We start from the raw sequence: 56325 nt of genomic DNA on the forward strand, positions 1-56325 counted from the left end.
AACAGTTTACAATCGAGTTAGCTAATAAAGGCATCACAGTCTTGGGAATTGGTCAGGAGCCTTACGAACAACTAGATGAGCCTTTGCGCAATAGCCTAACTGAGTATTTCCGTGTGGACAATCTTGAGAATATAGACGAAGTCAAGCGTGCTGTTGCCTTTCTTTTCTACAAGCATGGTCCTATCGATCGAATCGAGTCACACAATGAATACTGGCTTGAGCTAGACGCAGCACTTAGAGAACAATTCAATGTCTTTGGTGCCAAACCCGAGGATCTCAAAAAGACGAAATATAAGTCTGAAATGAAGAAACGTTTCAAAAAAGCAGGTGTCCCTGTGGTACCTGGAGCTGTTATCCAGACGGAAGCAGATGTGGATAAAGCAGTGAAAGAAATCGGTCTACCAATGATTGCCAAACCTGATAACGGAGTGGGAGCGGCAGCAACCTTTAAGCTTGAGACAGAAGAAGATGTAAATCACTTCAAGGCTGAATGGGACCATTCTACCGTTTATTTCTTTGAAAAATTTGTCACTTCTAGCGAAATCTGTACCTTTGACGGACTTGTGGACAAGAATGGCAACATCGTCTTTTCAACGACTTTCGATTATGCCCATACACCACTTGATCTGATCATTTATAAGATGGACAATTCCTACTATGTGCTTAAGGATATGGATCCCAAACTACGCAAGTATGGTGAGGCCATAGTCAAAGAATTTGGCATGAAGGAGCGTTTTTTCCATATCGAATTCTTCCGTGAGGGAGCTGACTATATCGCCATTGAGTACAACAATCGTCCTGCAGGTGGTTTTACCATTGATGTTTATAACTTCGCTCACTCCTTGGATCTCTACCGAGGTTATGCAGCTATTGTCGCAGGTGAGGAGTTTCCAACATCAGAGTTTGAACCTCAATACTGTCTAGCTACATCACGTCGTGCTAATGCTAACTATGTTTATTCAGAAGAGGACCTTCTTGCCAAATACAGCCAGCAATTCAAGGTCAAAAAAATCATGCCAGCAGCCTTTGCAGAGCTACAAGGGGATTACCTTTATATGTTGATAACTCCAAGCCGTCAAGAGATGGAGCAGATGATTGCAGATTTTGGTCAACGTCAAGAGTAACGAAAGGGATGAAAGAAGTTTGACTTCTTTTGTCCTTTTCTTAAAGATAAGTTAAATAAAGCGTTTTCCAGATATTCTTTTAGAAAATCGGTTGCTAAAAGGCCTAAAAATTGATAGAATAAGGATTGTCTAAAAAAATTTAAGGAGAATCTATCAAATGGATTTTACATGGGCTATTAAATATGCCACTGAATTTTTGGGAACTGCTATTTTGATCATTCTTGGAAATGGTGCAGTTGCCAACGTTGAACTTAAAGGTACGAAAGGTCACCAAAGTGGCTGGCTCGTTATCGCTGTTGGTTATGGTATGGGGGTTATGATCCCAGCCTTGATGTTCGGTAACGTTTCTGGTAACCACATCAACCCAGCTTTCACTCTTGGACTTGCTGTTAGCGGGCTTTTCTCTTGGGATCAAGTACCGTTTTACATCCTTGCGCAAGTTTTGGGGGCAATTTTTGGTCAAGCTTTGGTTGTAGCGACTCACCGTCCTTACTACTTGAAAACAGAAAACCCAAACAATATCTTGGGTACCTTCTCAACGATTTCAAGCATCGACCACGGTACAAAAGAATCACGTTTCGCAGCAACGGTTAACGGTTTCCTAAATGAGTTTGTAGGTTCATTTGTTCTTTTCTTTGCAGCGCTTGGTTTGACTAAAAACTTCTTCGGTGCTGAGGTTCTTCAATACATGAAACAAATGGCTACTCAAGCTGGTCAAACTGTTGACTTAGGTGAATTGGCAGTAAAAGCTCAAGTAGCACCACACACAGCTGCTGGACTTTCAGTTGCTCACTTGGCACTTGGTTTCCTAGTGATGGCTTTGGTAACTTCACTTGGTGGACCTACTGGACCTGGTTTGAACCCGGCTCGTGACTTCGGACCACGTCTTCTTCACGAACTCCTTCCAAAATCAGTTCTTGGTCAACACAAGGGTGATTCAAAATGGTGGTATGCATGGGTTCCGGTTGTAGCTCCAATTGCAGCAGGTATTGCAGCAGTAGCAGTCTTTAAACTACTTTACCTATAATAAAATGAAACTGGGGAACCCCAGTTTTTTTATCGGAAATTTTTGTAAAAAATTCTAGAATTTAAGTGGAATAGCTTGTAAAAAATCCTAAAATCCTTTAAAATAAAAGAGTTGGAGGAAGCTATGAATGCAAATCAAATGATACAAATTATTCCGACTTTGAAGGTCAATAACCGAAAATTAAATGAAAAATTTTACATTGAAACTCTTGGGATGAAGCCCTTATTAGAAGAATCTGCTTTCCTTTCACTTGGTGACCAATCAGGTATTGAGAAGTTGATTCTCGAAGAGGCTCCCAGTATGCGAACTCGGCGAGTTGAAGGGCTTAAGAAACTAGCTAGACTCATTGTAAAAGTTAAGAATCCTTCTGAAATTGAGTATCTTCTTTCACAGATGGAGTCTCTTCCTCGCCTATTTAAAGGAAGCCGTGGTTATGCTTTTGAGATTGTTTCTCCTGAACAGGATGTGATTCTTGTTCATGCGGAAAATGATATAAGAGATTTGGTTCCACTGGAAACTGTTCCTGAATTTTCTTCAAATACAGGTATAAAATACTTGAGTCAATTTGAAGTTTCCATCGAGGTCCGTCTGCCTGAGGGGACGGAGAGTTTACTTGATCCCGAAGTAGTAGCTAAGGCAATTAGTTTTATTAAAGGGCAAGGGCCAGATTTGGCTGTTGAAAACAACGTTACTTGGGACTTGTCTATGCTGAAATTTTTGGTAAAGGATCTAGATTTAACTAGTCTTCGTCAGAAATTTGAAGGCACAGACTATTTTATTCCAAAGTCTGAAAAATTCTTCCTTGGTAAAGATACCAATAACATCGAATTGTGGTTTGAAGAAGCATGAAGTGGACAAAAATTCTAAGAAAAATAGAAGAACAAATCGAGGCAGGGGTCTATCCCGGGGCCTCTTTTGCGTATTTTAAGGACGGAGAATGGAGAGAATCCTACCTAGGCTTGAGTGATCCTGAGAAAGGATTAAAAACAGAGTTAGGGTTGGTCTACGACCTGGCCAGTGTGAGTAAGGTTGTGGGAGTAGGGACAGTCTTTACCTTCTTGTGGCAGCAAGCCAAATTAGATATTGATCGACCAGTGACGGATTTTTTAGCTGAATGTGATTATCCAGATATCACTATTCGTCAACTCTTGACCCACGCAACAGACCTGGACCCCTTTATTCAAAATCGGGATCTCTTGACAGCCCCTGAATTAAAAGAAGCCATGTTTCATCTGAATAGACGTAGTCAGCCTACTTTTCTATATTCGGATGTTCACTTTTTACTCCTGGGCTTTCTTTTGGAAAAAATCTTTGACCAAGACTTGGATCAGATCATAGAAGAACAAGTTTTGGAACCATGGGGGATGAAGGAAACGATGTTTGGTCCCGTTGAGTTTGCTGTACCAACAGTCAGGGGAGTAGAGGCTGGAATCATTCACGATCCCAAAGCCCGTCTATTAGGGAAGCACGCTGGAAGTGCTGGTTTGTTTTCGACTGTTAAGGATTTACAGATCTTTCTGGAACATTACTTGAAAGATGAGTTTGCTGCAGATTTGAGCCGAAATTTTTCTCCTTTAGATGATAAGGAGCGTTCCCTAGCCTGGAATCTGGAGGGGACCTGGCTCGACCATACGGGCTATACAGGTACCTTCATCATGTGGAATAGAGAGAAACAAGAAGCCGCTATCTTTTTATCCAATCGAACGTATGAGAAGGATGAGCGTGCCCAGTGGATAATCGATCGAAACCAAGTCATGGATATGATTCGTAGGGTAGAGTAGGGAGAAAGCATGTCAAAAGACGTAAAAGGAACGCTATTTACAGTAGTTGCAGGCATTGCTTGGGGCTTGTCTGGAACCAGTGGCCAATACCTGATGGCACACGGAATTTCCGCTTTAGTCTTGACCAATCTGCGGCTCATTATTGCAGGATTGGCTCTGGTTTTTTTAACTTATGCGACTTCAAAGGATAAACTCTATGCTTTTTTAAAAGACAGAAAAAGCCTTTTCTCTCTCTCTTGTTATTTGCCTTGTTTGGACTTTTCTTAAACCAGTTTGCCTATCTTTCTGCCATTCAGGAAACAAATGCTGGAACGGCTACGGTTCTCCAGTATGTATGTCCCGTTGGAATCTTGATTTATACTTGTATCAAGGACAAGGTGGCACCGACTCTGGCTGAGATTATTTCGATTGGTTTAGCAATCGGAGGGACTTTTCTTATCGCGACTCATGGGGAACTTGACCAGTTGTCTGTCACACCTGCTGGTCTTTTCTGGGGACTCTTTTCTGCCTTGACCTATGCCCTTTATATCATTCTTCCTATCACTTTGATTAAGAAATGGGGAAGCATGTTGGTGATTGGTGTGGGCATGGTTATTTCTGGAGTGGTGGCTATTCCCTTCACAGGGGTTTTGCAGGCCAGTATACCGACCAGCTTGGATTTTCTTTTTGCATTTGCTGGCATTATCATCATTGGCACGGTCTTTGCCTATACAGCTTTCCTAAAAGGAGCTAGTATGATAGGCCCTGTTAAGTCCAGTTTATTGGCTTCCATAGAGCCCATCTCTGCTGTTTTCTTTGCCTTTCTGATTATGAAAGAGCAATTCTATGCGATTGATTTTGTCGGTATGGCTATGATTTTACTTGCGGTAGCCATCATTTCTTTGAAAGATTTGTTGATAGAAAACAAACGGAAGGTTGAATGAGAAACTAGTTACTCGTAAAAAGTGGTTGGTTTAAATATCCTATCGAAATATTGATTACGGCTAAGGAATCGGAGTGGAATTTTATAAAATTTTAAGTTTCTTTTCTTACAATAAGCCAATCTTTAACTGCTAGAAGGAGGAGATATGAAAATTTTACAAAGCATTCACCCAACTAAGCCCCTGCGCTACTTGAGATGGTTTGACATTCTGATTATTACAGTTTTAATGTTTGGTCAGTTTATCATTCGGTCAACGGAGCTCTTTTTAGCAAGTATGTTTCCGACAGGTCTTTCAACTACAATGGATACAGCAAGTAATACTGTCGGCGAGGGAGTAGGCTATTTGAGCAACTTCACCTTGCAAGTGATACTTCTTACCTTGGCCTTGCTTTACCTTTTGATTCGGAATTATGATTTCAAACAACTTCCTATTCGTTGGACCTGGTCCCTTCTCTTTTGGGTTCCTTTTATATTTGCCATTGTGGGTTTGTTTGGAGACTTGGTGACGACACTAACTGGTGAATACAATTACTTAAATCCAGCTCTTTTTGCCCACATAGATCCCATGGAAGTTATACGGAAATTCCTAGCGCTTAGTCCGATGGCAATTGCCTATGCCTTGTTAAATGGCTTCTATGAAGAGTTTTTCTTTCTAGGGTTGTTGATCTCAGTGAAAGAAAAGCACAAGTGGCGGGTTTTGTTTTATTCTACCCTCATTCGGATTTCTTTTCACACTTATCAAGGATTGGTGTGGGCACTGGTTATTGGTGTAGTTTATGGTTTATTCTATTATTTTCTATACGAGTATAAGGTTAAAAATCTTTTGCCATTTTTCCTTATGCATGCTCTGGTAGACATGTTTGGTTCTAGCCTCCTGTATCTCTTGATTGCCTGGGGAAGGTAAGAATCAGAAAAATCCACTCAACTGAGTGGATTTTGTCTATATAGATGACTAGTCTTTGTTTTCGTATGGTAAGATCAGGTTTAAGATGATACCTGTCATAGCTGATAGGGCAGTACCTGAAAGGGTAACTGGTCCTACTTTGAGGATGGCTCCACCAAGTCCAAGAACCAACATAGCGCTAGCAATGATGAGGTTACGCATTTGACTGAAATCAACGCGCTCCTTGATCAAGACTTTCAAACCGTTGCTGGCGATAACTCCGTAGAGAAGGATAGACATCCCACCAAGTACAGCACTAGGGATTGTTGAGATCAAGGCAGTGAATTTACCAAGGAAACTAAGGGCGATGGCAATAAAGGCTGCGTTACGAATAACGGAGACAGAAGCGATACGAGTCATACCGATAACTCCTGTATTTTCGCCGTAAGTCGTATTGGCTGGTCCACCGAGGAAAGCAGATACAGATGTTGCAATACCGTCACCAAGAAGAGTACGGTGAAGACCTGGCTCTTTCAGGAACTGACGTCCACAGATTTGGCTTAGGACGGTATGGTCACCGATGTGTTCTGAAATGGTTACGATAGCGATTGGCAAGATGGCGATTGTTTCAGGACCGAAGTAGAGGTTATACTCTTTGAAGGCTCCGCCTGTACTAAATGGTAAGTAGAAACCAGGGATTTCAAACCAGTTAGCTTCTAGGACTGGTGTAAAGTCAACCAAGCCAAGTGTTACTGCGAAGATGTAGCCACCGATGATGGCAAAGAGGAAAGGAATGATACGAAGGAAGCCTTTTCCTTTTGTATTGATAAAAGCAGCGATCAAGAATGTAACAACAGCTACAAGTGCATTTTTCCAGTTTCCATCTGCTACAAGTCCAGCGTTCGTAACAGCTGAATTTGCCAGTCCAAGACCGATAACGATGATCATAGGTCCAATAATGATTGGTGGTAAGAGTTTATCGATCCATTTTGTACCTGCAAAACGAACACTTGCAGCCACAAGGACATAAACCAAACCAGTCAGGATAACCCCTGTTTGAGCAGCCGATACATCGCCACCCATCTCTTTCATAGCTAGAGACATGGCCGTGATAAAGGCGAAGGATGATCCGAGATAGACTGGAACTTTAAAACCAGTCGAAATCATGTAGATGAGTGTCCCAACGCCTGATGCAAAAAGGGCAACAGATACAGGCATTCCCAAAATTAAGGGAACGAGAATGGTTGCACCAAACATGGCAAAAACGTGCTGGAAGCTTAAAAGAATCCCTTTACCAGCTGAAGGACGTTGGTCAACGTCTAGTAACAAATCAATAGTTGATTCTTGTTTCATATAAACCTCACTTTTGGGCATCAAAAAAGAGCCCATTATTTTACAGCAATAGGCTCTCAGAGTAAGACTTCTTTAAAAAAAGATTATTCCATTCTTAAAGAACTTCATATATTTCTGCGTCTTCGTCACCTCACGGGATGACATTAAAAACCTTTGCTTAGGATAGTATAGCAGAAAAAATTCGTTTTGTAAACGAATTTTTCCCGAGCCTAGAAATAAAAGAGCGAGGAATGATTTTGTAAATCATTTTTTCCCGAGCCTAAAAATGTAAGAGCGAGGAATGATTTTGTAAATCATTTTTTCCCGAGCCCAGAAATGCAAGAGCGAGGTTGATTTTGTAAATTTTTTTACTAAAAAAATTAAAGCGGGCGTTTGTTGGGCATGCCAGCCTTTCTTGGGTACTTGTTAGGCGTCTCCTTTTTCTTTTCGACGACAGTGATGTAGCGCGGATCTCCATTTGGCAGAGCATAGCTGAGGTTGTCCTCTACCTTGCTAAAGAGGAGGTTGAGAGCGTTCTTGGCTTCTAGCAATTCCTCGGGCGCATTGCTGGCCTTGAGTGCCAATAGTTTTCCACCGACTTTAAGATAGGGAATGGTCAGTTCAGACAAAACCTGCATGCGAGCAACCGCACGAGCTGTTACTATATCAAACTGGGCGCGGAAGTTCTTGTCTTGGGCAAAATCTTCTGCACGCCCATGGTAGAAGTGAACACCATCCAAATCCAGCTCTTGAGCTAAAAGTTGAAGGAAGTTGATGCGCTTATTGAGCGAATCGATGATGGTCACATCTAACTGAGGATAGAGAATTTTCATTGGGAGACTAGGAAATCCTGCCCCAGCCCCGATATCAAGAAGTTTGATAGTTTCATTTGAAATTAAACCTTGCAGAATGGGTGCAATCGAATCATAAAAATGTTTGAGATAAACTTCTTCTTTATCTGTAATAGCGGTCAGGTTAATCTTTTCATTCCACTCCACCAAGAGTTCAAAATACCGTTCAAATTGTTTCTTTTGCTGGTCAGAAAGTGGAAGATTTTGCTCGGCAAGCAAGCTGTAAAATGTTTCTGGTTTCATAGTAGTTTCCTTCTCTAGTATCATCTTATTTTACCATATTCATTAAAATTTTGATATACTGGTATTAATCTAAAAGCAGAAAGGAATAAGATTATGATTTGGATTATTCTTGGAGTTTTGGCTCTTATTGTTATTTTTGTGATTGTTAGCTATAACGGTTTGGTTAAAAATCGTATGCAAACCAAGGAGGCTTGGAGCCAGATCGATGTTCAGTTGAAGCGTCGTAATGATCTCCTCCCAAACTTGATTGAAACAGTCAAAGGCTATGCGAAATATGAAGGTTCTACCTTGGAAAAAGTGACAGAACTTCGTAGACAGGTAGCCGCAGCAACCTCGCCAGCTGAAGCTATGAAGGCCAGCGATGCCCTTACTCGCCAAATTTCTGGTATCTTTGCAGTAGCAGAGAATTACCCAGACTTGAAAGCTAGTGCTAACTTTATCAAATTGCAAGAAGAGTTGACCAATACAGAAAATAAAATTTCTTACTCCCGCCAACTCTACAACAGTGTTGTCAGCAACTACAATGTAAAACTAGAAAGCTTCCCAAGTAACATCATCGCGGGACTATTTGGCTTTAAAGCTGCAGCCTTCCTTCAAACACCTGAAGAGGAAAAGGTAGTTCCTAAAGTTGACTTTAGCGGTTTAGGTGACTAAGATGTTGTTTGATCAAATTGCAAGCAATAAGCGAAGAACATGGATTTTATTACTGGTTTTCTTCCTACTCTTGGCCTTGGTTGGCTATGCGGTTGGCTATCTCTTTATGCGTTCAGGTCTTGGTGGCATGATTATTGCCTTGATCATCGGCCTTATCTACGCTTTAACCATGATCTTTCAATCGACAGAGATTGTCATGTCTATGAATGGGGCGCGTGAGGTTGATGAGCAAACGGCACCAGACCTCTACCATGTAGTGGAAGATATGGCCATGGTCGCTCAGATTCCTATGCCGCGTGTTTTCATCATTGAAGATTCTTCTTTAAATGCTTTTGCAACAGGTTCCAACCCTCAGAATGCGGCAGTTGCGGCCACTTCGGGTCTCCTAGCAATTATGAATCGTGAGGAGCTGGAAGCTGTTATGGGTCATGAAATCAGTCATATCCGAAACTATGATATCCGCATTTCGACTATTGCTGTAGCGCTCGCTAGTGCCATTACCCTTCTGTCTAGTATGGCAGGTCGTATGATGTGGTGGGGAGGCGCTGGTCAAAGACGAAGTGACGACGATCGCGATGGAAATGGTTTGGAGATTATCATGCTTGTCATCTCTCTCCTAGCCATTGTTCTGGCGCCTCTCGCTGCAACCTTGGTGCAATTAGCCATTTCCCGTCAGCGAGAATTTTTAGCGGATGCATCCAGTGTGGAGCTGACTCGCAATCCTCAAGGGATGATCAATGCCTTGCGCAAGTTGGATAATAGCGAGCCCATGCATCACAACGTTGATGATGCCAGCAGCGCTCTTTACATCAATGATCCCAAGAAAGGTGGCGGACTTCAAAAACTCTTTTATACCCACCCACCTATCTCAGAACGAATCGAACGCTTGAAACAAATGTAAACAAAATCCAGAGAAGTTTCTCTGGATTTTTGCCATGTTCAAAAGTTATAAATCTTGTAAATCGACGACTTCCAAACCATTTTCTGTCAAACGATAGATACTCGTACAGACCTCCTTTAAGAAGCGTCTGTCATGCGAAACAGTGATCAGACCGCCGGGATAAGAGGCAAAGAGTTTTCTGATTTCGGGTTGAGAAGTAGGAGAAAAGTTTCGTGTGGGTTCATCGAGAAGGAGAAAGTTTGGTTTGCGTAGAACTAAATCCAAAAGAAGCAGTTTTCCCTGTTGACCACCAGATAAGGAACGAATCTGGTGTTGCATCTCTGAATAACTGAAATTGAGACTGGCTAAGTGGGATTGGATTTTCTGTAGTTCCTCTTTTTCTCCAGTTTGGCTGAGGTAGGCTACTGGAGATAAATCCAATTGCAGTTTTTTATGGTAATCTTGTGGCATAAAACCAAGGGAAATTTCTCTTTTGTCGCTTAGCAGTTGCTGTAACTTGTCTAACAGGGTCGATTTCCCAATACCATTAGGCCCGATGATACCGATTTTTTCTTGGCCACGGACAGTGAGTTGCAACTCCTGAGCTAAAATGCGCTCGCCAATGGACAACTTTTCCTTTTCTAGTTGGATTAAGACTTTAGAAGCCGCTAATGGTTGGATATCTGAGAAGAAGAGTTGGATTTGTTCCTCTTCAAGTGGCTTTTGTGTCATGGACTGAGCTGCCTTTTCGTAGCGTTTTTCTTGAGAGAGAACATTTTTCATCTTTTTAGCCAATAGGCGACCGGCAACATCATTTTTAGTGTTACGTAAGGCATTTTCTACATTTTGCTTGACGCGGCGATGCTTTTCCATGGTTTTGTCATAGGCTCGTTGGTCGTTAGCAGCTTGCTGGCTTTGTCTGGCAAAACTAGCCTTCCTCTGGTCACTATAGCTATCGTAGTCTAAATGCTCTACAAGCGTTTCCGCTTCTTTCCGATGCTTGACCAGTCGCAAGTGGACAATAGTATCTGCCGTTTGAGAGAGAAAGTCTTCATCATGGGAAATGAAAATAACAGTTTGCCTAATCTTTTGAATCTGACCTTTTAGCCAATCAACCGTCTCAAGGTCTAGGTCATTTGAAGGTTCATCTAAAAATAGAATTTCAAAAGGTTTTGCTAACTCGTGGATGAGCTGAATTTTTAAAGCTTCGCCCCCCGATAGACTGCCAATCTTTTGCTCACTAGCGAAGCGATCACTATTAAAATGCAACTCCTCAGCCAAACGATAGAGGATACTGTAGTCTAAATCAGTAGACTCTAAAAAGAAGTAATCGTGTAGAGTTCTATTTTTTAGCTCCTCAGGTAACTTTTGAGGAATGTAGGCCAGTGACTGAAGGTCAGACTGGATGTCTCCCTTGATAGTGAAATCAGGTAATGCTTCCCCCATTAAAGCTCGTAGCAAGGTTGATTTGCCATTTCCTTCTTCACCAATAATAGCAACCTTTTCCCCGTCTTGGATAGTCATGGTTAGGTTAGAAACAAGCTCTCGTAGATCTTTGTTTTGTGTGATGGTCAGATGATTGATTTTTATCATATTGTTGCCCTTTCTAGAATGTCCATTGTGCATAACAAAAAGCTCTACTTTACCTAGTAGAGCTAGTATTTTATGTCAAAAAACTCTATTCTCCTCACTGAAAATCCCATCAAACTAGTTCAGTCTAACCCTATCCAACCCAAGAGGAGCATAGCTTTCTAGTTTTTTGATTTTCAAAGTGGATAAAGCACTAGATGATCTAGTACAAAAAGAGCATGCAAAAAGAGACAAAAACACGATCTACTAAATAAAGTTTCTTTATTTGATAGACTTAGTTGTTCATGTCTCCCTTACCTCCGAGTATTAGTACCTCTATCCTATACCTTTCAGGAAATTTTGTCAATAGAAAACAAGTAATTTCAAGATCTAAAATCCAAAAACAGGTCCATAGAGAGTCAGTACGTGTTTGACATGCTCGTAATGGAACTTATCATAGTTGCGCCAAGCGGTGCGTGCTTGGTCGTTTAGTTTTAGGCTCCCCAGTCCAATCAGAAGACTGGTACGTTGGTAAAATTTCTCAAGGTCGATTAAGATACTATTGTCAAGCTTTTCCGCTTTTTTAAGTTCCTTGAGAGTGCTGTTCAGCAGTTCTTGTAGACGGAAATCATCGGCTGTACTTTGTTTGCAGTTTTGGTAGCTTTTATTTAACTCGGATAGGAGTTGGTAAGCTTCGTTGATTAGTATTTTGTCTTCCATATGAGCATCCTCCTTGCTCTGATGTATTCTTGCCTATAGTATAGCACTAAACAGAAAATATGTCATAGTAAATATGTTAAAAACGAGATTTTAATATCAAGGTTTGGGAGGCTGACTTATAGCCTTTTCATGGTATAATCAAGTGAGTACATCTTTATGGAGGAAATATGAAGTTAAATATTCAAGAAATTCGTAAGCAGCCTGAAGGTCTACACTTTGAACAAGCTTTAGACCTGGCAGCAGACTTGCGTAAACGAAATCAAGAGATTTTAGATGTCAAAGATATCCTTGCTGTGGGGAAGGTGCAGTACGAAGAGCGTCTGTATTTCTTAGACTATCAGTTGTCATATACCATTGTTCTTGCTTCCAGCCGCAGTATGGAACCAGTTGAGTTGTCTGAATCTTATCCAGTTACAGAGGTCTTCATGGAAGGAGCAACCAATCAACTAGACCAAGAAGTTTTAGATGATGACTTGGTCTTGCCTATCGAAAATGGGGAAATCGACCTTGCTGAGAGCGTAGCAGATAATATCTTGCTAAACATTCCAATCAAAGTCTTGACGGCAGAAGAAGAGGCGGGACAAGGTTTTGTGTCAGGGAATGACTGGCAAATCATGACTGAGGAAGAATACCAGGCCCAACAAGCAGTCAAGAAAGAAGAAAATAGTCCTTTTGCAGGTTTACAAGGACTATTTAATGGAGACGAGTAGATGGTTTTATCCAAGAAACGTGCTCGTCATGTCATAGAGGAAATCATTGCCCTTTTCCCAGATGCGAAACCCAGCCTTGATTTTACCAATCATTTTGAACTCTTGGTTGCAGTGATGTTGTCAGCCCAGACGACAGATGCAGCGGTCAATAAGGCCACACCAGGTCTCTTTGCAGCCTTTCCAACGCCTCAAGCCATGTCTGTCGCGACTGAAAGTGAAATTGCCTCACACATTTCCCGTCTAGGACTTTATCGCAATAAAGCTAAATTTCTTAAAAAATGTGCCCAGCAGTTACTAGACGATTTTAATGGTCAAGTGCCTCAGACTCGAGAGGAATTAGAAAGCCTAGCAGGTGTTGGACGCAAAACAGCCAACGTAGTCATGAGTGTGGGCTTTGGAATTCCAGCATTTGCAGTGGACACTCATGTGGAGCGAATCTGTAAGCATCACGATATCGTTAAAAAATCAGCTACGCCACTTGAAGTAGAAAAACGTGTCATGGATGTTCTGCCTCCAGAGAAATGGTTGGCAGCCCATCAGGCTATGATTTACTTTGGACGGGCTATCTGTCACCCAAAGAACCCAGAATGCGATCACTATCCACAATTATATGATTTTAGTTCGTTATAAGATGAAAATTTTATGTTTTTTTCTTGCATTGATCCTTTCTTTGTGATATAGTAATAACAATAAAATATTCCTTTAAACCTGTCCCGTGAGGCAGGCAAGGAGTCGGATCAATAGATAGCAGAAGTCTATACTCTTTACAGTAGAGCTGGCTTGGCTATACATTCTGAAGTCTCCTTGTTAAGGAGACTTTTCTTTTTGGAGGTTTGTCATGAGGACAAAAGAAGTTGTAGACGAATTGACCGTCAAACGAGCGATTACTCGGATTACCTACGAGATTATTGAGCGAAACAAAGATTTGAATAAAATCGTTTTGGCTGGTATTAAAACGCGAGGTGTCTTTATCGCTCGCCGTATCCAAGAACGTTTGGAACAGTTAGAATCTCTTTCAGTTCCAGTGGTAGAACTGGATACCAAGCCTTTCCGTGACGATGTCAAAAGTGGAGAAGATACCTCTGTAATCTCTGTTGATGTGACAGATCGGGAAGTCATCTTGGTGGACGATGTACTCTACACTGGTCGGACTATCCGAGCTGCTATTGACAATATTGTTAGCCATGGTCGCCCTGCTCGTGTGAGTTTGGCAGTCTTGGTTGATCGTGGCCACAGAGAACTTCCAATCCGTCCGGACTATGTTGGAAAAAACATCCCAACCAGTCGTTCTGAAGAAATTATCGTAGAGATGACAGAACTAGATGGACAAGACAGAGTACTAATCACAGAACAAGCCTAAAACACTAAAAGGAGTAAAAAATGTCAGAAAATCAACAAGCTTTGCAACATGTCGTTTCTATGGAAGACCTTACTGTAGAACAAGTAATGAAATTGATTAAACGAGGAATCGAATTTAAAAACGGAGCGAGTGCTTCTTATGAGGAACAACATATCGTTTCCAACCTTTTCTTTGAAAGTTCAACTCGTACCCACAAATCCTTTGAGGTAGCAGAACTGAAACTTGGACTTGATCTTTTGGATTTCGATGTGAAGACCAGTTCAGTGAATAAGGGTGAAACACTCTATGACACGATCTTGACGCTGTCTGCACTAGGAGTGGATGCCTGTGTCATTCGTCACCCAGAGGTGGACTACTACAGAGAATTGATTGCTAGCCCGACCATCACAACTTCGATTATCAATGGTGGGGATGGTTCAGGGCAACACCCTAGCCAAAGTTTGCTTGATTTGATGACAATTTATGAAGAATTTGGACATTTTGAAGGTCTTAAGGTGGCAATCGCTGGCGACCTAAACCACTCACGGGTAGCTAAGTCTAATATGCAAATCCTTAAACGCTTGGGAGCGGAGCTTTACTTTGCAGGTCCTGAGGAATGGAGAAGTGAGGAATTTGAACATTACGGTCGCTTTGTATCAATTGATGAGGTGATTGATCAAGTAGATGTTATGATGTTTCTTCGTGTGCAGCATGAACGTCATGAAATTGTGACAGGATTTTCAAAAGAAAACTACCATATCCAGCATGGTTTGACACAAGAACGCTATGACCGCTTGAAAGAAAAAGCAATCCTCATGCACCCAGCTCCAGTCAATCGTGATGTGGAAATCGCTGATCACTTGGTAGAAGCACCGAAATCACGTATTGTTCAGCAAATGACCAACGGTGTCTTTGTCAGAATGGCAATTTTAGAATCTGTGTTGGCCTATAGAAAAGCAAAATAAGGCACAAAGCGTTAAAAGATGTCTGAGAGCATCAACGAGAGGTGAGTAGATGAAAAAACGACTTCTAGTATTAGAAGATGGGACAGTATTTGAAGGCCAGGCCTTCGGAGCAGATATTGATGTAACAGGGGAAATCGTCTTTAATACAGGGATGACCGGTTACCAAGAATCCATAACAGACCAGTCTTACAATGGACAAATCTTAACCTTTACCTATCCTTTGGTGGGAAATTATGGAATTAACCGTGACGACTACGAGTCAATCACTCCTACATGTAAGGGAGTAGTAGTTTTTGAAGAAGCGCGTAGAGCTAGCAACTGGCGCAATCAAATGACCTTGGACGAATTCCTGAAAGCCAAGAAAATTCCTGGTATCTCAGGAATTGATACCCGTGCTCTGACAAAAATTATCCGTAAGCATGGTACCATGCGTGCAACTCTTACGCATGTTGGTGATACCATGGACCATATCATAGACCAGCTCCAAGCGACAGTTCTACCGACAGATAATATCAAGCAAGTCTCTACTAAGACAGCTTATCCTGCTCCTGGAGTTGGATTGAGTGTCGTACTGGTAGACTTTGGACTTAAACATTCTATCTTACGCGAACTATCTAAGCGTAACTGTAACGTGACCGTTGTTCCATACACAACAACAGCAGAAGAGATTCTCCATCTCCATCCTGACGGGGTCATGTTGTCAAACGGTCCAGGTAACCCAGAAGATGTTCCCCAGGCACTGGATATGATTCGTGGTGTGCAAGGGGAAATTCCTATCTTTGGTATCTGTATGGGTCACCAACTTTTTGCTATGGCAAATGGAGCCAAGACCTACAAGATGAAGTTTGGTCACCGTGGATTTAACCACGCGGTGCGTGAAATTGCAACAGGCCGAGTAGACTTTACTAGCCAGAACCATGGTTATGCGGTTAGCCGTGAGGATTTGCCAGAGCATTTGATTATTACCCACGAAGAAATCAATGACAAGTCAGTTGAAGGTGTGCGTCACAGATACCAACCAGGTTTCTCTGTGCAATTCCACCCAGATGCAGCTCCAGGACCGCACGATGCAAGCTATCTCTTTGATGAATTTATCGAAATGATGGAGTCGTTTAAATCTGCTAATCGCTGATATAGGAAACTCTGTCAGAGGCTTGTCGAATAAAAAGGCAAGTCCTTTCTTTTAGTTGATCAATGAGATGCTGAAAATTTTTACACTCGATTTATTATTGAAAAATCATCGGAGAATTTATTTAATGTCGCCCTGTGAGGCGACGAATAGAAAGGAGAAGGGTGGTCCGTATTTGCTGAACTGAATACGGGCTACGGACGGTGCTAAAAAGATAGTTATTCCTAGAACTGATAGTTCTTCGTCATAACTCCTATTTTAGCTTTGTCCGCTTGACGCCCTTAATATCTTATAAATGCCTAAACGTACTGATATTCAAAAAATTATGGTGATTGGTTCTGGTCCAATTATTATTGGTCAGGCTGCTGAGTTTGACTATGCTGGGACCCAGGCTTGCTTGTCTTTGAAAGAGGAAGGTTATGAAGTTGTCTTGGTTAACTCAAACCCTGCCACCATCATGACGGATAAGGAGATTGCGGACAAGGTCTACATCGAACCGATTACACTCGAGTTTGTGACGCGTATTCTACGTAAGGAACGTCCAGATGCCTTGCTGCCTACTCTCGGTGGTCAGACGGGTCTGAACATGGCTATGGAATTGTCTAAAAATGGTATTCTAGATGAGCTTGGAGTAGAGCTTCTGGGAACTAAATTATCGGCCATCGACCAAGCTGAGGACCGTGACCTCTTTAAACAATTGATGGAAGAGCTTGAGCAACCAATCCCTGAATCTGAAATTGTCAACACAGTAGAAGAAGCAGTTGCCTTTGCAGCGACAATTGGATACCCAGTCATTGTCCGTCCAGCCTTTACCCTAGGTGGTACTGGTGGTGGTATGTGTGCTAACGAAGAAGAATTACGTGAAATCGCTGAAAATGGGTTGAAATTGTCACCTGTTACCCAATGTTTGATTGAACGTTCGATTGCAGGTTTCAAGGAAATCGAATACGAAGTTATGCGTGACTCAGCTGACAATGCCCTCGTTGTTTGTAACATGGAAAACTTTGACCCAGTGGGGATTCACACAGGGGATTCTATCGTATTTGCTCCTGCGCAAACCATGTCAGACTATGAAAACCAAATGCTACGTGACGCGAGCTTGAGCATTATTCGTGCCCTTAAGATTGAAGGTGGATGTAATGTTCAGCTAGCACTTGATCCCCATAGCTTTAAGTACTATGTTATCGAAGTAAACCCTCGTGTATCGCGTTCGTCAGCCCTTGCTTCTAAGGCGACGGGTTATCCAATTGCTAAATTGGCTGCCAAGATTGCCGTCGGTTTGACCTTGGATGAGGTCATCAACCCAGTTACAGGATCAACCTATGCCATGTTTGAGCCAGCCCTTGACTACGTCGTTGCTAAGATTCCACGTTTCCCATTTGACAAGTTTGAAAAAGGGGAACGTCGTCTTGGTACCCAGATGAAGGCAACTGGAGAAGTTATGGCCATCGGTCGGAACATCGAGGAGTCTCTTCTTAAAGCCTGCCGCTCTCTTGAAATTGGAGTTCACCACAATGAAATGCCTGAGCTTGCAGCGGTTTCAGATGATGTCTTGATTGAAAAAGTTGTCAAGGCCCAAGATGACCGTCTCTTCTACGTATCAGAGGCTATTCGCCGTGGTTACACACCAGAAGAAATTGCTGAATTGACCAAGATTGATATCTTCTATCTGGATAAACTCTTGCACATCTTTGAAATTGAGCAGGAATTGGGTGCCCATCCACAAGATTTAGAAATCTTGAAAACAGCCAAACTCAATGGTTTCTCAGACCGTAAGATTGCTGAACTCTGGAAAACAACGGCTGATCAAGTTCGTCAACTTCGCTTGGAAAACAAGATTGTTCCAGTTTACAAGATGGTCGATACCTGTGCGGCGGAGTTTGACTCTGAAACACCATACTTCTATTCAACTTATGGTTGGGAAAATGAGTCTATCAAATCTGATAAGGAATCTGTACTTGTCCTAGGTTCAGGTCCAATCCGTATCGGACAAGGGGTTGAGTTTGACTACGCAACTGTTCACTCTGTTAAGGCTATCCAGGCAGCTGGCTATGAAGCTATCATCATGAACTCAAATCCAGAGACCGTTTCTACAGACTTCTCGGTATCAGACAAACTTTACTTTGAGCCATTGACATTCGAAGATGTCATGAATGTCATTGACCTTGAGCAACCAAAAGGCGTCATTGTTCAGTTTGGAGGTCAAACAGCCATCAACCTTGCGGAGCCTTTGGCAAAAGCAGGTGTGACTATCCTTGGTACGCAAGTCGCTGACCTAGACCGTGCCGAAGACCGCGACCTCTTCGAGCAAGCCCTCAAAGACTTGGATATTCCACAGCCACCAGGACAAACGGCTACCAATGAAGAAGAAGCAGTGCTTGCAGCTCGCAAGATTGGTTTCCCAGTTCTCGTTCGCCCATCTTATGTCTTGGGTGGACGTGCCATGGAAATCGTAGAAAATGAGGAAGATCTTCGTTCTTACATGCGTACCGCTGTTAAGGCTAGTCCAGACCACCCAGTTCTTGTTGACTCTTACATCGTTGGGCAAGAATGTGAAGTTGATGCTATTTCAGATGGAGAAAATGTCCTTATCCCTGGTATCATGGAGCATATCGAACGTGCTGGTGTCCACTCAGGTGACTCAATGGCCGTGTATCCTCCTCAAACCTTGTCGCAAAAGGTTCAGGAAACCATTGCAGACTACACCAAACGTCTAGCAATCGGCCTAAACTGTCTTGGTATGATGAACATTCAGTTTGTCATCAAGGATGAAAAAGTCTATGTCATTGAGGTCAATCCACGTGCCAGCCGTACGGTGCCATTCCTTTCTAAGGTGACCAATATCCCTATGGCTCAGGTAGCAACTAAGTTGATTCTTGGTCAAAACCTTGGAGAACTTGGTTATCAAGATGGACTTTATCCTGAAAGCACTCGCGTTCATATCAAGGCACCTGTCTTCTCTTTTACCAAACTAGCTAAGGTAGACAGCTTGCTCGGTCCTGAGATGAAGTCAACAGGTGAAGTTATGGGTTCTGATACGACTCTCGAAAAAGCTCTCTATAAGGCCTTTGAAGCTTCTTATCTACATTTGCCAACCTTTGGAAATGTAGTCTTTACCATCGCAGATGATGCCAAAGAAGAAGCCTTGAACTTGGCTCGACGTTTCCAAAATATCGGTTACGGTATCCTTGCGACAGAAGGAACTGCAGCCTTCTTTGCCAGTCATGGACTGCATGCCCAACCTGTTGGTAAGATTGGTGACGATGAGAAGGACATTCCAAGCTTTGTCCGTAAAGGAAAAATCCAAGCGATTATCAATACTGTTGGAACAAAACGAACTGCTGACGAAGATGGTGAGCAAATCCGCCGTTCAGCCATTGAACACGGTGTGCCACTCTTTACAGCACTAGACACAGCAAATGCCATGCTCAAGGTGCTAGAAAGTCGTAGTTTTGTCACAGAAGCCATTTAATCAAGAAAAAAGAATCTGAGAACTATTTTGTCTCAGGTTCTTTTATAATTATTTGATACTGTATTGTTAAACCAAGATGGTACCAAAAAGGTACCAAAAATTAAGGTTTTGGAGCTTATAAAATAATGAAAGTTGTCTCAATCAGTTGAGCTTTTTTTATTGCCTTTTTGTAGCAAAGTGACATAGTCACTTTTAGTGTGGAATAGGTGAGATAAAAAAACAGTATTCCGTTTTTGGTCGATGAAGTAAAGTAAAACATATTGTTCAATAATTTTTCCTCGTGTGGGATACTTGCTGTTAATCTTTACTCCGATTTTCTCATCAGCGTCAAAACCTGCTTCAGGAAAAATTTCTAAACTTTTTAAGCTGTCTAAAATTTTAGCCACAGTATTTTTGGCAGATTGAGGGGATAGAAGTACCGTAGCTATATAGGCGTGTATATTGTCGATAGCTTGATCGACCTCTTTTGAAGCAATCACTTTATAAGCCATAGCGTACCCTCATATCGTCTAGGGAAGTTCCTTCGCCTGCCTCGTATTCTCTCAAGGCACGTTCAGATTGGGCTTGTAATTCTTCAATCAACTGTTCTCTGTGTAGATCTTCGGCCGTCTTAATAGGCAAATCTTGCTCCAGGACTATTTGCTCCACAAATAAAGAAATAGCATCCGTCATGGTCATTCCTTTTTCCTTGATAATGGCTCTAGCTTGCTCCATAGTGGCTTCATTCAGTTTAAAATTGTATTGTTTCGATAAAGTTATAGCCATGATATATCTCCAATCTATACGTTATAGATTGATTATATACTAGATATAGATTTTAATCAAGAAAAAATCTTAAAGAACTCAATCAGTCAGAGGCATTGTCTGACTACATTGATTTTCTAGCAAGTAAAAAAGGCTTTAACCCTGTTTTGGTTAAAGCTATTAAGGAATAATTTATAGCTAATGAAAAGCAAGGCCGTATTTCTTTCCCGATTAACAAATCAGGAGCAGAAGGCTCTCCTTATCATTATGTCTGGGAGGCATGGGTAGAAAGTCCTTTATACCAGAAACTATATCAATAGTGTACTGAAGCGCATTATCAGGAAACATGGCTTGAAGAAGATAACTCCTCATGGTTTCAGACATACTCATGCTACCTTGATGATTGAAACGGGTGTTGATCCTGTTAATGCAGCCAAACGGTTAGGACATGCAAGTAGTCAGATGACCCTGGATACTTATAGCCATTCTACAGTAGCAGGAGAGAAGAAAGCTATCACAAAATTTGTAGATTATCTGGATAGTGCAAAAGGTTAGTTTTCCAAGACGGTACCAAAAACGGTACTAAAAACAAAAAAAGCCAATTCCAATTTCTTGGAAAAGGCTTTGTATCAACGTTTTTAAGCAATAAATGCGGTTGATTATTTGAGACCGTATTTTTTGTTGAAACGATCCACACGTCCATCTGCTTGAGTGAACTTTTGACGTCCAGTGTAGAATGGGTGTGAGTCTGATGAAATTTCCACACGGATCAATGGATAAGTTTCGCCTTCGAACTCAACAGTTTCGTTAGAGCGTTTAGTTGAACCGCTAAGGAATTTGTAACCAGTAGTTGTGTCCATGAAGACAACTGGGCGATATTCTGGATGGATATCTTTTTTCATTTTGCAATATTTCCTTTCTGCCATGGTCTCTTTGCGAGCCATAGATTGTTACCTTACTAGTCTATCAGATTCTGATAAGTTTGGCAAGTATTTTATCAGTTTTTAAGCAAGTTTTTTAATTTTTGGTAGATGATTTCGTTTTCTTCTAGACTATAGGAATTGGCGCCACTGGCTAATGGATGTCCTCCTCCGTCGTGTTCTTTGGCAATTTCATTGATAGGGGTAATTTTACTGCGCATACGCACACGGAAGTGACCATCAGCTTGTTCAACAAAGATAGCCCAAGCCTTAACGGTATCGATTCGACCAGGTGCCCCAACAATCGCTGCTGTTTCAGCATCCGTAACCTTATATTTTTCCAATATGTCTTGAGTAAGCAGAACGCGTGCAGCCCCATTCTCATCAACTTCTAAGTGTTCATAGACAAATCCTTGCAGTTTTGCAATCTTGAAGCTTATGGTATCCATTTGACGAGACAATCCAGCAAAGTCAAAATCAATTTCTCGGAGTTGGCCAGCTATTCTAAAGGTACGAGCACTAGTTGACGGGTAGAGAAAACGCCCTGTGTCCCCGACAATTCCTGCATAGAGAAGTCGTGCCGCTTCGCTAGACAAAGCCAGCTGATTTTCTTGAGCAAATAGGGCAATCATCTCACTGGCACTGCTTGAACTTGTATCGACCCAAGACATGTCACCGTATACATCGTCGTTAGGATGGTGATCGATTTTGATGGTGAAAGCAGCTTGTTCATAGCGTTTATCATCGATACGAGGCCGATTCGCTGTATCACAAATAATAGCAAGAGCACCATGGTAGTCACTATCTTGAACAGTATCCATTTCTGCCATCCAAGTCAAAGTCGGTTCATTATAACCAACAGCTTTGATGGTCTTTTCTGGAAAATGGTGATTGAGCAAGGCTTTCAAACCTACCTGACTTCCCAAGGCATCAGGGTCCGGTTTCATATGACGATGAATGATGATGGTATCGTATTCTTTGATTTTCTCTAAAATTTGCTGACAAATCTCCATAAATAACCTCAATTCTTTCTCATTTCATTGTAGCACAAGAATTTTTATTTTTAAAATGAAAAAGATATGATATAATGGAGAGAGATAAATTGAGGAGGACGATATGGCATTAGCAAAAATTGTATTTGCCAGTATGACCGGTAATACCGAAGAAATTGCAGATATTGTAGCAGATAAATTGCGTGATTTGGGCTTGGATGTCGATGTTGATGAATGTACGACTGTTGACGCTTCAGACTTCTTGGAAGCGGACATCGCTATCGTTGCGACTTACACTTACGGAGATGGAGAATTGCCAGATGAGATGATGGACTTCTATGAAGACCTAGCAGACCTCAACTTGAATGGTAAAATCTACGGAGTGGTCGGTTCAGGTGACACCTTCTACGACGAATTTTGTAAGGCTGTTGATGACTTTGATCGCGTTTTTGTAGCGACAGGAGCAGAAAAAGGTTCAGAGTGTGTTAAAGTTGATCTTTCTGCCGAAGAAGAAGACATCGAACGCTTGGAACAATTCGCAGAAGAATTGGCTGCAAAAGTAGGATAAGAATCAAACTGCGCTGACTGAAAGGAGTCGGTGCGTTTTTTATTAGCTATTTTGGGATTTTACTAGCCTATTTGGTGGCTTTTTGATACAATAATTCAAATAAAGGAGGAGACACTATGGATTTAGATAGTATTCGGCAAGAAATTGATCAAATTGACGATCAAATCGTCAAGCTCCTGGAAGAAAGAATGCATTTAGTTGAAGGGGTTGTCGCTTATAAAAAAGCATCTGGTAAACCAATCTTAGATTCTAAGAGAGAAGAAGTTATTTTTGAAAAAGTCAAAAATCGAGTAGAAGATAAGCGCTATCAGGAGACCATTGTTGAGACTTTTTCAGACATTCTCAAACGTTCGCGTGATTATCAGGATCAAAACATCAAATGAAAAAAGAACAATTTTATCCGCTAGGGATTTTTCTGGCTGCTATGTTGGGAGGTCTTGTCCGCTATCTGGTTTCCACTTGGTTACCAGCTAGTCCAGACTTTCCTTGGGGTACCCTCCTTGTCAACTATCTGGGTATTTTCTACCTGGTCTATCTGGTAAAAGGCTATCTGGCCTATAAGGGAACCAGCAAGGGCTTGGTTTTGGCGCTTGGGACAGGATTTTGTGGTGGCCTGACAACCTTTTCTAGTCTAATGCTTGATGCCGTGAAATTGCTCGATACCGGGCGTTATCTTAGCTTAATTAGCTATCTGCTTTTGAGTATTGGAGGAGGTCTGCTATTGGCTTATATTCTAGGGAGGAAGAAATGGTAATCATCTATCTTGCAATCGCCTGCGGGTTCGGAGCACTGGTGCGTTATTTCTTTTCTCGCTATAATCAATCCTCGAAATTGCCCCTAGGAACTCTCATAGCCAATCTTCTCGGTTGTTTTTTGATTGGCTTGCTCTACAACCATGTGGAGTCCAAGGAAGTCTATGCTATCCTAGCGACAGGTTTCTGTGGTGGGTTGACGACCTTTTCAACCTTGAATGATGAGCTGCAAAGACTACTTAGTGACAAGAAGGTATTTTATAGCTATTTAGTCTTAACCTACATAGGTGGTTTTCTAGCGATTTTTTTAGGAATTCTGCTATAAATTTCTTTACTTTTATGTGGAAATTTGGTAAACTGTATCTTGTGTGTAATGGACGCACAAAAATACAGTTTATCCGCTGAGGAAGGTTCCTCAAGATTGACAAAGATAGGAGAATAAAATGAATCCATTAATCCAAAGCTTGACTGAAGGTCAACTTCGTACAGATATCCCATCATTCCGTCCTGGTGACACTGTTCGTGTACATGCGAAAGTTGTCGAAGGTAACCGTGAACGTATCCAGATTTTTGAAGGTGTTGTTATCGCACGTAAAGGTGCTGGCATCTCAGAAAACTACACAGTTCGTAAAATCTCTAACGGTGTAGGTGTTGAGCGTATCTTCCCAATCCACACTCCACGTGTTGAAAAGATCGAAGTTGTTCGTTACGGTAAAGTACGTCGTGCGAAATTGTACTACTTGCGTGCACTTCAAGGTAAGGCAGCTCGTATCAAAGAAATCCGTCGTTAATTCGACTAAAAAACTCTGCTTACCTAGCAGAGTTTTTCTCTAGCTCCCTTAGTTCAATGGATATAACAACTCCCTCCTAAGGAGTAGTTGCAGGTTCGATTCCTGCAGGGGGCATTTTAAGTAATGCAAAGAAAAGCAAAGAATATGCAAAGTGTTTATTTTAAGGCAATCATCACAAGTTAATTTTTAAAAATAATTTAGTATTTTTTGTTTTTTTGACCAAATCATGACCAAATTTTGACCAAAATTAAATTTTTAGAAATTAATATAAAGTAAAGTAGATCAAGAAATTGGTCTATTTTTTGTGAAACAGTATTAAGAGTTATTAAAAAATATTTTATCATTTTCACTATGAAATTGTTCTGTCCATTTAAAAATGTTGGAAGAGACTAAATAATATTTTTGGTTTATAGAACAGATATAAAGTTTTAAATATGATTACGCTTTAAAAAAATGTTGTATTTTATTGTGTTATCCCTTGACAATTTTATTTAGAAAATATATGATAAGAATAATGACAGCGGTGTCATTTTGTCTGATGTAAAAAAATTTAGTGATACATAGTAAAAAAACAATAAAAAATTTGGAGGTGTTTTATGAAGCATTTTGTTCACAATGAGGTTTTTAGTATTCGGAAACTTAAGGTTGGATTGTGCTCTGTTTTGGTAGCGGTTTCATTCTTGGGGGTACAAAGTGTTTTTGCTGATGAAGTTATTACAAGTACTTCACAGATATCTATAAATAAGCTTTCTACTTCAACCACCAATAGTTTAGAAAGCTCATCAACTAATAATTATGATAAACCTACTGGGATTGACTCTTCTACTTCACAATTAACCGATAGTAATGTTGATTCTCCTTTGACACCTAATAAAGAATATAAAGAAGATGGGGTAAATACTGGAACTTTTGAAGATGAAATGAAAGATTCTCCTCTTGTTTCTAATAGTGACCTTTCTACTTCAACTATCAAAACTTTAGAAGGTTCCTTAACTAGTAAACATGACAGTTTGACTGATTTTATTAGTACTTATTCAAAGTCAGTTAGTTCTGAGAACGAAGTTGCAGATACCTCTAATAGTAATGAAGTGCGAGAGAGTAACACTGCCTTAGAAAAAGGAATTGAAGTTTCGGCTTTAAATGTAAAAGATTATGGTGCAGTAGGCGATGGGGTTAATGATGACAGACAAGCAATTCAAGATACAATAGATGCAGCTGCTAAAGGATTAGGTGGAGGAAAAGTATATTTTCCTGAGGGAACTTATTTAGTTAAAGAAATTGTCTTTTTGAGAAGTCATACACACATAGAAGTACATGAAAAAGCTACAATATTAAATGGTATCAATATCAAAAATCATCCTTCTATTGTATTCATGACAGGTTTATTCACTGATGATGGAGATCAAGTTGAGTGGGAACCAACCGAAGATATCAGTTACTCTGGTGGAACAATTGATATGAACGGAGCTTTGAATGAAGAGAGGACAAAAGCTAAGAATCTTCCTTTGATCAATTCTTCAGGAGCCTTTGCTATAGGAAATTCAAAAAACGTAACAATAAGTAATGTAACCTTTAAAGATAGCTATCAGGGACATGCCATTCAAATTGCAGGTTCAAAAAATGTACTAGTAGACAACTCTCGGTTTTTGGGACAAGCTCTCCCTAAGACTATGAAGGATGGTCAGATCATCAGTAAGGAGTCTATTCAAATAGAGCCATTAACCAGAAAAGGCTTTCCATATGCATTAAATGATAATGGTCAAAAATCTGAAAATGTAACAATTCAAAATTCTTATTTTGGTAAAAGTGAAAAATCAGGTGAATTAGTAACTGCAATTGGGACACATTATCAAACTGCAACAACTGAAAATCCTTCAAATATTAAAATTCTAAATAATCATTTTGATAATATGATGTATGCGGGTATTCGCTTTACAGGATTTACTGATATTTTAATAAAAGGAAATAGGTTTGATAAGAAAACTAAAGAGGAAAGTGTACACTATCGTGAAAATGGTGCTGCTTTAGTTAATGCTTATAGTTATAAAAATGTTAAAGATATATTAGATTTGAATAAACATGTGACTATTACTGGAAATGTATTTAATATTGCTGATTCTAACACTAAAGCAATACGAATTGCAAAAGATAGTGCAGATTATCTTGGAAAAGTAACTGATATTACTGTAACAAAGAATATCATTCGTAATAATTCGAAAAATACTGAACAGCCAAATATTGAAATGTTAAGAGTCAGCGACAATTTGGTAGTGTCTGATAATATCATTTCAGGAGGTAAAGACGGAATCGTAATTGAAGAATCCGCTGGAAGTATCACTGTCTTAAATAACCAACTTTCCAATTTAACAGGAAATCATGTTTCTTTACTTAAAACTGATTTTAATGGGACCAGTTCAGACACAAATAATAGTGTCGGTGATTTTAATATTATAACTGAGAATGAAAGTTATAAAATCTTTTCGCAAAATTCAGGTAATCATTCAGATAACCACTCAGATAAGCATGCAGAGGAAATAAAACCTGTAGCTGAAAACAAAAATAGTTTAGCTAATAATTACTCAGTAAATAGTGTAGATGATAAAATTGAAAAATCAAATCATGATTCAGGTAATGTAGTAACAGGAGAAATTTCACAAAAACAATATGACGTAACTAATGTTAGTGAAGTAGTTAAGACAAAAAATAATCAACATGCATTACCAAAAACTGGATTAAATAAAATGGTTGAGTTGCTTTTAACTATTATTGGAATTTGCCTTCTATTTGGACAACGGAGTTTTAAACGTCATTATGAAGATAGATAGAATATGCTCAATACAAGGTAGCACTATAGAGAACGAAGATAGCGTAGGTTACAAAAATCAATATTTCTGGATTATAGATGGAGCAACAGATTTATTTAATTCAAAAGACTCTATAGGTTATTCAGTTTCAGAAGTATCTCACCTTATTTCTGAATGTCTCAAGCAGTATTGTGACGATTCGTTATCATTGAAGAAAATTTTCGAGCTTGTTTTGGATGATGTTAGAAAAATAATAGAGATAGATCAGTGTGAGTTTGATGATTATTACCAGTTACCAACTTTTGCCTTTATTTTTGCGAAATTATCTGGTTTAAAATTAGAATACATAATGATTGGCGATTGTGTTATGATAGTCAACAATCAAACTATTACAGACCATAGAGTAGATTGCCTTTTTGAACAAGGAAAATTTTCAATCAAATCTAATGATGAAGTTGATAAAAAGACTATATTACAAAATATTAGGAAGCTAGCTAATAAACCAGATGGATATTGGATAGGTTCACTAGACAAAAGTAGTATAAATCATGTTATCAATGGTAGTTTGGAAGTAACTAGTGATCATATTGTTTTAATGACTGATGGTTTTTACGATTTTTATACTCAAAATTCAGGCTACAATTTTGGAGAGTTAATTGAAATGAGAAAAGAATCTACAAATATTGATCCTATTTATGGTAAAAAAGATGATGCAAGTATTTTGATAATTGATGTTTAAAATAATTTCATCATATGATGAACTATAAAGACAGTTATCTATACGAGTTCTTTATAGTGCAATTGATTATTGAGGTTAGATAATGTTGAGAAAGCATTTTGACAATGAAATTATTGAGTTGTCTAATAATCTAGAAGATATATGGATTTCTATAATAAAAAAATATGAAATGATATTTGATGATTTAACTGAAGTTCAAAAACAAAGTATTATAGATAATGATTTAGTTATTAATGAAGCAGTTGTTACAATAGATATGAAAGGTATTGAACTCATCTGTTTACAACATCCTGTTTCTGTTGATTTGAGAAAAATTATAACTATAGTAAAATTATCCACAGATATTGAACGTATTGGTGATCGAATCATTGAAATAGTTAAGAATTTAAAAAATATTCATACAATGCATGAATGGGGACCATTATTTTATGAAATGCTAAAAATACATTTTATTCTAGGGGATCACTTAAAGAAAACTCTAACATGGTATAAGAATAGAAACTATGAACCTGACGTATATGACTATAATAAAAAATGTAAGTTGATATCTGGTCTATGTCAAAAACTAGGAGACAAAGTAGTAGAGAACTTTCTTATTGAATCCTCAAATGTTGATGAAGCTATTGTATTTTTAGAAGTTATTAATATTCTTGATAAGATGTCCCATACAACAAAATCTATTTATAAATGGTTAGATTATCAGGAAATTGGAGTATTATAGTTAAAGAGGAGTATATATGCAGACAATAGTAGATAATTTTGCTAATAAAGTTATTGAATATGGAATTTATAAATCGATGGACCAAATATATATAAAAAATAGAATATTGGCTTTAATCGGTGAAGAAGGAACTGATAAGATTTCAAATGATAGTGATCTTAAAAAATTAAAAGACAATTTAGTAGAAATAGCTTTAAAGAACGGTAAAATTGCTGATTTAGCTGAGGCAAAGGAATGTTTAGGTGCAGAGCTGATGAATTTTATCGTTCCATTACCAAGTCGCCTTAATGATATTTTTTGGAGTTCATATGATGTTTCGCCACAGGAAGCAGTTGAAGAGTTCTATCAGTTAAGTAAAGATAGCGACTATATTAAATTGTCAGCTATCGCTAAAAATATAGCTTTTCATACTGAAACTAATTATGGTTCACTTGAAATTACAATCAATTTATCAAAACCGGAAAAAGATCCGAAAACAATCGCAGCAGAGAAATTGGTAAAGTCATCTAATTATCCAAAATGTTTACTTTGTATGGAAAATGAAGGTTATCAGGGGAGAATAAATTATCCAGCACGTGCTAATCATAGAATTATTCGGTTGGAACTGGGAGACGAAGTATGGGGTTTCCAGTATTCCCCATACTCATATTTTAATGAGCATGCGATATTCTTGAATAGTCAACATGTACCAATGGCTATTACGTCCAAAACATTTGAACAATTATTGGAGATTGTTGATATTTTACCAGGATATTTTGCTGGTTCAAATTCTGATCTTCCTATCTCAGGAGGTTCTATTCTTAGTCATAATCACTACCAGGGAGGAAAACATATTTTCCCAATGGAAAAAGCAAAAATTGAGAGAGAATTTCTTTTTAAAGACTTTGAGGATGTTAAAGCAGGTATTGTAAAATGGCCGATGTCAGTGATTAGGCTACAAGGTGAAAATAAAAATCGTTTGGTAGAATTAGCTACTAAAATCCTAAATATCTGGAGAGAATATTCAGATTTAGAAGTAGACATCATTGCTAAGACTGAAGATATTCCACACCATACGGTGACTCCTATTGCTCGTAAAGTGGATGGAAGATATGAATTGGATATTGTTCTGAGAGATAACCATACTACTAAACAATACCCAGATGGTGTTTACCACCCTCATCAAGATGTACAACATATTAAAAAGGAAAATATCGGGTTAATCGAAGTGATGGGACTTGCGATTTTACCACCTCGTTTGAAAACAGAGTTAGAAGAAGTTGAAAAATATCTTTTAGGAGAAAAAAATTCAATTGCAAACTATCATTTAGAATGGGCTGACCAATTGAAAGAAAAATATCCTAATATTAAAAAAGAAGAGGTTAATCGCGTAGTTCAACACGAAGTAGGACAAGTATTTGCGAGAGTTCTCGAAGATGCTGGCGTTTATAAGAATACTCCGTTTGGACATGAAGCGTTTATGAGATTTGTTAAGTCGGTTGGAATTAGTTAGGAGGAACCCCAAATGGCAATATTGGTGACAGGCGGAGCTGGTTATATTGGTAGCCATACCGTAGTAGAATTATTAAATTTAGGGAAGGAAGTCGTAATTGTCGATAACCTTTCGAACTCTAGCATCTTGGTATTAGATCGGATTGAAGCAATTACTGGGAAACGTCCTGCGTTTTACGAATTAGATGTTTGTGATAAACAAGGATTGAGAAAAGTTTTTGAACAAGAATCTATTGAGGCTGCAATTCATTTTGCAGGATACAAAGCTGTCGGAGAATCCGTGCAAAAGCCTGTGATGTACTACGAAAATAATATTATGAGCACATTAGCTCTTGTTGAAGTGATGTCAGAGTTTAAAGTTAAGAAGATTGTATTTTCATCGAGTGCGACTGTATACGGCATTCACAATCAATCACCCCTCATTGAGACAATGCCGACAAGTGCAACAAACCCTTATGGGTACACCAAAGTGATGCTTGAACAAATTTTAAAAGATGTTCATGTAGCAGATTCAGAGTGGAGTATTGCATTGCTTCGTTATTTTAATCCGATCGGGGCTCATGAGTCTGGGCTTATTGGTGAAGACCCCTCTGGAATTCCCAACAACTTGATGCCTTTTATTGCACAAGTAGCTGTAGGCAAGCGATCAGAGCTAAGTGTTTTTGGAGATGATTATGATACGGTAGATGGTACTGGTGTTCGCGATTATATCCATGTAGTGGATTTAGCGATAGGGCATATAAAAGCTTTAGAAAAAGTATCCGAAAAAACAGATGTTTATATTTATAACCTGGGCTCAGGAGAGGGAACTAGTGTATTACAACTTGTAAATACATTTGAAAGTGTCAATAAGGTTCCAATTCCTTATAAAATTGTTCCAAGACGATCAGGAGACGTTGCGACTTGTTATGCAAATGCAGACAAAGCGTATAAGGAGTTAAATTGGAAGACTACGAAAACGGTTGAAGATATGTGTAGAGATACATGGAATTGGCAATCCAAAAATCCTAATGGATACAATAAATAATAAAGCACAATAGTCTTGTGATATGTATATATAAAAAAAATCAAAAAAAAATTATGAAAGCGCTTGACAAAGTAATCGTTTACATTGTATAATGTAAACATGAATGACACCGATGTCAAAAATAAAAAAGAAGGTCTTTTTATGAAAAACTTAACAAAAATTAAGTTCAAAGAGAACGGGGAATTTAATCATTTCCCAGGGAATACAGTTGTTGCAAATCTTTATACTAATTCAGATTTGATGGAAGTTGTTGATATCATTCAATCACGTTATAGAGAGTTGCCATTTATAGATAAATTTACATTAACTCCAAGAGATTCTATTCATATGACAGTAATAGAGTTACTTTGTCACGAAAATCGTGAGTCTGAATTTTGGAGTAGTCATCTACCACTAGATACACCATTACAAGAAATTCATGATTACTTTGCTAAGCAACTAGAAATCTTCCCATTACTCAACGAAGATATTCATATGCGAGTTACTGAAATGGGCAATCAAAACATTTTAGTTGAACCAGCAGATGAAAAATCAGCTAAACGATTAGAAGAAATTAGAACGTATGTTTCAGAAAAAGCAGGTGTTCGATTCCCTAATCATGATCGCTATCAATTCCATATCTCAATTGGATATCTTCGAGTTCCATTAACGGAAGATGAAAATGAAGAGTTTACAAAGGTGAAAAAGGAATTAACAAAAGTTCTACTTGAAAAGATTCCTGTAATTACTGTAAATCGTATTGATTATACAGTATTTGAAGATATGAGACGATTTGTTCCATATTGTGAAAAATTTTAAAAAAAATTATTATTAAAAATATAAAGGAGTTTTCATATGAAAAAATCTAAATTGTTATCGCTTTTAGCTGCAGGGGTTGCGGTTACAACATTGGCAGCATGTTCAGGTGGTTCAAATAATTCATCAAATTCTTCGAGCGATACACCTCAATCAGAAGAAAAAGCTGATAAGAGCCAAGAATTAGTAATTTATTCTAACTCTGTTTCAAACGGACGTGGAGATTGGCTAACTGCTAAAGCAAAAGAAGCTGGTTTCAATATTAAAATGGTTGATATCCCTGGCGCTCAATTAGCAGACCGTGTTATTGCTGAGAAGAATAATGCAGTTGCAGATATGGTATTTGGAATTGGTGCTGTTGATTCAAATAAAATTAGAGATCAAAAATTACTAGTACAGTACAAGCCTAAATGGTTAGATAAAATTGATCAATCTTTATCAGATAAAGATAATTATTATAATCCTGTGATTGTTCAACCATTAGTTTTAATTGGGGCGCCTGATGTAAAAGAAATGCCTAAAGATTGGACTGAGTTAGGTAGCAAGTATAAAGGTAAATATTCAATTTCTGGGCTCTCAGGTGGAACAGGGCGTGCTATCTTGGCAAGTATCCTTGTTCGTTATCTAGATGATAAAGGAGAATTGGGTGTTTCTGAAAAAGGTTGGCAAGCAGCTAAAGAATATTTGGAAAATGCGTACACTCTTCAAAAGGGTGAAAGTTCAATTGTTAAAATGTTGGATAAGGATGACCCAATCCAGTATGGAATGATGTGGGGTTCTGGTGCATTAGTTGGACAGAAAGAACAAAATGTTGTATTTAAAGTAATGTCTCCTGAAATTGGTGTCCCGTTTGTAACTGAACAAACAATGATTTTGAATACTAGTAAGAAACAAGCTTTAGCTAAAGAATTTATTGATTGGTTTGGTCAAACAGAAATTCAAGTAGAGTATAGCAAAAACTTTGGTTCTATTCCTGCAAATACTGAGGCAGTGAAAGAGTTACCAGAAGCAACTAAGAAATTTGTTGATCAAGTGAAACCACAAAGTATTGATTGGGAAGCTGTTGGAAAACATTTGGACGAATGGGTCGAAAAAGCTGAACTTGAATATGTAAAATAGGACATAAGTGTAATTTTTAAAATTCCAAGTCTCTCTAATGTTTCTGCACATACAAAAGAAATTAAGAGGGACTTTTTATATATTAGTAAAGGAAGTTAATAATATGATTAAATTTGATAATATTCAAATTAAATATGGTGATTTTATCGCGATTGATAATCTTAATTTAGATATTCAGGAAGGAGAATTCTTTACCTTTCTAGGACCTTCTGGATGTGGTAAATCAACAACTTTGAGAGCTTTGGTAGGTTTTCTAGACCCTTCATCTGGAAGTATTGAGGTTAATGGCACAGATGTTACGCACTTGGAGCCTGAAAAACGTGGAATCGGGATCGTATTCCAATCTTACGCACTATTTCCAACAATGACAGTTTTTGATAATATTGCATTTGGTTTAAAAGTTAAAAAAGTTGCTCCAGATGTTATTAAAGCCAAGGTTTCTGCAGTGGCTGCTAAAATTAAGATTTCAGATCAACAATTGCAACGTAACGTTTCAGAATTATCTGGAGGACAACAGCAGCGTGTAGCTTTAGCTCGTGCTCTTGTTTTGGAACCTAAAATCCTATGTTTGGATGAACCCTTGTCAAACCTAGATGCAAAATTACGTGTGGATTTGAGAAAAGAGTTGAAACGTCTTCAAAAAGAATTGGGAATTACAACTCTATATGTTACACATGACCAAGAGGAAGCGTTAACGCTATCTGATAGGATTGCTGTTTTTAATAATGGTTTTATTGAACAAGTGGGGACACCAGTAGAAATTTATCATAATTCTCAAACAGAATTTGTATGTGATTTCATTGGAGACATTAACGTACTTACAGATGAAACTGTTCACGGAATTCTTCTAAATAATGCTCATGTTTTTTTGGAAGATAAAAAAGGTTACATTCGTTTAGAAAAAGTTCGCTTCAAACGTGAAACGGATCAGGATTTTGTCTTAAAAGGTTCAATTATTGATGTTGAATTTTCAGGAGTTACAATTCACTATACTGTTCAGGTATCTGAAAACCAAATTCTTAATGTAACAAGTATCGATAGTCAGTCAGCTATTAGATCTGTCGGAGAAAGTGTGGAATTATTTATCACACCATCAGACGTTCTGCAATTTTAAGGAGGGGCAGTATGCGTCATAAATTAAATTGGAAAGATTGGCTCATTCGTTTAGGCTTAATCTGGTTCTTGGTAACTTTCATCATTTATCCAAACTTTGATTTAGTAGTTAATGTATTTGTGAAAGGTGGGGAGTTTTCACTTGATGTCGTACAACGAGCTTTTAAATCTCAACGTGCGATTCAGAGTATTTTTAACAGTTTCAAGTTAGCATTCTCACTAATTATAACTGTTAATGTTGTTGGTGTACTTTGTGTATTGTTTACAGAATATTTTGATATTAAAGGAGCTAAAATATTAAAACTAGGATACATGACGTCACTAATCTACGGTGGAGTAGTTTTGGCTACTGGTTATAAATTCGTTTATGGACCATATGGAATGATTACCAAATTTTTACAAAGTATTATTCCATCTTTAGATCCTAACTGGTTTATTGGTTATGGTGCAGTTCTATTTATTATGACATTTTCTGGTACTGCTAATCACACCTTATTCCTAACTAATACAATTCGAAGTGTAGACTATCATACTATTGAAGCTGCACGTAATATGGGTGCCAAACCATTTACAGTGTTTAGAAAAGTAGTATTGCCAACTCTAATTCCTACTTTATTCGCTCTTACAATTATGGTTTTTCTAAGTGGGTTATCAGCAGTAGCAGCACCTATGATTGTTGGTGGGAAAGAATTCCAAACTATTAACCCAATGATCATAACATTTGCTGGAATGGGAAATTCTCGTGACTTAGCCGCCTTTCTAGCAATTATTTTGGGTATTGCCACTACGATTTTGCTTACTATTATGAACAAGATCGAAAAAGGCGGAAATTATATTTCTATTTCTAAAACGAAAGCACCTTTGAAAAAACAAAAAATCACATCTAAACCATGGAATATCATTGCACATATTGTTGCTTATGCTTTGTTCACTGTTTTCATGTTACCATTGATTTTCATTGTATTGTATTCATTTACTGACCCAGTTGCAATACAGTCAGGAAACTTATCATTATCAAACTTTACTCTTGATAATTACAGATTGTTCTTTAGTAATAGTGTTGCGTTTTCTCCATTCCTAGTCAGCTTTATATATTCTATCATTGCAGCAACTACTGCAACAGTTCTTGCTGTTGTGTTTGCGCGAGTAGTTCGTAAACATAAAACTCGATTTGATTTCTTGTTCGAATACGGAGCTCTTCTTCCTTGGCTATTACCAAGTACACTTCTAGCAGTTAGTTTATTGTTCACTTTCAACCAACCTCAACTTTTAGTCTTTAACCAGATTCTAGTTGGTAGTTTAGTAATTTTGCTAATCGCTTATATTGTTGTAAAAATTCCATTCTCTTATAGAATGGTACGTGCAATCTTATTTAGTGTTGATGATGAGATGGAGGATGCTGCTAGAAGTATGGGGGCTTCACCATTTTACACAATGATGAAGGTTATTATTCCTTTCATCTTGCCGGTAGTTCTTTCTGTTATCGCACTCAACTTTAACTCTTTATTGACCGATTTCGATTTATCTGTATTCCTTTATCATCCATTGGCTCAACCATTAGGTATTACGATTCGTTCTGCAGGTGATGAAACAGCAACATCTAATGCACAAGCTCTTGTATTTGTTTATACAATTGTTCTAATGATTATTTCAGGAACTGTATTGTACTTCACACAGAGACCGCGTGGTAAGAAAAGGAAATAGTAATGCAATCATCCAGCATTGGACTATCATACATTGAAATTATTATTAGAGTCGTGTTATCTTTGGTCATTGGAAGTATTATTGGCTTAGAAAGAGGAAGTAAATCTCAACCAGCAGGTATTCGTACACATAGTATCGTTTGTATGGCTGCTTGTTTGATTATGATGACTAATGAATTTGTATCTTATAAGTTTGGAACAGGAGATCCGACACGTTTAGGTGCTCAAGTTATTTCTGGTGTTGGTTTTCTTGGAGCTGGAACAATTCTTATCACAGATAAAAAGAAGGTTACTGGTCTGACAACTGCAGCAGGAATCTGGGCTTCTGCAGGAATAGGTTTAGCTATTGGAGTAGGTTTTTATGAAGGTGCTCTGTTAGTAGCTATTTCTGTGTGGAGTGTGATTTCTATGTTTCAGCCTTTAAAAAAATATCTTCAAAGTCGTTCAAAAGTTATTGAATTATATATTGTAGTTAAATCTACTGAGGCATATAATCGAGTATTAGTTTATTGTGCAGAAAATGGAATTCGATTGAATGATTCAAGAACTGCTTTTGGAGATGTTAATTCTGAAAGAATTGAATATTTTGATGTTCCAGACAAAAGAATAGCATCATTTATGACTCTAGAACTTTCAGGTAAGTTTGAACATCTTAAACTAATGGAAGAAATAGCAAATATTGTTGGTGTTATTTATGTCGAAGAAGTTAGTTGATATAGAATAAACAAAGGGGCAGTTATTCTTGTCCCTTTGTTTTTTAGGTGATAATTGACTCGAAATTATTTGCAAAGTATAAGGATAAACATAAATGAAGGTATATAATATTAATTTTGACTGTGGAAGAATAACGTATTTTGAATATAATTCTTTAGTGCAAGTATATAGATTTCATTCTTTTTATGATATTTGTGAAATTGTATTTTCGTCTTCTTTACCAGCTGATGATATATTAGCAAAAGTTATTGTTAAGGAAAAGATTATTCCGATCTTAGACTGCTATGTCCAAATGTTATTAGATACTTTTATAGTTTCAATGGATTTTACCGAAAATGATTTTTTATATTTTCGTGGTAAGTTATTTTCATACAAGTTTATCAGTTGTGAAGTAGAAAAAATTGTAAAGAATAAAGATTTTAATTGTCAATGTTATTTTTTTGAATCGGAAGAATAGAGTATAAAATAGAAAATTTTGAAATTAAAGTTTTTGTTAAGATACATTAAAATATTTTACTAAATTCTCTTGTTAAAAAAAGTAAATATTGTATAATAAAATTAGATAAATCATAAATGGAGGACTAAAGTGAAAAATTTAAACGATAAAAAGGTAACTATTTATGATATTGCGCATTTATCAGGTTTTTCTCCAAAAACTGTTTCACGTGTTATTAACGGTGGTGAAAAGGTAAAAGAAGAAACTTATCGAGCTATTCAAAAAGTCATTGATGAGTTGTCGTATGTTCCAAATGCATATGCAAAAAATTTGACTAAGAAAGAAACTACAAACATTTTGATTTCCGTTAAAAAGATTGATTCTTTTCCCTTGATTTGGTTTCAAACTTTACTAGATAGAGTTCTACAAACTTGTAAAGAGTTTGGTGTAAACGCTATTGTTGAATACTTTGGTGAAGAAGATACGATTAGGAATTCAATAATTTCAAGTACAGGAAGCTTAATAGATGGAGTAATAGTATTTTATGAAAGTAAAGACGATATTCGGATTAATTATTTACAGAAGAATAATATGCCTTTTATAGTTTTTGGAGAATCTCGAACACCTGATGTTGTTTATGTATCTAATAACAATTTTCAAGCAACTTATGATATGATGGAATTAGTAACAAAAGAGAATATTAAAAGTATGTTGTTACTTATGGGAGGGGAATCTCTTGTTAATAAGGATCGTGAAAAAGGTATTCGTACTTTTCTGACTGATAAAAATTATTTAATGGATTTGCAAGTTATTTATGGTTTAACTACAATTGATTCAGTTTATTCATATGCTATAAATAATTTATCTAATCAAAATCATCCGGATATGATATTTGTTTCAGGGGATGAGAAGGTTCAAGGGCTGATTCGTGCGTGCTATGAGAAGGGGATTACCATTCCTGATGATATTTCAATAATTGGATTCGATAATATTCCTATTTCGCAATATTATACTCCAGCTCTGTCTACTATTTCTCCTAATTATGCTATGTTAGCCCAAAAAATGATAGAAGGTGTTTTAGCAATTATTAAAGGGGAAAGTGTCACATCTGTTGAAGTTTCTCCTAAATTTGTTAGGAGACAGAGTTTCTAGTATTGTTTAATTCTTGAAAATCCTAGTGGAAAAGATGGAGTGTTCTAAAATAAGTTCTGTTTAGCCTCCATTTAGTTTCTAATGAGTTGTTTAGTCGCTTTTCATTATAGATGATATGGGACTTTTTTCTACAACAAAATAGGCTCCATAATATCCATAGGGGGCATTTTTAGAAATGTAAAGAAAAAAAAGAAAATTCAAAGTGTTTGTTTATAGGCAATCATCACAAGTTAGTTTTTTTAAATAAGTTAGTATTTTTGGAATTTTTGACCAAAGTGTGACCAAAAGTCAATGAATATAGAATAAAGTAGATCAGGAAACTGGTCTATTTATTTTGTAATTATTAATGAACAGTATTTTTTAAGTTTATAATATTCAGTTTAAGTTAAATAGTTGTAATTATAGTATATAAGTTTTTCTTTGTTAATGTTATAATATAAAGTATATAGAGCTATTTTTCGAGGTGCGGATTTGGCAAATAATAAAAAAATTGAGACATTAGGTGTTTCATATCTGTCGACATTTATAGATAAGCATGAGTTACTTCAATCTTATTTTGATAGAAATGATAAAACTCCAGTGTGGGATGGAGAAATTCATGTTCTTAAATCATCGAGTGAGAAGAAAGACGAAATATTAGGTAAAGTACCTGTTCAGATTAAAACCACTAGACAGAAAAAAGATGTGTTAAAATCCTTTCCATTAGATGCTAGAGATTTAGAATTATATAAATCAAATGGCGGCGTAGTTTTATTTGTAGTTTGGTTGAGTGAGAATAATGACTTACGAGAAATCTATTATAAATCATTGCCTCCTTTTTCTATAAAAGATTTGCTCAAAAAAAGTAAATTAAAAAATAAATCTACAAATAGTAAGAAACTGTCCATACAGATATTTAAACTAGATGAAAAAAAGATGTATCCAATGTTAGTGGATTTTATAAATAATAGTCAGAGACAGTATAGCTTCATAAATACTGATGGTATCTCAGTTGAAGATATCTCTGACGATAATAATCTTAAATTCTATTTTTATGGACAAGGAAAAGGAGAGATATTTAACTATCAGAAAGAACACGATCTCTTCATTTATTATAAAGATCCTTTAACTGGTATTGAAATACCACTTGAAAATACAATAAAGGTTGTCGAAACTTACGAGGAAACTGATTTAATTATTACAATTGGAGATTTTACTTTTCAAGATGTAAAAAGACATCGATTCCCTGATGGGAGTGTACAACTACATTTTGGTGAATGCTTTAAAATGTCCTTTGATGTAAATAAAAAAATATTTAAATTTAATTATACAAGGTCTAATATGCTCTCAAAAGCCATGGAGTGTACGGAGGTACTTCAAGAGCTAGGAAGAGTAGGATATTTCAATCTCAATGGAAATAAAATAGAACTAGATAATCAGTCAATATCGGATATTACTTCACGGAATTTAGATAGCGATATAAAGGATTTGAGACAGATTTCTAACTTCTTGGAAAATATGGGTGTACAAAAGGATCTTGATCTAAACTACTTTGATAAACAATCTCAAAAAAATCTAAATATCCTTAATTCAGGTCTTGTTCTAAAGAAGAAGGTTGCCTTAGATTATAATGAATCTAAATTACTTCATCTAAGAATTGCTAATATCCATATTATTGCCTTATATAATTTTACAATAGATAAGAACGGAACTATGATTGATATCTTTACTGAAATTCCCTGGTGTAGGAGAGGTGAGGGTAAAGATTCTTCAGATATTTCAATTTTTGAAGTTTTTGAACCTAACGATTGGCTAAAAATAGATAATTGTAATTTTGATTCGGTTATTGCCTCATATCAAAGATTAGTTGATAATGACTTGAAATTTGAAGATGCTAATAACACTATTATAAAAATAGTTATTGCTGCTGACATGGCAGAAGATGTTTCTAGAAGAGAGTTATTGCTTAATTGGGCACAATGTCTTTCTAATTGGAACTTAAAATACTCCCAAAATAGTGAGATAGCTATAATAAATGACCTTCAAATAAAATCTAGAGTTCGTAAATTAAACAGCAAAGAAATGGAGATTCTAAGCAATATTTTAGTAAATAGTAATGATAACTATGAACTTTGTTTCGGTTCATCAGTGTTATTGAAATCGAAACCGCAAGCTGATTTGTTTTGGAATAAACTGGATAACGAGACAAAAGAAAGATATAAAGACTTTCCTATTTATACTTTGTATATGAAATTATCGTAAAATTAAAAGAGATTATAAAGAGATAAAATATGGAAATAAAGAGGGTGATTTATTATAATTCAGTACCACAATTAAGGAAGCAATACCTATTTTTGCACTCTCAAGATTTAAGTAACTGTAAAACTGCAATTTAATTTATTGATTTACCCTCATTGTGATATGTTCATACTAAAAACCGCTCTGCTGAGCGGTTTTCGTCTATTCTTACCTTTTTACAGTACCCACGTACGGATAGCATGGGCAACGCCGGATTCGTCATTAGACTTGGTGATGTATTTGGCGATTTTTTTGAGTTCTGGATTTCCATTTTCCATAACAACGGGGTTACCAACGACTTCCAGCATGGCACGGTCATTTTCTTCGTCCCCGATAGCCATGGTTTCATCTTTGGTCAATCCGAGTTTTTCAGCTAAGTGAGTGATGGCTGAACCCTTGTCTACATTCTTTTTAAGGAGTTCAAGGTAGAAAGGAGCAGATTTATTGATAGAGTAGCGTTCGTAAAATTCTGCTGGGATTTTTTCAATCGCAGCATCGAGAATTTCTGGTTCATCGATAAACATACATTTGACAATTTCCTTGCCAGCCATTTCTTCAGGAGTACGGTAGAAAATGGGCATGTTGACGAGGGTTGATTCATGCACCGTGTATTTTCCGATATTGCGATTGGCAGTATAGATACCGTCCTTGGTAATAGCGTGCATGTGGACACCGAGCTTGCGACTGAGAAATTCCATATCCAGATAATCCTCATAGGTCAAGGATTCGCTGATAATCTCATGACCAGTAGCAGTCTCTTGGACAAGGGCACCGTTGAAGGTTACCACATAGTCACCATCGTCTCTCAATTGCAAGTCATCCAGAAGTTTGGCAACACCTGCGATAGGGCGACCAGTTGCAATGACGACTTTGACACCAGCTTGTTTGGCGTCTTGAATGGCAGAAAAGACTTCCGGAGTGATCTCCTTTTTACTGTTTACTAGGGTACCATCGATATCGACGGCGATTAGTTTAATACTCATATATTTCCTCTATTCGTTCTTATTTGGGGTAAAATGATCGTTCTCAATCAAGTGTAAAAATTGCTGGGTAATGCTTGCGAAGATACTGTTTTGGTCCAACATTTCTTTTGGGAAATAGAAACGATTATCTCCGTGGCGACTGCCAGCAAGGGATTGAACGATAGGAGACAGGCTAGAGAGTTCTGCCAGATCTCCATTTTTCTGTAGAATCTCAATCTGTGTCCGTGGATTTTCAGATTCGGGACGATAGATATCATAAGGAAGGTCAAAGTTCTTATGAATGGCTGTGTAGTAGTCGGGATCAAATCCGATGTCTTCAACCAGTTGTCTCATGGTTGCGAGTCGGTCTTGATCTTCTTGAGAAAAAGTAATGGATTTGAAGACCTTACGGTTGACAAAGCGCTGCGACAAGTCTGCGAGAATCTTGTCAGGACTGGTCATCCAGAGTTGGAAGTAGGTATTCATCACGCCATCATCAAGAGCCAGATAGTCAGATAGGGTAACTCTCTTTTCAAAAAAAGGTAACAAATGTGGGGAAGTTCGTGCAAAGAAGTCCTTGTCTTCAGGAAAGAGTTCCTTGGCGCGTTTGAGGAGATTCTGTAGGAGAACTTCCATGGCGCGTGTTGCTGGGTGAAAATAAACCTGCATATACATCTGGTAGCGACTGAGAACATAGTCTTCAATGGCATGCATGCCATTGCGTTGAAAGGCGATACCATTTTCGATAGGACGAATCACTCGGAGAATTCGAGTCAGGTCAAATTCTCCGTAAGATGCTCCTGTAAAATAAGAGTCACGCAAGAGATAGTCCATGCGATCCGCATCAATCTGGCTAGAAATGAGTTGCACGACCTGCTTGTTAGGATAGGTGTGGTCAATGACACTGGCCACCTTTTCTGGAAAATCTGGCGCTACTTGAAGCAGGACTTGGTGAATCTCTGTTTCAGGGCTTTGGATGATTTCCTGAGTAATGGCCTCATGATCTGTATCAAAGAGATGTTCAAAAGTATGGGAGTAGGCACCATGCCCAAGGTCATGTAGGAGAGCAGCAGTCATAGTCAAGAGAGACTCAGCAGGATCCCATTCTTCAGGATATTTTTCTTCAAAAATCTCCGTGATACGTCGTGCAATCTCATAAACCCCCAAACAGTGGGAGAAGCGGCTGTGCTCCCCACCATGGAAGGTATAACTGGAAGTTCCTAGTTGCTTGATACGGCGCAGACGTTGAAATTCTTTTGTATTGATCAAGTCATAGATGACCTGATTGTTTACATGGATATAGTTGTGAACTGGGTCACGGAATACTTTTTCGTTCATATGACCATTATAGCAAAATCCTGCTCTTTTTGGTAAAATAGTAGGACAAGAGAGAAGAAAGAGGACCTGATGTGAAGATTCGGATGCGAAATAGGATTCAGTTTGATGAACAGTTGGAAGTCATTGACCAACTCTATGACGTGGAGGTGCGTGAAAAGGGAGATTATCGCTATCTGCTTTTCTATAATGAGGAAAAAGAAAAAGTGGTTCTCAAGTTTCATGAAGAAGAACTGGTGATGACCCGTTTCTCGAGTCCCAAAACCATCATGCGATTTCTAAAGGATAGTGATAGTTTGGCCTATATTCCTACTCCAATGGGGATGCAGGAGTTTATCATTCAGACAAGTCACTACAAACTGGATGGGCAAAAGATTGAGCTCGCCTATCAACTGCAAAACCAAGAGGGACATCCTTTTGCCAGTTATCAATTAGAAATTACTTGGGGATAAGAAAAAGGTTGGCGAATGCTAACCTTATTTGATATAGAGTTCTTGGTTTTTTAGAACAATTTCACCTACACTTGCGAATTTCTTGAGTTTTTTAAGTTCTTCAGGATGGGTTACGAGAGTGATAACATAGCCCTCTTTACCCATGCGACCTGTACGGCCAGCGCGGTGAGTGTAAGTTTCCATTTCTCTAGGAACATCAAAGTTTACGACACATTCTAGGCTATCAATATCAATCCCACGTGCCAGAAGGTCAGTTGCAAGGAGCAGGGTTAGTTGCTTGTCTTTGAACTTTTCTAAGATGACTTTTCGAAACTTAACATTGACATCGCTAGCGAGGGAAACGGCCAAGACATCGCGATACTGTAGTTTTTCCTCCGCACTTCCAAGATCTGACAAGCTGTTAAAGAAGACCAGACCACGGAAATCCTCTACATGAGCTAATTTTCGTAGCATGTCCACTCGATGACGTTGGTCTACCTGCATATAGAAATGTTGGATGTTGTCTAACTTTTGGTCAGAAAGGTCGATGGTGCGCGTGTTTGGTGCAATCTTTTCTTGGCCAAACTTGGTCGTCGCACTCATGTAGATGAGTTGGTGGTCACGAGGTGCGTAGTGAGTGATTTTTTCGACAAAGTGAATCTGAGAATCATCGAGCAATTGGTCAAATTCATCCAGGATGATGGTTTCCACATTCATCATCTTGATTTTTTTCAATTTAATCAACTCAAAGATACGGCCGGGAGTTCCAATCAGAATTTCTGGTCCTTTTTTAAGTCGCTCAATCTGGCGTTTCTGACTGGAACCTGATAAGAAGAGCTGAGCAGTCAAACCGATGGCTTCTGCCCACGTTTTACACACGTCAAAAATCTGTCCAGCCAGTTCTGTATTTGGTGCTAGAATCAAGAGTTGTTGGGCTTTTTTCTTTTTCAGTCTGAGTAGACTTGGCAAGAGGTAAGCTAGTGTCTTACCAGTTCCTGTTGGGCTCACTCCTAGGAGGTTTTCTCCAGTAAGAATGGGCTCAAATAGTTGAGTTTGAATGGGGGTGAATTCTTGGAAACCGAGCTGGTCGCTCAGTTCTTGCCATTCAGTCGGTAGTTTAGTTTTCATTTTCTGCCTCGAATCTAATGCCAGCAGTCTGGCGCATGGTATATAATAGGTCATGAACAGAACCTGCATCATCCAGCCAGTTCTGGTAAAGTGTCTGGTCTGGTTGCTGGATCATGTGTGCAAATGCAGCTGCTTCCTCAGCCATCGTATGAGGAGCCTGTTGGATAGGGAGTTGGACTTGATTTCCTTGGTGGTCGCTAAAAATAGCTGAGCGGACATGTTCAATCGTGTTAAGGGTCAAGGTTCCATCTGCTGTATAAATCTCGCAAGGAAGATTGGAAGTGATGTTTTTCCCAGCCTTAATGTGAACTTGAAAATCTGGGTAGAAGAGGATACCATCACCATTTAGGTCAATGCTATTGTCAAGCTGTTGAGCCTGATAGATCGCGTCCTGAGCTTTTCCAAAGAGGCGAACGGCAGCGTAGAGAGGATAAATCCCCAAGTCCATAAGAGCTCCGCCAGCAAAACGATCTGAAAAGACATTAGGCGTCTGTCCCGCCAACAAGTCAGGCATCTTTGATGAATATTTGGCATAGTTGAAATCTGCGCCTAAGATTTGCTTGTCTGCCAAAAAATTCTTGATAGTGGTAAAAGCTTCCTCGTGGTAGTTTCTTGCTGCTTCAAAGATAAAACAATTATTTTCCTCAGCCGTTTGAATTAGATTCAGCCATTCTTGTGGCTGAGTGACAGCTGGCTTTTCAAGAATGACGTGCTTACCAGCAGACAAGGCAGCCTTGGCTTGATCAAAATGCAAGGAGTTTGGACTAGCGATATAGACTACATCAAAGGAAGACTTAAAGAAGTCTTCTAATTGATTAAAGAGTTGGATATCCTGATACCGAGAAGCAAAGGTTGCGGCAGTTTCTAGCTTTCTAGAATAGACTGCAACTAGCTGGTATTCTCCGCTAGCATGGGCTGCTTCTATGAAATGATGGCTGATAGCCCCTGTTCCGATGACACCTAATTTAAGCATAGATACTCCTTTTCCGACTTCAAATCCTTCCTTCATTATAACATAGAAAAGAAGGACTATCCAACAGATGGTAAAAATTTTCAAATGGACTACGCATTTCTTGGAGAAAGTGGTACAATATTGAAATGAGTAAATGAAACTGAAATGGGAGAGAAAATGAGATTATTACCAATAAGAAAAATATCACGTCAGTCTAAGAGACTAGCGCTTTTTTTGACTTTTTGTGCAGGATATGTCGATGCCTATACCTTTATCGTTCGAGGGAACACCCTTGTGGCTGGACAAACCGGGAATGTTGTTTTTCTCTCTGTAGGACTCATTCAACAGAATGTCTCGGATGCCAGTGCTAAAGTAATGACTTTGTTTTTCTTTATGATGGGTGTTTTTTTTCTGACATTGTATAAGGAAAAACTACGAATTGTTAAAAAGCCGATTTTGTCCTTGATTCCACTTGCAATCCTGTCCTTAATTATAGGTTTTGTGCCACAAACGGTTGATAATATCTATCTCGTACCGCCATTGGCCTTCTGTATGGGACTGGTGACAACTGCTTTTGGAGAAGTGTCAGGTATTGCCTATAATAATGCTTTTATGACAGGGAATATCAAACGAACCATGTTAGCTTTTGGGGATTATTTCCGAACCAAACATACGCCTTTCCTACGAGAGGGCTTGATTTTTGTTAGCTTGCTTAGCAGTTTTGTCTTTGGAGTCATTTTTTCGGCTTATTTGACGATTTACTATCAGGAGAAGACAATTCTAGGTATTCCTCTTATGATGAGTATCTTTTACTTCAGCATGCTTTTTGCTTCTTGGAGGAAAAAAGGGAAAGAAAAAGCTTAAATTTGATTGATTTTACTTGTAAGAAAAAAGAAGATATGCTATACTTAAAGAGTTGACTATGCACAATCCTGTGCAACCGCACGAACATCGTTGCTCGTCGTATAACAAATTTAAATTTTGTTATACTTAGAGCTCTTCTTTTAAGTGGTTCGTCCCACGATGCTAGGCGAGTCTTCACAAAAATACGGGGAAACCCTAAAAATCATAGGAGGTGCATAATGAGCACATACGCAATTATCAAAACTGGCGGAAAACAAGTTAAAGTTGAAGTTGGTCAAGCAGTTTACGTTGAAAAATTGAACGTTGAAGCTGGTCAAGAAGTTACTTTTAACGAAGTTGTTCTTGTTGGTGGTGAAAACACTGTTGTCGGAACTCCACTTGTTGCTGGAGCTACTGTAGTTGGAACTGTTGAAAAACAAGGAAAACAAAAGAAAGTTGTTACTTACAAGTACAAACCTAAAAAAGGTAGCCACCGTAAACAAGGTCACCGTCAACCATATACAAAAGTTGTCATCAACGTGATCAACGCTTAATTTTAAGGAGAACACATGATACAAGCAGTCTTTGAGAGAGCCGAAGATGGCGAGCTGAGGAGTGCGGAAATTATTGGACACGCCGAAAGTGGCGAATACGGCTTAGATGTCGTGTGTGCATCGGTTTCTACGCTTGCCATTAACTTTATCAATTCCATTGAGAAATTTGCAGGCTATGAACCAATCTTAGAATTAAACGAAGATGAAGGTGGCTATCTAAAGGTTGAAATACCAGCGGATCTTCCTTCACACCAGAGAGAAATGACGCAGTTATTCTTCGAATCATTTTTCTTAGGTATGGCAAACTTATCGGAGAACTCTTCTGAGTTCGTCCAAACCAGAGTTATCACAGAAAACTAACACGGAGGAAAACATTATGTTAAAAATGACTCTTAACAACTTGCAACTTTTCGCCCACAAAAAAGGTGGAGGTTCTACATCAAACGGACGTGATTCACAAGCGAAACGTCTTGGAGCTAAAGCAGCTGACGGACAAACTGTAACAGGTGGATCAATCCTTTACCGTCAACGTGGTACACACATCTATCCAGGTGTAAATGTTGGACGTGGTGGGGACGATACTTTGTTCGCTAAAGTTGAAGGCGTAGTACGCTTTGAACGTAAAGGTCGCGATAAGAAACAAGTTTCTGTTTACCCAATCGCAAAATAAAAAGGTTCAGTGAACCTTTTTATCCCGAGCCTTAAAATGAAAAGGCGAGGAAGCTAGAAGTAGCATAAAATAAGGCTTTCCGAGTTTTTCGGAGAGCCTATTTTTTTGTTTTGGTACCCATAATTCTTTGTTACTAGTGTAGATGAATTTTATGAGTGACATTATTTTTCCTAGGTGGAAAACTTCTAAAATATGGTATAATAAACAGATAGAGAAGTTGGGGGTAGAAGATGAATATTCAACAATTACGCTATGTTGTTGCTATTGCTAATAGCGGTACTTTCCGTGAAGCTGCTGAAAAGATGTATGTTAGTCAGCCGAGTCTGTCTATTTCTGTGCGCGATTTGGAAAAGGAGCTGGGTTTTAAGATTTTCCGTCGGACGAGTTCGGGAACGTTTTTGACTCGTCGTGGAATGGAATTTTACGAGAAAGCGCAGGAATTGGTCAAAGGATTTGATGTTTTTCAAAATCAGTATGCCAATCCTGAAGAAGATAAGGATGAATTTTCCATTGCCAGTCAGCACTATGACTTCTTGCCACCTACCATTACGGCTTTTTCAGAGCGCCATCCTGACTATAAGAACTTTCGTATTTTTGAGTCTACTACAGTTCAAATCCTTGATGAAGTAGCTCAGGGGCACAGTGAGATTGGGATTATCTACCTCAACAATCAAAATCAAAAGGGAATTATGCAACGGATTGAAAAGTTAGGTCTCGAAGTCATTGAGCTGATTCCTTTTCAAACTCACATCTATCTGCGTGAAGGACATCCCTTGGCGGAAAAAGAAGAACTGGTCATGGAGGATTTAGCTGACTTACCAACAGTTCGCTTTACTCAGGAAAAGGACGAGTACCTTTACTATTCAGAGAACTTTGTAGATACCAGCGCGAGCTCACAGATGTTCAATGTGACGGACCGTGCTACTTTGAATGGTATTTTGGAGCGGACTGACGCCTATGCGACAGGTTCAGGATTTTTAGATAGTGACAGTGTCAATGGGATTACAGTCATTCGTCTCAAGGATAATCTAGATAACCGCATGGTCTATGTCAAACGGGAAGAAGTGGAGCTTAGCCAAGCTGGTACTCTTTTCGTTGAGGTTATGCAAGAATATTTTGATCAGAAGAGGAAATCATGAAAAAAAGAGGAATAGTAGCAGTCATTGTACTGCTTTTGATTGGGCTGGATCAGTTGGTTAAAAATTATGTTGTCCAGCAGATTCCACTGGGTGAAGTGCGTTCGTGGATCCCCAATCTCGTTAGCTTGACCTATCTGCAAAATAGAGGGGCAGCCTTCTCCATGCTGCAAGATCAGCAGTGGTTATTTGCTGTCATTACACTGGTCGTTATGGTCGGTGCCATTTGGTATTTACATAAACACATGGACGATTCTCTCTGGTTAGTTTTTGGACTGACCCTGATAATAGCGGGAGGTCTGGGCAACTTTATCGACAGAATGAGTCAAGGTTTTGTGGTGGATATGTTTCACCTAGACTTTATCAACTTTGCGATTTTCAATGTTGCTGACAGCTATTTGACAGTTGGTGTGATTGTTTTATTGATTGCAATGCTTAAAGAGGAAGTAAATGGAAATAAAAATTGAAACTGGTGGGCAACGTCTAGACAAGGCTCTGTCAGATCTGACAGAATTGTCACGCAGTCTCGCGAATGAACAAATCAAGGCTGGACAAGTTTTGGTGAATGGGCAAGCCAAGAAAGCAAAATACACTGTCCAAGAGGGGGATATCATCACCTACCATGTGCCAGAACCAGAGGTTTTAGAATATGTGGCTGAGAATCTGCCGCTCGAGATTATCTACCAAGATGAGGATGTAGCCGTTGTTAACAAATCTCAAGGCATGGTGGTCCATCCGAGCGCCGGTCATACAAGTGGAACCTTGGTCAATGCCCTCATGTACCATATCAAGGACTTGTCAGGTATCAATGGTGTTCTGCGACCGGGTATCGTTCACCGTATTGATAAGGACACGTCTGGTCTCCTTATGATTGCGAAGAATGACGAGGCACACTTGGCACTTGCCCAAGAACTCAAGGATAAGAAGTCTCTACGTAAATACTGGGCGATTGTTCATGGCAATCTGCCCAATGATCGTGGTGTGATTGAAGCTCCGATTGGTCGTAGTGAAAAAGATCGTAAGAAACAGGCAGTGACTGCTAAAGGGAAGCCAGCAGTGACTCGTTTTCAAGTCTTGGAACGCTTTGGAGATTATAGTTTGCTAGAGTTGCAACTGGAAACAGGGCGTACCCACCAAATCCGTGTTCATATGGCTTATATTGGCCATCCAGTCGCTGGGGATGAGGTCTATGGTCCTCGTAAAACCCTGAAAGGACATGGGCAATTTCTCCATGCCAAGACTCTAGGTTTTACCCATCCGAGAACAGGTGAAACCTTGGAATTTACAGCAGATATTCCAGAGATTTTTAAAGAAACGCTGGAAAGATTGCGTAAAACTGAGAATAGATAGAAGAGTTGAGATGCCTTGTCTCAACCTTTTTCATTTCAAGTCTTTTCTATTTTAAAGTATTCATGTTATAATGGATAAATATGAAGAATCGGAGTGAGAATATGAACTACAAACGAATCGTCTTTAAGGTGGGGACTTCGTCCTTGACAAATGAAGACGGGAGTTTATCAAGAGGTAAAGTAAAGGTAATTACCCAACAATTAGCTATGTTGCATGAGGCTGGGCATGAGTTGATTTTGGTTTCATCTGGGGCAGTAGCGGCTGGTTTTGGAGCTTTGGGCTTTAAAAAACGTCCGACCAAGATTGCTGATAAGCAGGCTTCGGCTGCAGTAGGACAAGGTTTGCTCCTAGAAGAATACACAACCAACCTCCTCATGCGTCAAATCGTCTCTGCGCAAATCTTGCTAACACAGGATGATTTTGTAGATAAACGTCGTTATAAGAACGCCCACCAGGCTTTGTCTGTATTGCTTCATCGTGGTGCCATTCCTATCATCAATGAGAACGACAGTGTCGTTATTGATGAGCTCAAGGTTGGGGACAATGATACTCTGAGTGCCCAAGTGGCGGCTATGGTGCAGGCAGATCTCTTGGTTCTCTTGACGGATGTGGACGGTCTCTATACTGGAAATCCCAACTCAGATCCAACAGCCAAACGTCTTGAGAAAATCGAGACTATCAATCGTGAGATTATTGATATGGCTGGTGGAGCAGGTTCGTCTAATGGTACAGGTGGTATGTTGACTAAGATAAAGGCGGCTACGATCGCAACGGAGTCAGGGGTGCCAGTCTATATTTGCTCGTCCCTGAAATCAGATGCCTTGATTGAGGCGGCGGACGAGACCAAGGATGGTTCCTTCTTTGTTGCGCAAGAGAAGGGCCTTCGTACTCAGAAACAATGGTTGGCTTTTTATGCTCAAAGTCAAGGAACGATTTGGGTAGATGGTGGAGCTGCAGAAGCACTTTCAAAAAACGGAAAAAGTCTCCTTTTATCAGGTGTGGTAGAAGTGGAAGGGAACTTCTCTTACCATGATATTGTCACAGTAGCAGATAAAGAAACAGGTCAATCTCTTGGAAAGGGACGTGTCCAATTTGGTGTCTCAGCCCTAGAAGATATGCTCCGTTCTCAAAAAGCTAAGGGAGTCTTGATTCACCGTGATGACTGGATTTCCATCACTCCTGAAATCCAGCTACTCTTTACAGAATTTTAGAGGTGAAAAATGGTAAGTACACAAGCACAATTTGAACAAGTAAAGGCTGTTAAAAAGTCAATTAACACTGCTAGTGAAACAGTGAAAAATCAAGCCCTGCTAGCTATGGCTGATCACTTATTGGCAGCTACTGAGGAGATTCTAGCGGCAAATGCCCTTGATATGGCAGCAGCCAAGGGGAAAATCTCAGATGTCATGCTGGATCGTCTTTATTTGGATGCAGGGCGAATCCAAGCGATGGCAAGAGGGATTCGTGAAGTGGTTGCTTTACCAGATCCCATTGGTGAAGTCTTAGAAACCAATCATCTTGAAAATGGCTTGCTAATTACCAAGAAACGTGTGGCTATGGGTGTTATCGGTATTATCTATGAAAGCCGTCCAAATGTGACGTCGGATGCAGCTGCCTTGGCTCTCAAGAGTGGAAATGCAGTCGTTCTTCGTAGTGGTAAGGACGCCTACCAAACAGCTCATGCTATTGTCACAGCCTTGAAGAAGGGTTTGGATACGACTACCATTCATCCTGATGTGATTCAACTAGTAGAAGATACTAGTCGAGAAAGTAGCTATACCATGATGAAGGCCAAGGGTTATCTAGACCTTCTCATTCCTCGTGGAGGGGCTGGCTTGATCAATGCTGTGGTTGAAAATGCTATCGTACCTGTTATCGAGACAGGAACTGGAATTGTCCATGTCTATGTGGACAAGGATGCCGATGAAGACAAGGCTCTGTCTATCATCAACAATGCTAAAACCAGTCGTCCTTCTGTCTGCAATGCTATGGAGGTTTTGCTGGTTCATGAAGACAAGGCAACAAGCTTCCTTCCTCGCTTGGAGCAAGTGCTGGTTGCAGATCGAAAAGAAGCTGGACTGGAATCAATTCAATTCCGTCTGGATAGCAAAGCAAGTCAGTTTGTTTCAGGTCTAGCAGCTGAGGCCCAAGACTTTGATACCGAGTTTTTAGACTATGTCCTAGCGGTTAAGGTTGTGAGTAGTTTAGAAGAAGCGGTTGCGCATATTGAAGCCCACAGCACCCATCATTCGGATGCCATTGTGACGGAAAATGCTGAAGCTGCAACTTACTTTACAGATCAAGTAGATTCAGCAGCGGTTTATGTCAATGCTTCAACACGTTTCACTGATGGAGGCCAATTTGGTCTTGGGTGTGAGATGGGGATTTCAACTCAGAAACTGCACGCGCGTGGGCCAATGGGCTTGAAAGAGTTGACCAGCTACAAGTATGTAGTTACTGGTGACGGACAGATAAGGGAGTAAGAGATGAAAATTGGATTTATCGGTTTGGGAAATATGGGAGCTAGTTTGGCCAAGGCTGTTTTGCAGGCCAAGACGGGTGAACAGATTCTCCTTGCCAATCGTAGTCAAGCTAAAGTAGATGCTTTCATCTCTAACTTCGGTGGTCAGGCTTCCAGCAATGAAGAAATTTTTGCAGAAGCAGATGTGATTTTTCTAGGAGTTAAGCCTGCTCAGTTCTCAGACTTACTTTCTCAATATCAGACTATCCTTGAAAAACGAGAAAGTCTTCTTTTGATTTCCATGGCAGCTGGATTGACCTTGGGAAAACTGGCAAGTCTTCTGCCAAGTCAACACCGAATCATTCGCATCATGCCCAATACTCCAGTGGCTATCGGGCAAGGAGTGATTAGTTATGCCATGTCAGCGAACTGTTGTGCTGAGGACAGTGAACTCTTTTGTCAGCTCTTAGCCAAGGCTGGTCTCTTGGTTGAGCTGGGAGATGGCTTAATCGATGCGGCGACAGGTCTCGCAGGTTGTGGACCAGCTTTTGTCTATCTCTTTATCGAGGCTTTGGCAGATGCGGGTGTAAAGACAGGATTGCCACGAGAAATGGCTTTGGAAATGGCAGCCCAAACAGTAGTCGGCGCAGGACAAATGGTTCTCGAAAGCCAAAAGCATCCTGGAGTCTTGAAAGACCAAGTTTGTAGCCCAGGAGGTTCGACTATCGCTGGTGTAGCAAGTCTGGAAGAACATGCCTTTAGAGGTACCGTCATGGACGCAGTTCATCAAGCTTATAAACGAACACAAGAACTAGGTAAATAAGAGGTTGGATGACTCCCAGCCTCTTTTATGGTTGATTGAATGGAGAAGACGCAAAAAGATTGTCACAAAAACCTATTTTTTTGATAGAATAGAAGGTAGAAAAAAAGAAATGAGTTAGACATGTCAAAAGGATTTTTAGTCTCTCTTGAGGGACCAGAGGGAGCAGGAAAGACCAGTGTTTTAGAGGCTTTACTCCCAATTTTAGAGGAAAAAGGAGTAGAGGTGATGACGACCCGTGAGCCAGGCGGAGTCTTGATTGGAGAGAAGATTCGTCAAGTGATTTTGGACCCAAGTCATACTCAGATGGATCCTAAAACAGAGCTCCTTCTCTATATCGCCAGTCGCAGACAGCACTTGGTGGAAAAAGTTCTGCCTGCTCTTCAAGCTGGTAAGTTGGTCATTATGGACCGCTTTATCGATAGTTCCGTTGCTTATCAGGGATTTGGTCGTGGCTTGGATATTGAAGCCATTGATTGGCTCAATCACTTTGCAACAGATGGTCTCAAACCCGATTTGACACTCTATTTCGACATCGAGGTGGAAGAAGGACTGGCTCGCATTGCTGCTAATAGCAATCGTGAGGTCAATCGTTTGGACTTGGAAGGTTTGGACTTGCACAAAAAAGTCCGTCAAGGTTACCTTTCTCTTCTGGAAAAAGAAGGAAATCGTATTGTCAAGATTGATGCCAGTCTTCCTTTGGAGCAAGTTGTGGAAACTACCAAAACTGTCTTGTTTGACAGAATGGGCTTGGCTAAATGAAACAAGATCAACTCAAGGCTTGGCAACCAGACCAGTTTGACCGCTTTGTCCGTATTCTAGAACAAGACCAGCTCAATCACGCCTACCTTTTTTCAGGTTTCTTTGGAAGCTTGGAAATGGTGCAGTTTTTGGCTAAGAGCCTCTTTTGTACGGATAAAGTAGGCGTTCTACCATGTGAGAAATGCCGAAACTGCAAGCTGATTGAACAGGAAGAATTTCCCGATGTTACCTTGATTAAGCCAGTCAATCAGGTCATCAAGACAGAACGGATTCGAGAATTGGTGGGGCAGTTTTCCCAAGCAGGGATTGAAAGCCAGCAACAGGTCTTTATTATCGAGCAGGCGGAAAAAATGCATCCCAACGCAGCCAATTCTCTGCTCAAGGTCATCGAAGAACCCCAGAGTGAGGTTTATATTTTCTTCTTAACCAGCGATGAGGAAAAGATTTTACCGACCATCCGTAGTCGGACGCAGATTTTCCACTTTAAAAAGCAGGAAGAAAAGCTCATCCATCAATTAGAACAAGCAGGTCTGGTCAAGAAAAAAGCGACTCTCTTAGCCCAGTTTTGTCAATCACGAGCTGAAGCAGAAAAGTTGGCAAATCAGGCAAGCTTTTGGACTATAGTTGATGAAAGCGAGCGCTTACTGACCTGGTTAGTAGCCAAGAAAAAAGAGAGTTATTTGCAGGTAGCCAAATTAGCCAGCTTGGCAGATGACAAGGAAAAACAAGATCAGGTCTTGCGAATCCTCGAAGTCCTCTGTGGACAGGAACTCTTGCAAGCAAGGATCCGACAGATTTTACAAGATTTGCTAGAAGCTAGAAAGATGTGGCAGGCTAATGTCAGCTTTCAAAATGCCATGGAATATCTGGTCTTGAAAGAAATATAAACTCAATGAAGGATAAAGAAAGGAAAGGGCTGGTTTATGGATAAAAAAGAATTATTTGATGCGCTGGACGATTTTTCCCAACAGTTATTGGTGACCTTGGCTGATGTGGAAGTCATCAAGAAAAATCTCAAGAGCCTGGTAGAGGAAAATACAGCTCTTCGCTTGGAAAATAGTAAGTTGCGCGAACGCTTGGGCGAGGTGGAAGCAGATACTCCCGTCAAGGCCAAGCATGTTCGTGAAAGCGTCCGTCGGATCTATAAAGACGGGTTTCACGTATGTAATGATTTTTACGGACAACGCCGAGAGCAGGACGAGGAATGTATGTTCTGTGATGAGTTGTTATACAGGGAGTAGGCATGCAGATTCAAAAAAGTTTTAAGGAGCAGTCTCCCTACGGCAAGCTTTACCTAGTAGCAACGCCGATTGGCAATCTAGATGACATGACCTTTCGTGCCATCCAGACTCTGAAAGAGGCGGACTGGATTGCGGCTGAGGACACGCGCAATACAGGGCTTTTGCTCAAGCATTTTGATATTTCGACCAAGCAGATCAGTTTTCATGAGCACAATGCCAAGGAAAAAATTCCTGATTTGATTGGTTTTCTGAAGGCGGGGCAAAGTATTGCTCAGGTTTCTGATGCGGGTCTGCCTAGCATCTCGGATCCTGGTCACGATTTAGTCAAGGCAGCCATCGAGGAAGAGATTGCTGTTGTCACAGTTCCAGGTGCCAGTGCGGGGATTTCGGCCTTGATTGCCAGTGGTTTGGCTCCACAACCACATATCTTTTATGGTTTTTTACCGAGAAAATCAGGTCAGCAAAAGCAATTTTTCGACTTGAAAAAAGACTATCCAGAAACTCAGATTTTCTACGAATCACCCCATCGTGTAGCGGATACGCTGGAAAATATGCTAGAAGTCTACGGTGACCGCTCGGTAGTCTTGGTTAGAGAATTAACCAAAATCTATGAAGAATACCAAAGAGGAAAAATCTCTGAATTGCTGGAAAGCATGGCTGAAACTCCACCCAAAGGCGAGTGCCTTCTCATCGTTGAAGGTGCCAGTCAGGATGTGGAGGAAAAAGACGAGGAGGACTTGTTCTTAGAAATCCAATCCCGTATCCAGCAAGGCATGAAGAGAAATCAAGCCATAAAAGAAGTTGCTAAACTCTACCAGCGGAATAAAAGTCAGCTCTATGCTGCCTACCACGACTGGGAAGAAAATCAATCTTAACGATAGGGAAATGAGTCCAGTTTTAATCAATTCTGAGACCTCAGTTTAAGAAAAAATCAGTATTTATAAAGAACAGTGTAATCCTTTTACACTGCTTTTCTATTGCAGAAATAAATTTGCTATATTGAAATTAAAAATCTTGAAAAGAAGCTTCAAATTTGATAGAATTGAGGCTGGTGTATACTGGAGTAAAACACATATAAAAGTGCATCTCTTTTATACCAATTAACCATCGAATTTTATCAAAAAACTCTTGAAAAGCCATTGACTGACTAGGCTTGATGCCTGTGTTTCCGTGAAATTCTTACTTAAGTATCACGCTTTGTTAATGATCATGAGGTTAACA

General features: G+C 39.1%; 58 protein-coding genes, 1 tRNA gene, 4 pseudogenes and 1 other annotated feature (1 of these 64 running past the window's edge). Of the genes and pseudogenes, 50 read left to right on the forward strand and 13 right to left on the reverse strand.

From position 1 onward, the window contains the following. The 6 genes and pseudogenes from HF881_RS04875 to HF881_RS04900 all read left to right on the forward strand — a co-directional run. On the forward strand, window positions 1-1124 hold the 3' portion of the coding sequence (locus HF881_RS04875) for an ATP-grasp domain-containing protein (RefSeq protein WP_169446679.1). Its footprint begins 43 nt before the window's first position; only the last 1124 of its 1167 coding nucleotides appear in the window; its start codon lies beyond the left edge, outside the window; it ends in the stop codon at window positions 1122-1124. A gap of 157 nt (window positions 1125-1281) precedes the next feature. Next, window positions 1282-2151, forward strand: coding sequence for an aquaglyceroporin Gla (gene gla / locus HF881_RS04880; protein WP_169446680.1), 870 nt, complete (start codon window positions 1282-1284; stop codon window positions 2149-2151). Window positions 2152-2274: 123 nt separating this feature from the next. Beyond that, entirely contained in the window at window positions 2275-3000 is a 726-nt protein-coding gene (locus tag HF881_RS04885; protein ID WP_169446681.1) for a CppA N-terminal domain-containing protein, read from the forward strand. Then, window positions 2997-3932, forward strand: a complete 936-nt coding sequence (locus HF881_RS04890) for a serine hydrolase domain-containing protein (RefSeq protein ID WP_169446682.1) — start codon at window positions 2997-2999, stop codon at window positions 3930-3932. The genes HF881_RS04885 and HF881_RS04890 overlap by 4 nt, the downstream gene beginning before the upstream one ends. Before the next feature lie 9 nt (window positions 3933-3941). Next, window positions 3942-4855, forward strand: a pseudogene (locus HF881_RS04895) (DMT family transporter). Window positions 4856-4999: 144 nt separating this feature from the next. Next, window positions 5000-5758, forward strand: a complete 759-nt coding sequence (locus tag HF881_RS04900; protein ID WP_169446683.1) for a CPBP family intramembrane glutamic endopeptidase — start codon at window positions 5000-5002, stop codon at window positions 5756-5758. A 48-nt stretch (window positions 5759-5806) separates the two neighbouring features. Here HF881_RS04900 and HF881_RS04905 read toward each other — a convergent pair whose 3' ends face one another. Then, window positions 5807-7090 carry a solute carrier family 23 protein gene (locus HF881_RS04905; RefSeq protein WP_165941791.1) on the reverse strand — a complete coding sequence of 428 codons (1284 nt, stop codon included), beginning with the start codon at window positions 7088-7090 and terminating at the stop codon, window positions 5807-5809. Window positions 7091-7449: 359 nt separating this feature from the next. Next, window positions 7450-8163 carry a 16S rRNA (guanine(527)-N(7))-methyltransferase RsmG gene (gene rsmG, locus HF881_RS04910; protein WP_169446684.1) on the reverse strand — a complete coding sequence of 238 codons (714 nt, stop codon included), beginning with the start codon at window positions 8161-8163 and terminating at the stop codon, window positions 7450-7452. A gap of 93 nt (window positions 8164-8256) precedes the next feature. On the opposite strand from rsmG, the gene HF881_RS04915 reads away from it, so the two are divergent. Together HF881_RS04915 and htpX are read left to right on the forward strand one after the other, a co-directional pair. Continuing rightward, on the forward strand, window positions 8257-8817 hold the full coding sequence (locus HF881_RS04915; protein WP_169446685.1) for a LemA family protein: 561 nt from the start codon (window positions 8257-8259) through the stop codon (window positions 8815-8817). Window position 8818: 1 nt separating this feature from the next. Further along, on the forward strand, window positions 8819-9718 hold the full coding sequence (gene htpX / locus HF881_RS04920; protein WP_169446686.1) for a zinc metalloprotease HtpX: 900 nt from the start codon (window positions 8819-8821) through the stop codon (window positions 9716-9718). Between the two features lie 45 nt (window positions 9719-9763). On the opposite strand, the gene HF881_RS04925 is transcribed toward htpX, so the two are convergent. Further along, window positions 9764-11323, reverse strand: coding sequence for an ATP-binding cassette domain-containing protein (locus HF881_RS04925; protein ID WP_169446687.1), 1560 nt, complete (start codon window positions 11321-11323; stop codon window positions 9764-9766). Window positions 11324-11656: 333 nt separating this feature from the next. Then, entirely contained in the window at window positions 11657-11986 is a 330-nt protein-coding gene (locus HF881_RS04930; RefSeq protein ID WP_093584792.1) for a helicase BlpT, read from the reverse strand. A gap of 167 nt (window positions 11987-12153) precedes the next feature. On the opposite strand from HF881_RS04930, the gene HF881_RS04935 reads away from it, so the two are divergent. The 6 genes from HF881_RS04935 to carB all read left to right on the forward strand — a co-directional run bounded on the left by HF881_RS04935 (window position 12154) and on the right by carB (window position 19601). Then, window positions 12154-12696, forward strand: coding sequence for a DUF177 domain-containing protein (locus HF881_RS04935; RefSeq protein WP_169446688.1), 543 nt, complete (start codon window positions 12154-12156; stop codon window positions 12694-12696). After that, complete coding sequence (nth, locus tag HF881_RS04940) at window positions 12697-13326, forward strand: endonuclease III (protein ID WP_000244438.1); 630 nt, start codon at window positions 12697-12699, stop codon at window positions 13324-13326. Between the two features lie 208 nt (window positions 13327-13534). Beyond that, window positions 13535-14056, forward strand: coding sequence for a bifunctional pyr operon transcriptional regulator/uracil phosphoribosyltransferase PyrR (gene pyrR / locus HF881_RS04945; protein ID WP_001259298.1), 522 nt, complete (start codon window positions 13535-13537; stop codon window positions 14054-14056). Between the two features lie 20 nt (window positions 14057-14076). Continuing rightward, window positions 14077-15000, forward strand: coding sequence for an aspartate carbamoyltransferase catalytic subunit (locus HF881_RS04950; protein ID WP_169446689.1), 924 nt, complete (start codon window positions 14077-14079; stop codon window positions 14998-15000). 49 nt (window positions 15001-15049) lie between these two features. After that, window positions 15050-16132 (forward strand): carbamoyl phosphate synthase small subunit, encoded by a 1083-nt coding sequence (locus HF881_RS04955; protein ID WP_000746723.1) that lies wholly within the window; start codon window positions 15050-15052, stop codon window positions 16130-16132. A 292-nt stretch (window positions 16133-16424) separates the two neighbouring features. After that, complete coding sequence (gene carB / locus HF881_RS04960; protein ID WP_169446690.1) at window positions 16425-19601, forward strand: carbamoyl-phosphate synthase large subunit; 3177 nt, start codon at window positions 16425-16427, stop codon at window positions 19599-19601. Window positions 19602-19738: 137 nt separating this feature from the next. On the opposite strand, the gene HF881_RS04965 is transcribed toward carB, so the two are convergent. Both HF881_RS04965 and HF881_RS04970 read right to left on the reverse strand, forming a co-directional pair. Further along, window positions 19739-20092, reverse strand: a complete 354-nt coding sequence (locus HF881_RS04965) for a type II toxin-antitoxin system RelE/ParE family toxin (protein WP_169446691.1) — start codon at window positions 20090-20092, stop codon at window positions 19739-19741. Further along, complete coding sequence (locus tag HF881_RS04970; protein WP_169446692.1) at window positions 20082-20366, reverse strand: type II toxin-antitoxin system RelB/DinJ family antitoxin; 285 nt, start codon at window positions 20364-20366, stop codon at window positions 20082-20084. Before HF881_RS04970 ends, HF881_RS04965 begins: the two co-directional genes overlap by 11 nt. Window positions 20367-20434: 68 nt before the next feature. Between HF881_RS04970 and HF881_RS10480 the strand changes: the two are divergent. Then, window positions 20435-20665, forward strand: a pseudogene (locus HF881_RS10480) (transcriptional regulator); the annotation flags it as partial. Then, window positions 20652-20900, forward strand: a pseudogene (locus HF881_RS04975) (tyrosine-type recombinase/integrase); the annotation flags it as partial. The pseudogenes HF881_RS10480 and HF881_RS04975, both read left to right, overlap by 14 nt. A gap of 104 nt (window positions 20901-21004) precedes the next feature. On the opposite strand, the gene HF881_RS04980 reads toward HF881_RS04975, so the two are convergent. Together HF881_RS04980 and HF881_RS04985 are read right to left on the reverse strand one after the other, a co-directional pair. After that, window positions 21005-21247 carry a type B 50S ribosomal protein L31 gene (locus tag HF881_RS04980; protein WP_000710762.1) on the reverse strand — a complete coding sequence of 81 codons (243 nt, stop codon included), beginning with the start codon at window positions 21245-21247 and terminating at the stop codon, window positions 21005-21007. A gap of 95 nt (window positions 21248-21342) precedes the next feature. Beyond that, window positions 21343-22278, reverse strand: a complete 936-nt coding sequence (locus HF881_RS04985; RefSeq protein WP_169446693.1) for a bifunctional oligoribonuclease/PAP phosphatase NrnA — start codon at window positions 22276-22278, stop codon at window positions 21343-21345. Window positions 22279-22381: 103 nt separating this feature from the next. On the opposite strand from HF881_RS04985, the gene HF881_RS04990 reads away from it, so the two are divergent. From HF881_RS04990 to HF881_RS05080, 19 genes are all read left to right on the forward strand, one after another. Then, window positions 22382-22825 (forward strand): flavodoxin, encoded by a 444-nt coding sequence (locus HF881_RS04990; RefSeq protein ID WP_001162125.1) that lies wholly within the window; start codon window positions 22382-22384, stop codon window positions 22823-22825. A gap of 116 nt (window positions 22826-22941) precedes the next feature. Further along, a complete protein-coding gene (locus tag HF881_RS04995; RefSeq protein WP_125847192.1) occupies window positions 22942-23208 on the forward strand; it encodes a chorismate mutase in 267 nt (88 codons plus the stop codon). After that, entirely contained in the window at window positions 23205-23579 is a 375-nt protein-coding gene (gene crcB, locus HF881_RS05000) for a fluoride efflux transporter CrcB (protein WP_125838294.1), read from the forward strand. Before HF881_RS04995 ends, crcB (HF881_RS05000) begins: the two co-directional genes overlap by 4 nt. Continuing rightward, complete coding sequence (crcB, locus tag HF881_RS05005; protein ID WP_125454005.1) at window positions 23573-23902, forward strand: fluoride efflux transporter CrcB; 330 nt, start codon at window positions 23573-23575, stop codon at window positions 23900-23902. The genes crcB (HF881_RS05000) and crcB (HF881_RS05005) overlap by 7 nt, the downstream gene beginning before the upstream one ends. Window positions 23903-24020: 118 nt before the next feature. Beyond that, window positions 24021-24368, forward strand: coding sequence for a 50S ribosomal protein L19 (gene rplS, locus HF881_RS05010; RefSeq protein ID WP_001068669.1), 348 nt, complete (start codon window positions 24021-24023; stop codon window positions 24366-24368). 42 nt (window positions 24369-24410) lie between these two features. After that, a tRNA-Arg gene (locus HF881_RS05015) sits at window positions 24411-24482 on the forward strand. A gap of 482 nt (window positions 24483-24964) precedes the next feature. Further along, window positions 24965-27193 carry a glycosyl hydrolase family 28-related protein gene (locus HF881_RS05020; protein ID WP_125839106.1) on the forward strand — a complete coding sequence of 743 codons (2229 nt, stop codon included), beginning with the start codon at window positions 24965-24967 and terminating at the stop codon, window positions 27191-27193. Continuing rightward, on the forward strand, window positions 27180-27911 hold the full coding sequence (locus HF881_RS05025) for a protein phosphatase 2C domain-containing protein (RefSeq protein WP_125449783.1): 732 nt from the start codon (window positions 27180-27182) through the stop codon (window positions 27909-27911). The genes HF881_RS05020 and HF881_RS05025 overlap by 14 nt, the downstream gene beginning before the upstream one ends. Window positions 27912-27993: 82 nt before the next feature. Beyond that, window positions 27994-28632, forward strand: coding sequence for a phosphate uptake regulator PhoU (locus tag HF881_RS05030; protein WP_169446694.1), 639 nt, complete (start codon window positions 27994-27996; stop codon window positions 28630-28632). 16 nt (window positions 28633-28648) lie between these two features. Then, window positions 28649-30124: a UDP-glucose--hexose-1-phosphate uridylyltransferase gene (gene galT, locus HF881_RS05035; protein WP_125450193.1), complete on the forward strand. Its 1476-nt coding sequence runs from the start codon at window positions 28649-28651 to the stop codon at window positions 30122-30124. 12 nt (window positions 30125-30136) lie between these two features. Then, a complete protein-coding gene (gene galE, locus HF881_RS05040; RefSeq protein WP_125450192.1) occupies window positions 30137-31150 on the forward strand; it encodes a UDP-glucose 4-epimerase GalE in 1014 nt (337 codons plus the stop codon). A gap of 141 nt (window positions 31151-31291) precedes the next feature. Further along, on the forward strand, window positions 31292-31948 hold the full coding sequence (locus tag HF881_RS05045) for a DUF1868 domain-containing protein (protein WP_084973849.1): 657 nt from the start codon (window positions 31292-31294) through the stop codon (window positions 31946-31948). Window positions 31949-31984: 36 nt separating this feature from the next. Then, window positions 31985-33064 (forward strand): extracellular solute-binding protein, encoded by a 1080-nt coding sequence (locus HF881_RS05050; protein ID WP_125450190.1) that lies wholly within the window; start codon window positions 31985-31987, stop codon window positions 33062-33064. Window positions 33065-33167: 103 nt separating this feature from the next. Next, window positions 33168-34178, forward strand: coding sequence for an ABC transporter ATP-binding protein (locus HF881_RS05055; protein WP_084973845.1), 1011 nt, complete (start codon window positions 33168-33170; stop codon window positions 34176-34178). An 11-nt stretch (window positions 34179-34189) separates the two neighbouring features. Then, window positions 34190-35881: an iron ABC transporter permease gene (locus tag HF881_RS05060; protein ID WP_084973843.1), complete on the forward strand. Its 1692-nt coding sequence runs from the start codon at window positions 34190-34192 to the stop codon at window positions 35879-35881. Between the two features lie 2 nt (window positions 35882-35883). Continuing rightward, window positions 35884-36594 carry an MgtC/SapB family protein gene (locus HF881_RS05065; protein ID WP_084973841.1) on the forward strand — a complete coding sequence of 237 codons (711 nt, stop codon included), beginning with the start codon at window positions 35884-35886 and terminating at the stop codon, window positions 36592-36594. Window positions 36595-36688: 94 nt separating this feature from the next. Further along, the gene (locus tag HF881_RS05070) at window positions 36689-37051 is read left to right on the forward strand and encodes a hypothetical protein (RefSeq protein WP_125450186.1); all 363 of its coding nucleotides are present in this window, start codon (window positions 36689-36691) and stop codon (window positions 37049-37051) included. Between the two features lie 129 nt (window positions 37052-37180). Further along, window positions 37181-38182, forward strand: coding sequence for a LacI family DNA-binding transcriptional regulator (locus HF881_RS05075; RefSeq protein WP_125448222.1), 1002 nt, complete (start codon window positions 37181-37183; stop codon window positions 38180-38182). 471 nt (window positions 38183-38653) lie between these two features. Further along, window positions 38654-40423 (forward strand): DUF4365 domain-containing protein, encoded by a 1770-nt coding sequence (locus HF881_RS05080; protein ID WP_125448223.1) that lies wholly within the window; start codon window positions 38654-38656, stop codon window positions 40421-40423. A 212-nt stretch (window positions 40424-40635) separates the two neighbouring features. On the opposite strand, the gene yidA is transcribed toward HF881_RS05080, so the two are convergent. Then, on the reverse strand, window positions 40636-41442 hold the full coding sequence (gene yidA, locus HF881_RS05085; protein ID WP_125448224.1) for a sugar-phosphatase: 807 nt from the start codon (window positions 41440-41442) through the stop codon (window positions 40636-40638). 9 nt (window positions 41443-41451) lie between these two features. Then, window positions 41452-42759: an HD domain-containing protein gene (locus tag HF881_RS05090; RefSeq protein WP_125448225.1), complete on the reverse strand. Its 1308-nt coding sequence runs from the start codon at window positions 42757-42759 to the stop codon at window positions 41452-41454. 71 nt (window positions 42760-42830) lie between these two features. Between HF881_RS05090 and HF881_RS05095 the strand changes: the two genes are divergently transcribed. Beyond that, window positions 42831-43208: a DUF1934 domain-containing protein gene (locus tag HF881_RS05095; protein WP_125847196.1), complete on the forward strand. Its 378-nt coding sequence runs from the start codon at window positions 42831-42833 to the stop codon at window positions 43206-43208. A 24-nt stretch (window positions 43209-43232) separates the two neighbouring features. Here the strand turns inward: HF881_RS05095 and HF881_RS05100 are convergent, their stop codons facing one another. Both HF881_RS05100 and HF881_RS05105 read right to left on the reverse strand, forming a co-directional pair. Then, window positions 43233-44315 carry a DEAD/DEAH box helicase gene (locus tag HF881_RS05100; RefSeq protein ID WP_125847199.1) on the reverse strand — a complete coding sequence of 361 codons (1083 nt, stop codon included), beginning with the start codon at window positions 44313-44315 and terminating at the stop codon, window positions 43233-43235. Further along, on the reverse strand, window positions 44305-45288 hold the full coding sequence (locus tag HF881_RS05105) for a Gfo/Idh/MocA family oxidoreductase (RefSeq protein WP_125847201.1): 984 nt from the start codon (window positions 45286-45288) through the stop codon (window positions 44305-44307). Before HF881_RS05105 ends, HF881_RS05100 begins: the two co-directional genes overlap by 11 nt. 156 nt (window positions 45289-45444) lie before the next feature. Here HF881_RS05105 and HF881_RS05110 point away from each other — a divergent pair, with 156 nt between their 5' ends. From HF881_RS05110 to rpmA, 4 genes are all read left to right on the forward strand, one after another. Beyond that, window positions 45445-46131, forward strand: coding sequence for a YoaK family protein (locus tag HF881_RS05110; RefSeq protein WP_169446695.1), 687 nt, complete (start codon window positions 45445-45447; stop codon window positions 46129-46131). Between the two features lie 64 nt (window positions 46132-46195). Further along, window positions 46196-46315, forward strand: a sequence feature (ribosomal protein L21 leader region). Between the two features lie 34 nt (window positions 46316-46349). Next, window positions 46350-46664, forward strand: a complete 315-nt coding sequence (gene rplU / locus HF881_RS05115; protein WP_042768360.1) for a 50S ribosomal protein L21 — start codon at window positions 46350-46352, stop codon at window positions 46662-46664. Between the two features lie 15 nt (window positions 46665-46679). Next, a complete protein-coding gene (locus HF881_RS05120; RefSeq protein WP_169446696.1) occupies window positions 46680-47024 on the forward strand; it encodes a ribosomal-processing cysteine protease Prp in 345 nt (114 codons plus the stop codon). Between the two features lie 16 nt (window positions 47025-47040). Next, a complete protein-coding gene (gene rpmA, locus HF881_RS05125) occupies window positions 47041-47334 on the forward strand; it encodes a 50S ribosomal protein L27 (protein WP_000916509.1) in 294 nt (97 codons plus the stop codon). 166 nt (window positions 47335-47500) lie between these two features. Here the strand turns inward: rpmA and HF881_RS10485 are convergent. Next, window positions 47501-47572 (reverse strand): annotated as a pseudogene (locus HF881_RS10485) (AraC family transcriptional regulator); the annotation flags it as partial. Between HF881_RS10485 and HF881_RS05130 the strand changes: the two are divergent. The 10 genes from HF881_RS05130 to rsmI all read left to right on the forward strand — a co-directional run bounded on the left by HF881_RS05130 (window position 47565) and on the right by rsmI (window position 55979). Continuing rightward, window positions 47565-48473 (forward strand): LysR family transcriptional regulator, encoded by a 909-nt coding sequence (locus HF881_RS05130; protein WP_169446697.1) that lies wholly within the window; start codon window positions 47565-47567, stop codon window positions 48471-48473. The pseudogene HF881_RS10485 and the gene HF881_RS05130 sit on opposite strands and share 8 nt — an antisense overlap. Next, window positions 48470-48937: a signal peptidase II gene (lspA, locus tag HF881_RS05135; protein WP_169446698.1), complete on the forward strand. Its 468-nt coding sequence runs from the start codon at window positions 48470-48472 to the stop codon at window positions 48935-48937. Before HF881_RS05130 ends, lspA begins: the two co-directional genes overlap by 4 nt. Beyond that, on the forward strand, window positions 48921-49820 hold the full coding sequence (locus HF881_RS05140; protein ID WP_169446699.1) for an RluA family pseudouridine synthase: 900 nt from the start codon (window positions 48921-48923) through the stop codon (window positions 49818-49820). The genes lspA and HF881_RS05140 overlap by 17 nt, the downstream gene beginning before the upstream one ends. Before the next feature lie 101 nt (window positions 49821-49921). Next, window positions 49922-51031: a glutamate 5-kinase gene (proB, locus tag HF881_RS05145; RefSeq protein ID WP_240956786.1), complete on the forward strand. Its 1110-nt coding sequence runs from the start codon at window positions 49922-49924 to the stop codon at window positions 51029-51031. A gap of 9 nt (window positions 51032-51040) precedes the next feature. Further along, on the forward strand, window positions 51041-52303 hold the full coding sequence (locus tag HF881_RS05150) for a glutamate-5-semialdehyde dehydrogenase (protein WP_169446701.1): 1263 nt from the start codon (window positions 51041-51043) through the stop codon (window positions 52301-52303). A 3-nt stretch (window positions 52304-52306) separates the two neighbouring features. Further along, the gene (gene proC, locus HF881_RS05155; protein ID WP_169446702.1) at window positions 52307-53104 is read left to right on the forward strand and encodes a pyrroline-5-carboxylate reductase; all 798 of its coding nucleotides are present in this window, start codon (window positions 52307-52309) and stop codon (window positions 53102-53104) included. Between the two features lie 120 nt (window positions 53105-53224). Further along, window positions 53225-53863: a dTMP kinase gene (tmk, locus tag HF881_RS05160; protein WP_169446703.1), complete on the forward strand. Its 639-nt coding sequence runs from the start codon at window positions 53225-53227 to the stop codon at window positions 53861-53863. Further along, window positions 53860-54750 (forward strand): DNA polymerase III subunit delta', encoded by an 891-nt coding sequence (locus HF881_RS05165; RefSeq protein WP_169446704.1) that lies wholly within the window; start codon window positions 53860-53862, stop codon window positions 54748-54750. Before tmk ends, HF881_RS05165 begins: the two co-directional genes overlap by 4 nt. Before the next feature lie 36 nt (window positions 54751-54786). Then, window positions 54787-55104, forward strand: a complete 318-nt coding sequence (yabA, locus tag HF881_RS05170) for a DNA replication initiation control protein YabA (RefSeq protein ID WP_169446705.1) — start codon at window positions 54787-54789, stop codon at window positions 55102-55104. 2 nt (window positions 55105-55106) lie between these two features. Next, the gene (gene rsmI / locus HF881_RS05175) at window positions 55107-55979 is read left to right on the forward strand and encodes a 16S rRNA (cytidine(1402)-2'-O)-methyltransferase (RefSeq protein ID WP_169446706.1); all 873 of its coding nucleotides are present in this window, start codon (window positions 55107-55109) and stop codon (window positions 55977-55979) included. Window positions 55980-56325: the final 346 nt, after the last annotated feature.

The organism is Streptococcus sp. WB01_FAA12 (assembly GCF_012843315.1).
In the GTDB taxonomy this organism is placed as follows: domain Bacteria; phylum Bacillota; class Bacilli; order Lactobacillales; family Streptococcaceae; genus Streptococcus.

What these genes read in the sequence shown, in the direction of transcription:
- gla (WP_169446680.1), top strand. Translation starts at nt 1,282, where the DNA reads ATGGATTTTACATGGGCTATTAAATATGCCACTGAATTTTTGGGAACT.
- HF881_RS04885 (WP_169446681.1), top strand. Translation starts at nt 2,275, where the DNA reads ATGAATGCAAATCAAATGATACAAATTATTCCGACTTTGAAGGTCAAT.
- HF881_RS04890 (WP_169446682.1), top strand. Translation starts at nt 2,997, where the DNA reads ATGAAGTGGACAAAAATTCTAAGAAAAATAGAAGAACAAATCGAGGCA.
- HF881_RS04900 (WP_169446683.1), top strand. Translation starts at nt 5,000, where the DNA reads ATGAAAATTTTACAAAGCATTCACCCAACTAAGCCCCTGCGCTACTTG.
- HF881_RS04905 (WP_165941791.1), bottom strand. Translation starts at nt 7,090, where the DNA reads ATGAAACAAGAATCAACTATTGATTTGTTACTAGACGTTGACCAACGT.
- rsmG (WP_169446684.1), bottom strand. Translation starts at nt 8,163, where the DNA reads ATGAAACCAGAAACATTTTACAGCTTGCTTGCCGAGCAAAATCTTCCA.
- HF881_RS04915 (WP_169446685.1), top strand. Translation starts at nt 8,257, where the DNA reads ATGATTTGGATTATTCTTGGAGTTTTGGCTCTTATTGTTATTTTTGTG.
- htpX (WP_169446686.1), top strand. Translation starts at nt 8,819, where the DNA reads ATGTTGTTTGATCAAATTGCAAGCAATAAGCGAAGAACATGGATTTTA.
- HF881_RS04925 (WP_169446687.1), bottom strand. Translation starts at nt 11,323, where the DNA reads ATGCACAATGGACATTCTAGAAAGGGCAACAATATGATAAAAATCAAT.
- HF881_RS04930 (WP_093584792.1), bottom strand. Translation starts at nt 11,986, where the DNA reads ATGGAAGACAAAATACTAATCAACGAAGCTTACCAACTCCTATCCGAG.
- HF881_RS04935 (WP_169446688.1), top strand. Translation starts at nt 12,154, where the DNA reads ATGAAGTTAAATATTCAAGAAATTCGTAAGCAGCCTGAAGGTCTACAC.
- nth (WP_000244438.1), top strand. Translation starts at nt 12,697, where the DNA reads ATGGTTTTATCCAAGAAACGTGCTCGTCATGTCATAGAGGAAATCATT.
- pyrR (WP_001259298.1), top strand. Translation starts at nt 13,535, where the DNA reads ATGAGGACAAAAGAAGTTGTAGACGAATTGACCGTCAAACGAGCGATT.
- HF881_RS04950 (WP_169446689.1), top strand. Translation starts at nt 14,077, where the DNA reads ATGTCAGAAAATCAACAAGCTTTGCAACATGTCGTTTCTATGGAAGAC.
- HF881_RS04955 (WP_000746723.1), top strand. Translation starts at nt 15,050, where the DNA reads ATGAAAAAACGACTTCTAGTATTAGAAGATGGGACAGTATTTGAAGGC.
- carB (WP_169446690.1), top strand. Translation starts at nt 16,425, where the DNA reads ATGCCTAAACGTACTGATATTCAAAAAATTATGGTGATTGGTTCTGGT.
- HF881_RS04965 (WP_169446691.1), bottom strand. Translation starts at nt 20,092, where the DNA reads ATGGCTTATAAAGTGATTGCTTCAAAAGAGGTCGATCAAGCTATCGAC.
- HF881_RS04970 (WP_169446692.1), bottom strand. Translation starts at nt 20,366, where the DNA reads ATGGCTATAACTTTATCGAAACAATACAATTTTAAACTGAATGAAGCC.
- HF881_RS04980 (WP_000710762.1), bottom strand. Translation starts at nt 21,247, where the DNA reads ATGAAAAAAGATATCCATCCAGAATATCGCCCAGTTGTCTTCATGGAC.
- HF881_RS04985 (WP_169446693.1), bottom strand. Translation starts at nt 22,278, where the DNA reads ATGGAGATTTGTCAGCAAATTTTAGAGAAAATCAAAGAATACGATACC.
- HF881_RS04990 (WP_001162125.1), top strand. Translation starts at nt 22,382, where the DNA reads ATGGCATTAGCAAAAATTGTATTTGCCAGTATGACCGGTAATACCGAA.
- HF881_RS04995 (WP_125847192.1), top strand. Translation starts at nt 22,942, where the DNA reads ATGGATTTAGATAGTATTCGGCAAGAAATTGATCAAATTGACGATCAA.
- crcB (WP_125838294.1), top strand. Translation starts at nt 23,205, where the DNA reads ATGAAAAAAGAACAATTTTATCCGCTAGGGATTTTTCTGGCTGCTATG.
- crcB (WP_125454005.1), top strand. Translation starts at nt 23,573, where the DNA reads ATGGTAATCATCTATCTTGCAATCGCCTGCGGGTTCGGAGCACTGGTG.
- rplS (WP_001068669.1), top strand. Translation starts at nt 24,021, where the DNA reads ATGAATCCATTAATCCAAAGCTTGACTGAAGGTCAACTTCGTACAGAT.
- HF881_RS05020 (WP_125839106.1), top strand. Translation starts at nt 24,965, where the DNA reads ATGAAGCATTTTGTTCACAATGAGGTTTTTAGTATTCGGAAACTTAAG.
- HF881_RS05025 (WP_125449783.1), top strand. Translation starts at nt 27,180, where the DNA reads ATGAAGATAGATAGAATATGCTCAATACAAGGTAGCACTATAGAGAAC.
- HF881_RS05030 (WP_169446694.1), top strand. Translation starts at nt 27,994, where the DNA reads ATGTTGAGAAAGCATTTTGACAATGAAATTATTGAGTTGTCTAATAAT.
- galT (WP_125450193.1), top strand. Translation starts at nt 28,649, where the DNA reads ATGCAGACAATAGTAGATAATTTTGCTAATAAAGTTATTGAATATGGA.
- galE (WP_125450192.1), top strand. Translation starts at nt 30,137, where the DNA reads ATGGCAATATTGGTGACAGGCGGAGCTGGTTATATTGGTAGCCATACC.
- HF881_RS05045 (WP_084973849.1), top strand. Translation starts at nt 31,292, where the DNA reads ATGAAAAACTTAACAAAAATTAAGTTCAAAGAGAACGGGGAATTTAAT.
- HF881_RS05050 (WP_125450190.1), top strand. Translation starts at nt 31,985, where the DNA reads ATGAAAAAATCTAAATTGTTATCGCTTTTAGCTGCAGGGGTTGCGGTT.
- HF881_RS05055 (WP_084973845.1), top strand. Translation starts at nt 33,168, where the DNA reads ATGATTAAATTTGATAATATTCAAATTAAATATGGTGATTTTATCGCG.
- HF881_RS05060 (WP_084973843.1), top strand. Translation starts at nt 34,190, where the DNA reads ATGCGTCATAAATTAAATTGGAAAGATTGGCTCATTCGTTTAGGCTTA.
- HF881_RS05065 (WP_084973841.1), top strand. Translation starts at nt 35,884, where the DNA reads ATGCAATCATCCAGCATTGGACTATCATACATTGAAATTATTATTAGA.
- HF881_RS05070 (WP_125450186.1), top strand. Translation starts at nt 36,689, where the DNA reads ATGAAGGTATATAATATTAATTTTGACTGTGGAAGAATAACGTATTTT.
- yidA (WP_125448224.1), bottom strand. Translation starts at nt 41,442, where the DNA reads ATGAGTATTAAACTAATCGCCGTCGATATCGATGGTACCCTAGTAAAC.
- HF881_RS05090 (WP_125448225.1), bottom strand. Translation starts at nt 42,759, where the DNA reads ATGAACGAAAAAGTATTCCGTGACCCAGTTCACAACTATATCCATGTA.
- HF881_RS05100 (WP_125847199.1), bottom strand. Translation starts at nt 44,315, where the DNA reads ATGAAAACTAAACTACCGACTGAATGGCAAGAACTGAGCGACCAGCTC.
- HF881_RS05105 (WP_125847201.1), bottom strand. Translation starts at nt 45,288, where the DNA reads ATGCTTAAATTAGGTGTCATCGGAACAGGGGCTATCAGCCATCATTTC.
- HF881_RS05110 (WP_169446695.1), top strand. Translation starts at nt 45,445, where the DNA reads ATGAGATTATTACCAATAAGAAAAATATCACGTCAGTCTAAGAGACTA.
- rplU (WP_042768360.1), top strand. Translation starts at nt 46,350, where the DNA reads ATGAGCACATACGCAATTATCAAAACTGGCGGAAAACAAGTTAAAGTT.
- HF881_RS05120 (WP_169446696.1), top strand. Translation starts at nt 46,680, where the DNA reads ATGATACAAGCAGTCTTTGAGAGAGCCGAAGATGGCGAGCTGAGGAGT.
- rpmA (WP_000916509.1), top strand. Translation starts at nt 47,041, where the DNA reads ATGTTAAAAATGACTCTTAACAACTTGCAACTTTTCGCCCACAAAAAA.
- HF881_RS05130 (WP_169446697.1), top strand. Translation starts at nt 47,565, where the DNA reads ATGAATATTCAACAATTACGCTATGTTGTTGCTATTGCTAATAGCGGT.
- lspA (WP_169446698.1), top strand. Translation starts at nt 48,470, where the DNA reads ATGAAAAAAAGAGGAATAGTAGCAGTCATTGTACTGCTTTTGATTGGG.
- HF881_RS05140 (WP_169446699.1), top strand. Translation starts at nt 48,921, where the DNA reads ATGGAAATAAAAATTGAAACTGGTGGGCAACGTCTAGACAAGGCTCTG.
- proB (WP_240956786.1), top strand. Translation starts at nt 49,922, where the DNA reads ATGAACTACAAACGAATCGTCTTTAAGGTGGGGACTTCGTCCTTGACA.
- HF881_RS05150 (WP_169446701.1), top strand. Translation starts at nt 51,041, where the DNA reads ATGGTAAGTACACAAGCACAATTTGAACAAGTAAAGGCTGTTAAAAAG.
- proC (WP_169446702.1), top strand. Translation starts at nt 52,307, where the DNA reads ATGAAAATTGGATTTATCGGTTTGGGAAATATGGGAGCTAGTTTGGCC.
- tmk (WP_169446703.1), top strand. Translation starts at nt 53,225, where the DNA reads ATGTCAAAAGGATTTTTAGTCTCTCTTGAGGGACCAGAGGGAGCAGGA.
- HF881_RS05165 (WP_169446704.1), top strand. Translation starts at nt 53,860, where the DNA reads ATGAAACAAGATCAACTCAAGGCTTGGCAACCAGACCAGTTTGACCGC.
- yabA (WP_169446705.1), top strand. Translation starts at nt 54,787, where the DNA reads ATGGATAAAAAAGAATTATTTGATGCGCTGGACGATTTTTCCCAACAG.
- rsmI (WP_169446706.1), top strand. Translation starts at nt 55,107, where the DNA reads ATGCAGATTCAAAAAAGTTTTAAGGAGCAGTCTCCCTACGGCAAGCTT.